The 56,591-nt window shown below is 63.3% G+C and carries 54 protein-coding genes (1 of these 54 running past the window's edge); 20 read left to right on the top strand and 34 right to left on the bottom strand.

Going from position 1 to position 56,591, the window contains the following annotated elements; all coding sequences use genetic code 11:
* A protein-coding gene (locus VG99_RS12420; RefSeq protein WP_052508800.1) for a porin family protein crosses the window boundary here: on the bottom strand, positions 1-129 show its 5' end (the start). It extends 618 nt beyond the left edge of the window; 129 of the gene's 747 nt are visible here — the first part of the coding sequence; it begins with the start codon at positions 127-129; the stop codon falls past the left edge of the window.
* Between the two features lie 183 nt (positions 130-312).
* On the opposite strand from VG99_RS12420, the gene VG99_RS12415 reads away from it, so the two are divergent.
* Positions 313-1,119: a methyltransferase domain-containing protein gene (locus VG99_RS12415; RefSeq protein ID WP_044500357.1), complete on the top strand. Its 807-nt coding sequence runs from the start codon at positions 313-315 to the stop codon at positions 1,117-1,119.
* Here VG99_RS12415 and VG99_RS12410 read toward each other — a convergent pair.
* From VG99_RS12410 to VG99_RS12400, 3 genes are read right to left on the bottom strand one after another with little or no spacing between them, the layout of a single operon-like run.
* Positions 1,079-2,428, bottom strand: a complete 1,350-nt coding sequence (locus tag VG99_RS12410; RefSeq protein WP_044500355.1) for an MATE family efflux transporter — start codon at positions 2,426-2,428, stop codon at positions 1,079-1,081. The genes VG99_RS12415 and VG99_RS12410 overlap by 41 nt on opposite strands.
* A gap of 24 nt (positions 2,429-2,452) precedes the next feature.
* Positions 2,453-2,824 (bottom strand): translation initiation factor Sui1, encoded by a 372-nt coding sequence (locus tag VG99_RS12405; RefSeq protein WP_044500349.1) that lies wholly within the window; start codon positions 2,822-2,824, stop codon positions 2,453-2,455.
* Between the two features lie 13 nt (positions 2,825-2,837).
* Positions 2,838-3,824, bottom strand: coding sequence for a DUF2333 family protein (locus VG99_RS12400; protein WP_044500348.1), 987 nt, complete (start codon positions 3,822-3,824; stop codon positions 2,838-2,840).
* Positions 3,825-3,959: 135 nt separating this feature from the next.
* Between VG99_RS12400 and VG99_RS12395 the strand changes: the two genes are divergently transcribed.
* Entirely contained in the window at positions 3,960-4,796 is an 837-nt protein-coding gene (locus tag VG99_RS12395) for a CvfB family protein (RefSeq protein WP_044500346.1), read from the top strand.
* Between the two features lie 78 nt (positions 4,797-4,874).
* Positions 4,875-6,692 carry a protein-disulfide reductase DsbD gene (dsbD, locus tag VG99_RS12390; RefSeq protein ID WP_158023924.1) on the top strand — a complete coding sequence of 606 codons (1,818 nt, stop codon included), beginning with the start codon at positions 4,875-4,877 and terminating at the stop codon, positions 6,690-6,692.
* Positions 6,693-6,745: 53 nt separating this feature from the next.
* Here dsbD and VG99_RS12385 read toward each other — a convergent pair whose 3' ends face one another.
* From VG99_RS12385 to hemN, 4 genes are all read right to left on the bottom strand, one after another.
* On the bottom strand, positions 6,746-7,732 hold the full coding sequence (locus tag VG99_RS12385; RefSeq protein ID WP_044500343.1) for a diaminopimelate dehydrogenase: 987 nt from the start codon (positions 7,730-7,732) through the stop codon (positions 6,746-6,748).
* Positions 7,733-7,837: 105 nt separating this feature from the next.
* Positions 7,838-10,486: an AAA family ATPase gene (locus VG99_RS12380; RefSeq protein WP_044500342.1), complete on the bottom strand. Its 2,649-nt coding sequence runs from the start codon at positions 10,484-10,486 to the stop codon at positions 7,838-7,840.
* Positions 10,483-11,607 carry a metallophosphoesterase family protein gene (locus tag VG99_RS12375; RefSeq protein ID WP_044500341.1) on the bottom strand — a complete coding sequence of 375 codons (1,125 nt, stop codon included), beginning with the start codon at positions 11,605-11,607 and terminating at the stop codon, positions 10,483-10,485. The genes VG99_RS12380 and VG99_RS12375 overlap by 4 nt, the downstream gene beginning before the upstream one ends.
* Positions 11,608-11,681: 74 nt before the next feature.
* Entirely contained in the window at positions 11,682-13,064 is a 1,383-nt protein-coding gene (gene hemN, locus VG99_RS12370; protein ID WP_044500340.1) for an oxygen-independent coproporphyrinogen III oxidase, read from the bottom strand.
* A gap of 187 nt (positions 13,065-13,251) precedes the next feature.
* On the opposite strand from hemN, the gene VG99_RS12365 reads away from it, so the two are divergent.
* Positions 13,252-13,992 carry a Crp/Fnr family transcriptional regulator gene (locus tag VG99_RS12365; RefSeq protein WP_044500339.1) on the top strand — a complete coding sequence of 247 codons (741 nt, stop codon included), beginning with the start codon at positions 13,252-13,254 and terminating at the stop codon, positions 13,990-13,992.
* Between the two features lie 14 nt (positions 13,993-14,006).
* A complete protein-coding gene (locus VG99_RS12360; protein WP_204216723.1) occupies positions 14,007-14,360 on the top strand; it encodes a YbaN family protein in 354 nt (117 codons plus the stop codon).
* A 41-nt stretch (positions 14,361-14,401) separates the two neighbouring features.
* Here the strand turns inward: VG99_RS12360 and VG99_RS12355 are convergent, their stop codons facing one another.
* Entirely contained in the window at positions 14,402-16,117 is a 1,716-nt protein-coding gene (locus tag VG99_RS12355) for a nitrite reductase (protein ID WP_158023923.1), read from the bottom strand.
* Positions 16,118-16,407: 290 nt separating this feature from the next.
* Here VG99_RS12355 and VG99_RS12350 point away from each other — a divergent pair, with 290 nt between their 5' ends.
* The 6 genes from VG99_RS12350 to VG99_RS12325 all read left to right on the top strand — a co-directional run bounded on the left by VG99_RS12350 (position 16,408) and on the right by VG99_RS12325 (position 22,017).
* On the top strand, positions 16,408-17,256 hold the full coding sequence (locus VG99_RS12350) for a CbbQ/NirQ/NorQ/GpvN family protein (protein WP_044500334.1): 849 nt from the start codon (positions 16,408-16,410) through the stop codon (positions 17,254-17,256).
* Between the two features lie 39 nt (positions 17,257-17,295).
* Positions 17,296-17,742 (top strand): c-type cytochrome, encoded by a 447-nt coding sequence (locus tag VG99_RS12345; protein WP_044500332.1) that lies wholly within the window; start codon positions 17,296-17,298, stop codon positions 17,740-17,742.
* A 40-nt stretch (positions 17,743-17,782) separates the two neighbouring features.
* Positions 17,783-19,186: a cbb3-type cytochrome c oxidase subunit I gene (locus VG99_RS12340; protein WP_044500331.1), complete on the top strand. Its 1,404-nt coding sequence runs from the start codon at positions 17,783-17,785 to the stop codon at positions 19,184-19,186.
* Positions 19,187-19,313: 127 nt separating this feature from the next.
* Positions 19,314-21,158, top strand: a complete 1,845-nt coding sequence (locus tag VG99_RS12335; RefSeq protein WP_044500329.1) for a nitric oxide reductase activation protein NorD — start codon at positions 19,314-19,316, stop codon at positions 21,156-21,158.
* Entirely contained in the window at positions 21,155-21,763 is a 609-nt protein-coding gene (locus VG99_RS12330; RefSeq protein WP_044500327.1) for a cytochrome c oxidase subunit 3, read from the top strand. Before VG99_RS12335 ends, VG99_RS12330 begins: the two co-directional genes overlap by 4 nt.
* Before the next feature lie 11 nt (positions 21,764-21,774).
* Entirely contained in the window at positions 21,775-22,017 is a 243-nt protein-coding gene (locus VG99_RS12325) for a cytochrome C oxidase subunit IV family protein (protein ID WP_044500325.1), read from the top strand.
* A gap of 20 nt (positions 22,018-22,037) precedes the next feature.
* Here VG99_RS12325 and ubiT read toward each other — a convergent pair whose 3' ends face one another.
* The 4 genes from ubiT to VG99_RS12305 all read right to left on the bottom strand — a co-directional run bounded on the left by ubiT (position 22,038) and on the right by VG99_RS12305 (position 25,902).
* Positions 22,038-22,547 (bottom strand): ubiquinone anaerobic biosynthesis accessory factor UbiT, encoded by a 510-nt coding sequence (gene ubiT, locus VG99_RS12320; protein WP_044500324.1) that lies wholly within the window; start codon positions 22,545-22,547, stop codon positions 22,038-22,040.
* Entirely contained in the window at positions 22,541-23,431 is an 891-nt protein-coding gene (locus tag VG99_RS12315; RefSeq protein WP_044500323.1) for a U32 family peptidase, read from the bottom strand. Before VG99_RS12315 ends, ubiT begins: the two co-directional genes overlap by 7 nt.
* A gap of 13 nt (positions 23,432-23,444) precedes the next feature.
* Positions 23,445-24,440, bottom strand: coding sequence for a ubiquinone anaerobic biosynthesis protein UbiU (gene ubiU, locus VG99_RS12310; RefSeq protein ID WP_044500320.1), 996 nt, complete (start codon positions 24,438-24,440; stop codon positions 23,445-23,447).
* A gap of 202 nt (positions 24,441-24,642) precedes the next feature.
* Complete coding sequence (locus VG99_RS12305) at positions 24,643-25,902, bottom strand: acyl-CoA dehydrogenase family protein (protein WP_044500319.1); 1,260 nt, start codon at positions 25,900-25,902, stop codon at positions 24,643-24,645.
* 311 nt (positions 25,903-26,213) lie between these two features.
* Here VG99_RS12305 and ahpC point away from each other — a divergent pair, with 311 nt between their 5' ends.
* Both ahpC and ahpF read left to right on the top strand, forming a co-directional pair.
* Positions 26,214-26,777 carry an alkyl hydroperoxide reductase subunit C gene (gene ahpC / locus VG99_RS12300; protein WP_044500315.1) on the top strand — a complete coding sequence of 188 codons (564 nt, stop codon included), beginning with the start codon at positions 26,214-26,216 and terminating at the stop codon, positions 26,775-26,777.
* 99 nt (positions 26,778-26,876) lie between these two features.
* Positions 26,877-28,448 carry an alkyl hydroperoxide reductase subunit F gene (ahpF, locus tag VG99_RS12295; RefSeq protein ID WP_044500312.1) on the top strand — a complete coding sequence of 524 codons (1,572 nt, stop codon included), beginning with the start codon at positions 26,877-26,879 and terminating at the stop codon, positions 28,446-28,448.
* Positions 28,449-28,521: 73 nt separating this feature from the next.
* Here the strand turns inward: ahpF and VG99_RS12290 are convergent, their stop codons facing one another.
* Together VG99_RS12290 and purU are read right to left on the bottom strand one after the other, a co-directional pair.
* The gene (locus tag VG99_RS12290) at positions 28,522-28,941 is read right to left on the bottom strand and encodes a CBS domain-containing protein (protein ID WP_044500311.1); all 420 of its coding nucleotides are present in this window, start codon (positions 28,939-28,941) and stop codon (positions 28,522-28,524) included.
* Positions 28,942-28,986: 45 nt separating this feature from the next.
* Positions 28,987-29,838, bottom strand: a complete 852-nt coding sequence (gene purU / locus VG99_RS12285) for a formyltetrahydrofolate deformylase (protein ID WP_044500309.1) — start codon at positions 29,836-29,838, stop codon at positions 28,987-28,989.
* A 330-nt stretch (positions 29,839-30,168) separates the two neighbouring features.
* Here purU and mvaT point away from each other — a divergent pair, with 330 nt between their 5' ends.
* Positions 30,169-30,543, top strand: coding sequence for a histone-like nucleoid-structuring protein MvaT (mvaT, locus tag VG99_RS12280; protein ID WP_044500307.1), 375 nt, complete (start codon positions 30,169-30,171; stop codon positions 30,541-30,543).
* Positions 30,544-30,615: 72 nt separating this feature from the next.
* Here the strand turns inward: mvaT and sbcB are convergent, their stop codons facing one another.
* Both sbcB and VG99_RS12270 read right to left on the bottom strand, forming a co-directional pair.
* Complete coding sequence (sbcB, locus tag VG99_RS12275) at positions 30,616-32,058, bottom strand: exodeoxyribonuclease I (RefSeq protein WP_044500305.1); 1,443 nt, start codon at positions 32,056-32,058, stop codon at positions 30,616-30,618.
* 48 nt (positions 32,059-32,106) lie between these two features.
* Positions 32,107-32,508 carry a PilZ domain-containing protein gene (locus VG99_RS12270; protein WP_044500304.1) on the bottom strand — a complete coding sequence of 134 codons (402 nt, stop codon included), beginning with the start codon at positions 32,506-32,508 and terminating at the stop codon, positions 32,107-32,109.
* Positions 32,509-32,881: 373 nt separating this feature from the next.
* Here VG99_RS12270 and VG99_RS12260 point away from each other — a divergent pair, with 373 nt between their 5' ends.
* The gene (locus VG99_RS12260; protein ID WP_044500295.1) at positions 32,882-33,814 is read left to right on the top strand and encodes a universal stress protein; all 933 of its coding nucleotides are present in this window, start codon (positions 32,882-32,884) and stop codon (positions 33,812-33,814) included.
* A gap of 204 nt (positions 33,815-34,018) precedes the next feature.
* On the opposite strand, the gene VG99_RS12255 is transcribed toward VG99_RS12260, so the two are convergent.
* Genes VG99_RS12255 through edd form a run of 3 tightly spaced genes read right to left on the bottom strand, consistent with a single transcriptional unit; the run spans position 34,019 to position 37,214 of the window.
* Positions 34,019-34,660, bottom strand: coding sequence for a bifunctional 4-hydroxy-2-oxoglutarate aldolase/2-dehydro-3-deoxy-phosphogluconate aldolase (locus VG99_RS12255; protein WP_044500293.1), 642 nt, complete (start codon positions 34,658-34,660; stop codon positions 34,019-34,021).
* 17 nt (positions 34,661-34,677) lie between these two features.
* A complete protein-coding gene (gene pgl, locus VG99_RS12250) occupies positions 34,678-35,385 on the bottom strand; it encodes a 6-phosphogluconolactonase (protein ID WP_044500291.1) in 708 nt (235 codons plus the stop codon).
* Complete coding sequence (gene edd / locus VG99_RS12245) at positions 35,382-37,214, bottom strand: phosphogluconate dehydratase (protein WP_044500289.1); 1,833 nt, start codon at positions 37,212-37,214, stop codon at positions 35,382-35,384. Before edd ends, pgl begins: the two co-directional genes overlap by 4 nt.
* Before the next feature lie 103 nt (positions 37,215-37,317).
* Between edd and pyk the strand changes: the two genes are divergently transcribed.
* Positions 37,318-38,769, top strand: coding sequence for a pyruvate kinase (pyk, locus tag VG99_RS12240; protein WP_044500287.1), 1,452 nt, complete (start codon positions 37,318-37,320; stop codon positions 38,767-38,769).
* 123 nt (positions 38,770-38,892) lie between these two features.
* Here pyk and VG99_RS12235 read toward each other — a convergent pair whose 3' ends face one another.
* Positions 38,893-40,416 carry a fumarate hydratase gene (locus tag VG99_RS12235; protein ID WP_044500286.1) on the bottom strand — a complete coding sequence of 508 codons (1,524 nt, stop codon included), beginning with the start codon at positions 40,414-40,416 and terminating at the stop codon, positions 38,893-38,895.
* A 254-nt stretch (positions 40,417-40,670) separates the two neighbouring features.
* Here VG99_RS12235 and VG99_RS12230 point away from each other — a divergent pair, with 254 nt between their 5' ends.
* Complete coding sequence (locus tag VG99_RS12230) at positions 40,671-41,798, top strand: GGDEF domain-containing protein (RefSeq protein WP_044500284.1); 1,128 nt, start codon at positions 40,671-40,673, stop codon at positions 41,796-41,798.
* A 15-nt stretch (positions 41,799-41,813) separates the two neighbouring features.
* Here the strand turns inward: VG99_RS12230 and VG99_RS12225 are convergent, their stop codons facing one another.
* From VG99_RS12225 to VG99_RS12205, 5 genes are all read right to left on the bottom strand, one after another.
* Positions 41,814-42,971 carry a phospholipase D-like domain-containing protein gene (locus VG99_RS12225; protein ID WP_044500282.1) on the bottom strand — a complete coding sequence of 386 codons (1,158 nt, stop codon included), beginning with the start codon at positions 42,969-42,971 and terminating at the stop codon, positions 41,814-41,816.
* Between the two features lie 18 nt (positions 42,972-42,989).
* Positions 42,990-43,772 (bottom strand): oxygen-binding di-iron domain-containing protein, encoded by a 783-nt coding sequence (locus VG99_RS12220; RefSeq protein ID WP_044500281.1) that lies wholly within the window; start codon positions 43,770-43,772, stop codon positions 42,990-42,992.
* A 72-nt stretch (positions 43,773-43,844) separates the two neighbouring features.
* Positions 43,845-44,480, bottom strand: a complete 636-nt coding sequence (locus VG99_RS12215) for an acyl carrier protein phosphodiesterase (RefSeq protein ID WP_044500279.1) — start codon at positions 44,478-44,480, stop codon at positions 43,845-43,847.
* Positions 44,480-45,397, bottom strand: coding sequence for a coiled-coil domain-containing protein (locus VG99_RS12210; protein ID WP_052508798.1), 918 nt, complete (start codon positions 45,395-45,397; stop codon positions 44,480-44,482). The genes VG99_RS12215 and VG99_RS12210 overlap by 1 nt, the downstream gene beginning before the upstream one ends.
* Before the next feature lie 120 nt (positions 45,398-45,517).
* Positions 45,518-46,402 (bottom strand): LysR family transcriptional regulator ArgP, encoded by an 885-nt coding sequence (locus VG99_RS12205; RefSeq protein ID WP_044500278.1) that lies wholly within the window; start codon positions 46,400-46,402, stop codon positions 45,518-45,520.
* Between the two features lie 92 nt (positions 46,403-46,494).
* On the opposite strand from VG99_RS12205, the gene VG99_RS12200 reads away from it, so the two are divergent.
* The 3 genes from VG99_RS12200 (at position 46,495) to VG99_RS12190 (ending at position 50,014) form a co-directional block, all read left to right on the top strand.
* Positions 46,495-47,106, top strand: coding sequence for a LysE/ArgO family amino acid transporter (locus VG99_RS12200; protein WP_044500277.1), 612 nt, complete (start codon positions 46,495-46,497; stop codon positions 47,104-47,106).
* A gap of 165 nt (positions 47,107-47,271) precedes the next feature.
* Positions 47,272-47,853 (top strand): superoxide dismutase [Fe], encoded by a 582-nt coding sequence (gene sodB / locus VG99_RS12195; RefSeq protein ID WP_044500276.1) that lies wholly within the window; start codon positions 47,272-47,274, stop codon positions 47,851-47,853.
* A gap of 112 nt (positions 47,854-47,965) precedes the next feature.
* The gene (locus tag VG99_RS12190) at positions 47,966-50,014 is read left to right on the top strand and encodes a putative bifunctional diguanylate cyclase/phosphodiesterase (RefSeq protein WP_044500274.1); all 2,049 of its coding nucleotides are present in this window, start codon (positions 47,966-47,968) and stop codon (positions 50,012-50,014) included.
* 25 nt (positions 50,015-50,039) lie between these two features.
* Here the strand turns inward: VG99_RS12190 and VG99_RS12185 are convergent, their stop codons facing one another.
* The 8 genes from VG99_RS12185 to truD form a co-directional block, all read right to left on the bottom strand.
* Positions 50,040-50,963 carry a GIDE domain-containing protein gene (locus VG99_RS12185; protein ID WP_082050042.1) on the bottom strand — a complete coding sequence of 308 codons (924 nt, stop codon included), beginning with the start codon at positions 50,961-50,963 and terminating at the stop codon, positions 50,040-50,042.
* Positions 50,960-51,541 (bottom strand): LemA family protein, encoded by a 582-nt coding sequence (locus VG99_RS12180; protein ID WP_044500273.1) that lies wholly within the window; start codon positions 51,539-51,541, stop codon positions 50,960-50,962. Before VG99_RS12180 ends, VG99_RS12185 begins: the two co-directional genes overlap by 4 nt.
* A gap of 179 nt (positions 51,542-51,720) precedes the next feature.
* Positions 51,721-52,698: an RNA polymerase sigma factor RpoS gene (rpoS, locus tag VG99_RS12175; protein WP_044500271.1), complete on the bottom strand. Its 978-nt coding sequence runs from the start codon at positions 52,696-52,698 to the stop codon at positions 51,721-51,723.
* A 153-nt stretch (positions 52,699-52,851) separates the two neighbouring features.
* Positions 52,852-53,655 (bottom strand): peptidoglycan DD-metalloendopeptidase family protein, encoded by an 804-nt coding sequence (locus VG99_RS12170; RefSeq protein WP_044500267.1) that lies wholly within the window; start codon positions 53,653-53,655, stop codon positions 52,852-52,854.
* 69 nt (positions 53,656-53,724) lie between these two features.
* Positions 53,725-54,618: a DUF368 domain-containing protein gene (locus VG99_RS12165; RefSeq protein ID WP_044501632.1), complete on the bottom strand. Its 894-nt coding sequence runs from the start codon at positions 54,616-54,618 to the stop codon at positions 53,725-53,727.
* A gap of 41 nt (positions 54,619-54,659) precedes the next feature.
* A complete protein-coding gene (locus VG99_RS12160) occupies positions 54,660-55,328 on the bottom strand; it encodes a protein-L-isoaspartate(D-aspartate) O-methyltransferase (protein WP_044500266.1) in 669 nt (222 codons plus the stop codon).
* Complete coding sequence (gene surE, locus VG99_RS12155; RefSeq protein ID WP_044500265.1) at positions 55,321-56,085, bottom strand: 5'/3'-nucleotidase SurE; 765 nt, start codon at positions 56,083-56,085, stop codon at positions 55,321-55,323. The genes VG99_RS12160 and surE overlap by 8 nt, the downstream gene beginning before the upstream one ends.
* The coding region (truD, locus tag VG99_RS12150; protein ID WP_158023966.1) for a tRNA pseudouridine(13) synthase TruD at positions 56,085-56,591 on the bottom strand (507 nt) is incomplete at its 5' end. The genes surE and truD, both read right to left, overlap by 1 nt.

Raw genomic sequence — 56,591 nt, 5'->3', positions numbered from 1 at the left:
GTTCATCTCATATTCGCTGCCGGCCACGATGATACCCAGATTAGAAACCGGATCTGCGGCCATGACGAAGGTCGACCCTGCCATCAGGCCAACGGCAGAAACCGGAATCAACATTTTGTTAAGGCGCATAAGGTATTTCCTCTAATGATTTATTCCTGAGTTAATACCGACCGGCGTTACTCGCATAAGTTCGGAGTTTTCACCGGTTTCGTTCGTAAGCTCATGAAGTACAAGGGCAGCTGATATACTCCAGGCCGCATATTCACTCCCCTGCAGCCGCCTGTGACCTACGCGAGAAAGGTGCATTTTTTCATGGCCGACCGGTACTTTGATCAATTGGGCGCGCATTTCGCGCGCAAGATATACGCCGGTCCCAAGGGCGCGATTCGCCTGGCGGTGCTCACCCGCGACCTGGAAGAGTGGCTACCGGAGGTGGCTGCTGCGGCCAGGCCACTGCGGGTGCTGGATGTGGGTGCCGGCCTTGGCCATATCAGCGAGTGGCTGCTGCAGCGCGGCCATAGCGTGACGGTAACCGAGCCCGCCGAGGAAATGTTGTCGGCCGCCCGGGAGCGTCTGCAGCCCCTGCCGCTGCAGCCGGGCCAATCACTGCAGTTCATGCCGCTGCCATTGCAGGAGCTGCCAACCCGCGGCGAGCGCTACGATCTGGTGATCTGCCACGCGGTGCTGGAGTGGCTGGCCGATCCGGCGGCCGCCCTGCTCTGCCTGCGGCAACTGGTGAACCAAGGTGGCGCCGTGTCGCTGGCGTTCTACAACCGCGACGCACTCATCTACAAGAATCTGATCAAGGGCCAGTTCCGCAAGCTGCAGCGCAACCAACTGGCCGGTGAAGGCAAGCGCAGCCTCACGCCTCAGCAGCCGCTGGACCCACGTGAGGTTTATGCCTGGATAGCGGAGGCGGATTTCCACTGCCGGGAACAGACCGGCGTGCGGGTATTCCACGACTATATGCACGAGCCGTTCAAATCCGCGGCCGACGCGCAGGAAGTCATCGAGCAGGAGCTACTTTACAGCCGGCACCCGGCGTACCGGCATCTGGGACGCTACCTGCATTGCTGGCTCAGGCCGGCATCCAGCGGTCCCGCCGCCACAACCAGATGAACCAGCCGCCGAGCAGTGCGCCGCGCGCCAGCATGAACAGATGAAAGCCCAGCCATACCCCATGGTTGCCGGTGTCCAGCAGCAGCCAGGCGGCCGGCAGGTAGACCAGCACCACCGCCAGCACCATGGCATTGCGCATGGCCCGCGCCCGGGTAGCGCCGATAAACAGGCCGTCAAGCAGATAACTCCAGACCGCCACCAGGGGCATCCAGGCCATCCAGGGCAGGTAATCGAAGGCCACCTGCCGGATCGACGCCTGGTCCGTCAGCAGGCTGACGATCTGGTTGCCGAACAGGTTGAACACCAGCACAAAGCCCAGCCCCACCACCAGCGACCAGAAGGTACTGATAACCAGTACCCGCTTGAGCGCCAACCGATTGCGCTGGCCCATCGCATGCCCGCCCAGGGCTTCCACCGCGTGGGCCAGGCCGTCCAGCCCATGGGAGGTGAGTAGCAGGAAGTTCAACAGCACCGCGTTGGCCGCCACCACCGAATCACCCAGGCGCGCGCCCTGCAGCACCAGCAGGTAGAACACCAGCTCCAGGGCCAGGGTGCGAATCAGGATATCCCGGTTGGCCCGCAGCAGCGGCGCCGCGCCCCTCAGACGCAGCGCATCGCCCCAGCGCATGACCCCGGGGTAACGCGCCAGTACCGGCCCTAGCAGCCACAGCCCCAGGGCCAGTCCAGCGTAGTCGCCGATCACCGTGGCCCAGGCGGCCCCCGCCACGCCCCAACCCAATCCCACGACAAAGAGCACGTCGAGGACCACGTTGGTGATGTTGGTCATCAGCAGCAGGTACAGGGGCGCACGCCCGCGCTGGGCGCCGATGAACCAGCCGACCAGCACGAAGTTGGCCAGCGCCGCCGGCAGGCTGATCAGACGGATATTGAAGTAGATGCGTGCCTGCTCCAGCAGCTCGGCGCTGCTGTCGAGAAAGTACAGGCCAGCGGCGAGCAGGGGTTCGTGCACCAGCCAGACCAGCAGGGCAATCAGCACCGCCAGCCAGAGGGGTTGCAGCAATACCAGGCGCAGCTGGTTGCCGTCGTTTGCGCCACAGGCCTGGGCTGCGAACCCGGTGGTGCCCATGCGCAGGAAGCCGGCGGCCCAGAGGATGAAGGTCAGTAGCGTGGCACCCACCGCGACGCCGCCCAGGTAATGGGCGCCGTCCAGATGGCCGACCACGGCGGTATCCACCAGGCCAACCAGGGGCACGCTGACATTGGAGAGGATCATCGGCGTGGCCAGTGACCAGACCCGGCGATGGGTCGGCCGATGGCGCGCCGTGGACAGCAGACCGGAAAGGGTCAAGGCAACGCCTCCCGCTTCACGACATCAGCCACCGGAACGCTTGGCCTGGAAGCCCTCGTCAATCAGCCACTGGCAGAGCATCTCAGCGCGATCCCCCTGGATCTCGATCACCCCATCGACCACCGAGCCGCCACAGCCGCAGCGCGCCTTGATGCGTTTGGCCAGGGTTTTCAACTCATCGGCCGGCAGGAGCAAGCCGCTGATGGTGGTCACCGTCTTACCGCCGCGCCCCTTGGTCTCGCGGCGCACCCGGGCGATGCCGTCCCCGGCGGGCAGCTCGGGCTGGCCGCAGATGCAGGCATCCATGGGCTGCCGGCAGTCCGGGCACATGCGCCCGGCATCGGTGGAAAATACCAGCCCGCCCAGCGAGCCGAATCCGGTCTGTCGCTTGCTCATATCCCGACCCGCCTCAACCCTGCTCGAGCAGACGCCGCAGATCGATCAGGCCAGCGTTGGCCCGTGACAGGTAATTGGCCATGACCAGGGAGTGGTTGGCGAGCATGCCGAAACCGCCGCCATTGAGGATCACCGGGCTCCACATGGGCGCCTGGGTGGCTTCCAATTCACGGATGATCTGGCGCAGGCTGACCAGGGCATTTTTGTTGTTCAGCACATCGGCGTAGTCCTTCTCCACCGCGCGCAGCAGGTGTGCCAGGGCCCAGGCGCTGCCGCGGGCTTCGTAGAAGACGTTATCGATCTGCAACCACGGGGTCTGCTTGCGCTCGCGACCGCCATCGCTCAGCGGCGTGCGGGCCACGCTGGCCGACAGGCGCTGGGACAGGGAGCCCAGCCGGGTGCTGACATCATTGATCCAGCCAGCCAGGTTATCGGCCCGGGTATAGAAGCTGGCATTGCCGCTTTCCAGGCGGGTGATGTAGTCATCCAACTGGCGGATGCCGGAGCGGTACTCGCTTTCACTGGCGGGCATGGCCCAGCTGTTGTGATCGAAGTGGAACAGCGGCTCGGCCTTGGACAGGGCCGGATCTTCCGTGGACTGGGACTGCGAGCGTGCCATGTCCCGGCGCATGGAGCGGGTGATGTCGCGGACCTGCACCAGCACCCCGAACTCCCAGCTCGGCATATTATCCAGCCAGATACCGGGGGGCGTGATGTCGTTGCTGAGAAAACCACCGGGCTTGTCCAGCAGGGTGCGCGCCAGCTCCCTGACGGTACGGGCAGTATAGGAACCCGTGGTCAGGCCCTCCGTATTGCCCACCGGCACCACGGTCAGGCCCTCCAGATCCGGTTCCCGGCTCCAGTACCAGCCGACTAGCAGGCAGATGACCAGATAGACCGCCAGGACCGCAGCAATGATCTTGCCGAGCATCCGCCCATTCTCGCCATCGAGCCGGCCCGACCGGGCCTCGGTATTGCCTGTACGCCTGGAAAATTTCATCGACCATCTCCCCCTGTCTGTGCAGCCGCAAGCATAGCATCAGTGACCCGCCTGCACACGGGCCGCCGCCTTCATATCGGCCCTCTTGAGCCATATCGGTTAGAATGATTGCCTTCGCCACTCAGGACACTATTCATGGCCGCCATCGGACACTTCAACAACCTTTCGATCGTCAAGCACACCGGCTTCGGTCTCTATCTCGATGGCGGTCCGCATGGCGAGATCCTGCTGCCCAACCGCTACATTCCCAAGGATCAACCCACTGAGATCGGCGACTGGCTGCGGGTGTTCATCTACCGCGACAGTGAGGACAAGCTGATCGCCACCACCCAGACACCGAAGGTGCAGGTGGGCGAGTTTGCCAGCCTGAAGGTGGCGGAAATCACCCGGGTCGGCCTGTTTCTCGATTGGGGTCTGCCCAAGGATCTGCTGCTACCCCACTCCGAGGAAAAGCGCCCGCTGCAGGTGGGCGACTATTGTGTGGTCTATGTCTACCTCGACAAGCACAGCGAGCGGATCACCGCGACCGCCCGCCTGGACCGCCACCTGGACCAGGCGCCCGCCAACTACCAGGCCGGCGACGCCGTGGACCTGCTGATCGTGGAGCCCTCCGACCTGGGCTACAAGGCCATCATCAACCATCGCCACTGGGGGCTGATCCACAAGAACGAGATGTTCAAACCCCTGCGTCCCGGTCGCCGTGAGCGCGGCTACATCCGTGAGGTGCGACCCGATGGCAAGATCAGCCTCAGCCTGCAGCCGGTCGGCCGCGACGCCGGCGACAGCCTGCAGGCGCTGATCCTGCAGACGCTGGACGAGCATGATGGCGTGCTGCATCTCAGCGACAAGAGCGCCGCCCCGGAAATCGCCCGACTGTTCGGCGTCAGCAAGGGCAATTTCAAGAAAGCCATCGGCGGACTCTATCGGCAGGGGCGCATCATCATTCATCCGGATCGGATCGAGCGTGCCTGATAAATCCGGTGGCAATGTGTCACTGGTATTCGCAGCGGCACCCATTAATATACCGGCAAGCTCTTTTCGGAAATGCCCATGTCGCTGATACGTCTCCTCCTGATCACGCTGCTACTCGGCACCACCACCCTGGCTAGCGCCGACACCCCGGGTAATACCGGGCTCGGCAGTCTGTTCGGCAACTCCGACAGTGTTGGCAGCACCGTGCAGTTCCTGCCGGTCCAGCAGGCCTTTCGCGCCGGCATTGTCGAGGCGGATGCCGAGCGCATCCAGCTGCAGTTCGATATCACCCCCGAGTACTACCTGTACCGCCACCGGCTGAAGTTCGACCTGCAGGGCGGGGACGGCCAGATCGCCGCGATCCAGCTGCCGGATGGCGTCGAGCGCACGGATGAATTCTTCGGCGATGTCGAGGTGTACTACAACAGCCTCAATGTGACGCTGGAGCTGACGCCGGGCAGCCAGCCGGCAAGCCAGCTGCGGGTCGAATACCAGGGCTGCGCCGATGCCGGGCTCTGCTACCCGCCGGAAACGCTGCTGCTGGACCTGCCCACCGCCGCCAGCACGGGCGCGCCGAGCCCGGCCAACCCAGCCTCCCCTGGGCCCACGGATGACAACGATTCGTCCCTCTGGTGGTCGCTATTGCTGCTGTTCGCCGCCGGCCTGGCGCTCACCTTCACCCCCTGCGTACTGCCCATGGTGCCGATTCTCACCAGCATGGTGCTGGGCCGGGAGAACATCGACCGGCCGCGGGCCTTCGTACTGTCGCTGAGCTATGTGCTGGGCATGGCCCTGACCTTCGCCCTGGTCGGCGCCTTGATCGGTCTGTTCGGCGCCGCGTTGAATATCCAGGCGCGGCTGCAGTCGCCCTGGGTGCTCGGCGTGTTCGCGGTGTTCTTCGTGATCTTCGCCCTGGCAATGTTCGATGTCTTCAATATGCGCCTGCCGGCCTTTATTCGCGGACCGGCCGAACAGCTGGGCAGCCGCACCCGCGGCGGCTCGATCCCCGGCGCGGCGGTCATGGGGGCACTGTCCTCCCTGGTGGTCTCACCCTGCATTTCCGCCCCGCTGGCCGGCGCGCTGGTGTATATCAGCGCCACCGGCGATGCCTGGGGCGGCGCCCTGCAACTGTTTGCCCTGGCCATCGGCATGGGCGTGCCGCTGATCCTGGTGGCGATGTTTGGCAAGACCCTGCTGCCCCGCTCCGGCCCCTGGCTCAACCAGGTCAAGCAGGCGTTCGGTTTCGGCTTGCTGGGTGTGGCCATCTGGCTGCTGGAACGGGTCATCCCCGGCCCCCTGAGCCTGGCTCTCTGGGCAGCCTTGGCGGCGGGCATTGCCGTGCAGCTGGGTCTGTTCGACCGCACGCCGCGGCACGGCATGGCCCGGGTCGCCCAGGCTGCTGCGCTGCTGTTCGCCGTCTACGCCGCCGCTACCCTGGTGGGTGCGCTGGCGGGCAATAGCGATCCGCTGCGGCCGCTGCAGTCACTGCGTGGCGGCGCATCGGTAGCTGCCGCGGGCACTGAAAGTCACTACTTCACCCAGGTGACGACGGCGGCGGAGGTTGGCCAGCAACTGGCCCAGGCCCGGGAAGCGGGTCAGCCGGCGATTGTCGAGCTATCCGCCGACTGGTGCATCAGTTGCAAGGTGATCGAACGGGAGATCATCAATCACCCCAGCGTGCGGGCGGGGCTGGATGGCTTTGTGCGGGTGCAACTGGATGTGACCGACAACACCCCCGACCAGCGCGCCTGGCTCACCGAGCAACAGCTGTTCGGCCCGCCGGCCTTCCTGTTTCTCGACAGCCAGGGCCGGGAAATCCCTGAGCTACGCATCCAGGGGGAAGTGCCGCGGGATACCTTTATCCAGCATATGAATGCGGCGGTGGAGGCTGGATGAAGGTCCCCCCTCTCCCCTTGCGGGAGAGGGTTGGGGAGAGGGGGATAACGCCGTTACAACAATTCCTTGCGCAACTCTGCCGCTGACTTGGGCGACAACAACCCCGGTGCCACGTCCAGCACCGTCTGCGCACCAACCACACCGCTCTGGTTCAACCGCCAGGTAGCCCGGGCATAGGCAACCAGCACCGCCGCGGTAAATTCGGGGTTGCTGCCCAGCTTCAGGGTGTATTCCATCACCTGGGTGGTGCCCGCGTCGGAGGTGCCGCTGCGGATGACCACGCCACCATGGGGCATGGCGGCGTGATCGCGGCGCAGCGCTTCTTCGCTGATGAAGTTGACGGTGGTGTCGTAGTCGGCGAAGTAGTGCGGCATGCTGACGATGCTGTGTTCCACTTCGGCCGCATCGGCGCCCTCAGCCAGCACCACATAGCATTCCCGCTTGTGCTTCTCGCGGGTGGTCAACTCCGGCAGTTCGCCGTTGCGCACGCGCTCGATCGCCGCTTCGGCAGGCAGGGTGTACTGCACCCCCGCCTTGACGCCCGGCACCCGGCGCACAGCGTCGGAGTGGCCTTGGCTCAAACCCTTACCCCAGAAGGTATAGGTGGCCCCGACCGGCAAGATGGCTTCGCCATACAGGCGGTTCAGGGAGAACAGTCCCGGATCCCAGCCCACGGAAATCATTGCCGTGTAGCCCGCCGGTTTGGCGGCGCTGTCCATGGCGGCATGGTACTCGGGAATGGTCGCGTGGGTGTCGAAGCTGTCGACGGTGTTGAACAGGGCGGCCAGGGCCGGGCCCTGCTCGGGCAGGTCGTTCTTCGAGCCGCCGCAGAGGATCAGTACGTCGATCTGGTCGCGGAAGCTGGCGATATCGTCCTGGGCGTGAACCGGAATGCTGCTGTCGAGCAGTTGCACGTCAGCTGGATTGCGCCGGCTGAAGACGCCGACCAGTTCCATGTCCGGGCTCTGGGCGACTGCCATTTCCACGCCTTTGCCGAGGTTGCCGTAGCCGGCGATGCCGATTCTGATTTTGCGCTGCATAAAGACCTGACCTTTCTGTGTGTGCCGTCCCGCGAACCACTGGCGGGGCAAAGGACAAATTATACAGATTGTGGCGCCCTTTCGGCGCCACAGGTCAGAACCGGCTCAATCCCCGTCCGCGGGGCTCGCCTTGAGCGCTTCCAGTTCCCGCACCGGCACGCCCATGTCCCGCCACTTGTCGGGGTGGCAGCTGAACAGCAGCACCTGGTGGCGCTGGGCGGCATCGAACAGGATGCGCTTCATCTGCTCCAGGCGCGGCTGGTCGCTGTGCACCAATGCATCGTCCAGGATCAACAGGGTCGGTCGTCCCGCTTCGCGCAACAGATCGGCATAGGCCAGGCGGCTTATCAGGCCCATCTGCTCCCGCGCACCGAAGCTCAGGGCATCGAACTCGCCGGCGTCCTGGCCCTGGCGCAGCAGCCGGCTGGGCATCAGATTCTCATCCACTTCCAGCGCTGCCTGGGGGAACAGCAACTGCAGGTAATGCTCCAGATGCTTTTGCAGGGGCGCCTGCAGCTGCCGGGTGAGCTGCTGGCGCTGCTCGCCCAGCAACCTGCTCAACAATGCCAGGGCGTCGGCGCGCCGTTGCAGCTGGCGATGGCGACGGGTTTCCCGCTCCAGTTCCGCGGTGAGCGCGGCGTGGCTTTCCTCCAGCCCGTCGGCACCCTCCCCCTGCAAGCGCGCCTGCAGGGCGATGAGTTCATCGCGGCGCTGGTGAAAGCTCTGTTCAAGCTGAGCCGCGCTGCTGCGAAAACGCTGGATGTCCTGTTCCAGGATGTCCGGCCGCGCACTGGCGATCTGCGCGGCACGCTCGGCGCTGACCTGCTCCAGCCGCGCCTCTTCGGCCCGCTGGGCGAGCAGTTGGTCGCCCAGCTGCTGTTGCTGCTGCCGGCGCTGCGGATCGTCCAGCCGCTCCTGTAGCCGGCGGCATTCCTCATCCACACTGGCCAGCCGCTGGCGCAGCTCGATCACCTGCTCGTTGTGCTCCAGGCTCGCCGCCTCGCTCTGCTGCAACCGGGTGGCGGCCTGCTGTAACTGTTGCTCGGCCAGCTCCGGACTAGGCTGATCGGCCTCCGGCAGCGCTGCCAGCGCAGTCAGCTCGGCGTCCAGTTCGGCTCCCCGGGCGGTGGTCCCAGCCAAGTGCTGCTCCAGCGCGTCCACGCCCTCGGGTGCCAGGTTGTTCAGCAGTTTGCGGTTGCCCTGAAGGGTCGCGGCCAGGCTTTGCGCCTGTTGCCATTGCTCCCGGGCGGCCGCCAGCGAGTCGACCTGCAACTGGGCCTGCAAGCTATGCAGTTGCTCCCGCAGGCGCTCCGCTTCCCGGCCCAGGCGGGCCAGATCGCCGCCACCGGGGATCACCAGCAACTGGCCCACACCCTCGATCGCAATCCGCGTTTCTTCCAGCAGCTGCTGCTCGCCAGCCCCCTCGACACCCTGCTGGTTCAGTTCGAGCCGCTGGCCAGGCAGCAGTTCGTAGCGCAATCGCGGGGCGATGCTCTGCTGCCGGATTTCCAGCTCCCGCAGTTGGTTGTGCAGTTTTTCCAGGGTGGCAAGCTGGCCGGCATCCACGCGGATGAGCGCTAAAGCCTGCTGCTGGGTCAACTGTTCGCGCTGCAGCTGACGCGCCTGCTCCAGACTCTGCTGCAGCTGCTGCGCCTGGCGCTGCAACTGCTCGCGTTCGCGCTGCAGAGCATCACGACGGGCCGCCTGACGAGCCAGGCGCTCCGCTTGTTGGGCCTGCTGATAGGCAGCGACGGCCGCGTCCCGGGCGGCGCGCAGTTCGGCCTGGCGCTCGGCCAGTTGCTCCAGTTGTTGCTGCAGCGCCAAACGACTGGCCTGACGTTGCTGCAGGTCGCTGACCTGCTCCTCATGGTGGCGCAGCTGATTGAGCACCAGTTGCCGGTTACCCTGGGCCTGGGCCAGCGCCTGCAGATCGCGTTGCTGCTGCTCGCTCTGGCGCTGCACCTCGGCGTAGCGTGCCTCGGCCTGCTGTTGCTGGGCCCGCAGTGCTTCCCACGGCCGCTCAGCCTCATCCCGCAACTGTTGCCGGCGCAGCTCATCCAGGCGGTCCACCTGCTGGCGGTAGGCGCCGATACGCTGGTCGAGCTCCTGCAGCTGCGCGGTGAGCGCGGCAATCTGCTCGGCACTGGCCTTGTACTCGCCGCGGGGTTTGCCAGTGCCGGTGAGCAGTTCGTCAAGCTGCCCACGGACCTGCTTGATGATGTCGTCACCCCCGCTGCTGGTTACCTCACCCAGGCTGGCGCCCAGCACCGATTTCAGATGATCCCCGGCGTGACTCACCGCATCACCCAGCTCCTGACCCATGCCCTGCTCGATCCACAGCAGCCCGGGTATGCCCCAGTGCTCGGCCTTGCTCGCGCCGCGGTTGGCGACGCTGAACCCCAGCATCCCCGCCAGCCGCTCCTCGGCCTCATCTCCGCTGAGACGTTCTCCGTCCACGGTCAGATCGCAGCGCTTGCGCTGCAGGAAGCGCTTGCTCAGTTGCCATTGTTGCGCGCCATGGCTGAAGCTCAGCTCCACCTCGGGCGCAGCGCCGGAATCGCCCCAGGGGCGCAGGTCGGTCAGGGTGCCGGAGCTGTGCCGTTCGAAGAAGGCGGCGCGAATGGCGCGCACCAGGGTACTCTTGCCCGATTCGTTGGGCCCGCAGATCAGGTTGAGCCCCGGACCGAAGCCGCTGATGCTCAGGGGCTCGCGAAATTGCCGGAACTGACTGATGCGCAACTGTTGCAGCTTCATGGGGTGCTCCCTTCCGCCTGCCGCTCCCGCAGTAACCCGGCGAGCAGCCCCAGCGCCTCCCGGGCGGTATCCGGCTGCTCGCCCTGCTGCAGATCGCGCAGCTGGGTGATGACCTCGCCGAGATAACCATCGGCCTGCAAGGCGGCAATATCGGCCTCGGTGGGCAGCAGCCGCAACCCATCGAGATCACATTCCAACACCCGATGCCGGGCTTCGGCACGGCCCAGCGCAGCTTGCAACTCGCGCTCCCCCGCAAGATCCAGTTCACCCTCCAGGGTCAGGCTGATCACGCTGCTGCGCTCGACCTGCTCCAGCTCGGCGATCAGGGCGTCCAGGTCCGAAGGCACATTCAACCGCCGCTGCCATTGCAGCCAGGAAAACTCGCCGATGGCCAGCGGCATGACCTGCGGTTCAGCACCCAGGGCGTCGATCTGCACGTCCAGGATCTGGCCGGCCTCGTTGTTGCGGAAGCGATCCGGTTCCGGCGTACCGCTGTACCAGGTGCGGCGGTCGATCTGCCGGCAGCCGTGCCAGTCTCCCAGGGCCAGGTAATCCAGCTGCGCCCGGGCCGCCCGCTGGGGATCGATCGGGTTGGGCGAGTCGATATTGTCCGCCAGGATGCCCTGCACACTGCCATGGGCCAGGCCGATACGCAGCAGCCCCGGCGGCGTGCTGGCAGGGTCGAACCAGTCGGTCAGGTCATGGAAGGTCTGGCGCTGGGTCAGCGGCGCAGGAAGAATGGCCAGCCCCTGCTCGGCCAGGATGAAGGGTTCCGGGGTCAGCAGCACATGCACATTGGCCGGGATGGCATCGAGCCGCTGGGCCCGGCTCCAGATACTTTCGGCCAGCGCCGCGTCATGGTTGCCGGGCAACATGATCCAGGGGCCCGCGAACCCCTGCAGGGCCATGAACAGCCGCCGTACCGTCCGGTCGGAAATGGTCTGGGCATCGAACACGTCGCCCGCTACCAGTACGGCATCGACCCCCAGTTCGCTGGCCTTGGCGGCAATACGCTCGACCGTGTTCAACCGAGCCTGGGCCAGCGCCGGCCCGTCCTCCGGACCAAATCTGTCGTACTGGCGGCCGATCTGCCAATCGGCGGTATGCAGAAAGCGGGGCATGTCCTCTCCTCATCCGGGGGCTGTGCCCGGATTGTAAACGCAAGAGGGCCCGAAAGGGGCCGCGGCCGCAACGATCAGTTGAGCTGCACAGCGCCAACCCGGCCCGGCACATGCTGGTAGGCGTCAAACACCGCGCAGACGCTGGCCACCAGGGGCCGGCCAGCCGGCAGGATCTCGATGCCAGTCGCATCCAGGTGGATCACGCCGTCACGGTGCAGCTGCCTGAGCATCGCCAGGCAATCGGCGAAATAGATCCCCAGATCGATGCCGAAACGCTGTTCGATCTCGGCGAACCGCAGCCGGTAGTGGCACATCAGGTTGTTGATGATGACGCGGCGCAGGCGGTCGTCCGCGGTGCACCGGATGCCTCGGCGCAGGGGCAGGCGGTGCTGCTCCAGGCTGTCCTGGTACAACTGCAGGTCACCGGTATTGCGGCAATGGAAGTCGCCCACCTGGCTGATCGCCGCCACCCCCAGGCCGATGAGATCGCTGTCCGCCCCAGTCACATAGCCCTGCAGGCTGCGGCCCAGCTGGCCGATCTCCTGGGCGTTGCTCAGGTCGTCGTCGGGCAGGGCAAACTGCCCCATGCCGATATGCCGGTAGCCCGCCCGCAGCAGGCGGTCATAACTGTCGAGGCGGATCTCCAGTGCGGTGTCCGGGTCCGGCAGCTCCGCCAGGCTGATCCGGCGCTGGGGCAGGAACAGGTCCGGCAAGTGGACGTAGGGATACAGGGTCACCCGATCCGGATGCATGGTGATGACGCTGTCCAGGGTCCGGGCGAAGGAAGCCTGAGTCTGCCGCGGCAAACCGTGGATCAGGTCGATGTTGACCGACCGGAAGGCCAAGGTGCGCGCGGCATCCATCACCGTCTGGGTCTGGTCCAGGCTCTGCAAACGATTGATTGCCCGCTGCACCTCGGGGTCGAAGTCCTGGACGCCAATGCTGACCTGGTTGAAGCCCAGCTCGCGCAGCAGCCCCAGGGTGGGCCAGTCCGCTTCCCGCGGGTCAACCTCGATCATGTGGGCAGCGGAATCATCCAGCTGCAACTGGAACGACTCGCGCAGCCGGGTCATCAGCCGTCGCAGGTCATCGTGGCCGAGGAAGGTGGGCGTACCGCCCCCGATATGCAGGCGCTCGACCCGCTGCGTCGGGCCGAGCTGCTGGCTGACCAACTGGATCTCCCGCTCCAGCGCCCGCAGGTACGCCTGCGCCCGGCTGCGATCCTTGGTAATGACCTTGGTACAGGCGCAGCAATAGCAGACGTTGGCGCAAAACGGGATGTGCACATACAGCGCCAGCGGCCGGCCAGCGGTGCGGCTGCCCTGCAGCGCGCTGACCAGATCGGTAGCACAAACCCCTTCGGCATATTGGTTAGGGGAAGGATAAGCGGTATAACGTGAACCTGCCTTATCGTAACGGCGGATCAGGCCGGCGTCCCAAATGACTGGATCGGACATGGATGGGTGCTCCGGATACGCTGCGTTCAACATGACCGCGAGACTACGCCCTTTGGGGGTGCGCCACGTTGACGCATATCAATAACACCGGGAATCGCGTTTTCTCCGTTAGCGGACGGGCCCTGCGACTTGCGATGGCATGGCAACTGGCCCTAACCTGCAACAAATCATTCAAAGGCGGCAAGATATGGCTCTGACTAAGGAACAACGGCAGATGATTCTGAATCATTCGCTGTTTTCTCATTTCACCCCCCAGGCTCAGGAAGAGCTGCTGGCCGATGCCCAGGTGCGTGACCATCCCGCCCAGGCACTGATCCAGCGGCAGGGTGATCCCGCCGAGCGCTTCTATCTAGTGCAGAGTGGCAAGGTAAAGCTGTTTCGCATCTCCGCCGATGGCAAGGAGAAGGTGGTGGAGATCATCACCGCCGGCAACACCTTTGCCGAGGCGGTGATGTTCATGCAGAAGTCGGTGTTCCCGGTCTGTGCCGAAGCGCTGGAGCCGGTGAAGCTGATCGGCTTCACCAACCGCCTGATGCTGCGGCACCTGGAGCAGAATCCGCAGACCTGCCTGCACCTGCTCGGACACATGAGCGTGCGCCTGCACCAGCGGCTGGACGAGCTGGAAAACCTGACCCTGCAGAACGCCACCCAACGCCTGGCCCTGTACCTGGTCAGCCAGGTACGCGACCGCGCCAGCGACAGCGCCGAGATCGAACTGGTGCTGCCGAAGAGCCTGATTGCCGCTCGCCTGTCGATCAAGCCGGAGACCTTTTCCCGGGCCATTGCCAACCTGCGCGAACGGGGGCTGATCGATAGCCGCGCCCGGCATATCAGCATTCCGAGCATTACCAACCTGCTTGATGAGTTCGCCGGCGGGCAGCAGCACATCGAGTACAAGGCAGGTCTTATCGCCACCGACAACCACTAGGGCCGCGGATGCTGATGAAATGGTTCTGGCGCAGCGTGGCGTCACTGGCGCTGGGCCTGGGCGCCCTGGGAGTTTTGCTGCCTGGCCTGCCGACCACACCCTTTCTGCTGGTTGCCGCCTGGGCCGGTGCGCGGGGCTGGCCGGCGCTGGAGCAGCGGCTGCTGCAGCATGAAAAATACGGACCCCTGATCCGCAATTGGCGGGACCACCGGGCGGTGCCGCGGCGGGCAAAATGGCTGGCGAGTGGCTTGATGCTGAGCAGCATCCTGATGATCTGGCTGATGCCGGCGCCGCTGTGGCTGCGCTGGTTCCTCAGCCTGTTTCTGCCCTGCGTGGCCTTGTGGTTGTGGACGCGGCGGGAAAGCTGAACAGCGAGGGAGATGCGGGGCGCTGAGCGCCCCGCACCGACTCAGTACACGTCGTGCTGAGTGTTATGGACGTTGAACTTGCCGGTCGGGGTGATCAGTCGCTTGTCACGAATCACCTTCTTCAGCTCCAGCGTCTTGTCGTCGACCACCACAATGGCGGATTCTTCTTCCTGCCCGCTCCACACGGAGAACCAGACCTCGTCCCCGGCCTCGTTGTACTCCGGTTGCACCACCCGGCGCGAGCCGCCCTTGATTCCCGACCACTCGGCAATTGGCAGCACCTTGTAACCGGCGTCGAGATTGTTGATATCAAACACCGCCGCCGATTGGGCAACCGCCGCGGTCGGGTTGAAGGTGGTATCCACATAGAGGTTGGTGGAGTTGGGGTGGGTCTTGATGAACAGCGAACCGCCGCCCTGCCCCTTCAGCGTATCCACTACCTTCCAGGCATGCTCCGGATGGTTTTCCGGATCGGTGCCGATCAGCGAGAGGGTGTCATCCCCCAGGTGGCTGGTGCCCCATACCGGGCCGAATTCTGGGTGGACGAAGTTGGCGCCGCGACCCGGGTGCGGAATCTTGCCGACGTCGACGATAGCCGCCAGCTTGCGATCCTTGGAGTCGATGACCACCACCTTGTTGGAGTTGTTCGCCGCGGTCATGAAGTAGCGGTGGCTGCTATCCCAACCGCCGTCATGCAGGAACTGCGCAGTGCCGATGGTGGTGATGGACATGTTGTCCAGGTCTTCGTAGTTGACCAGCAGCACCTGCCCGGTTTCCTTGACGTTGACGATGAACTCCGGATGTTCGTGGGAGGCGATGATCGCCGCCACGCGCGGCTCCGGATGGTATTCCTGGGTGTCCACCGTCATGCCCCGGGTGGAAACGATCTTCAGCGGCTCCAGGGTTTCCCCATCCATGATGGCGAACTGAGGCGGCCAGTAGTCGCCGGCGATCACGTACTTGTCCTCGAAGCCCTTGAACTTGGAGGTCTCCACCGAGCGGGCCTCGATGCCCACCTTGATCTCCGCCACCTTGGTCGGCTCCTTGGGCCAGAGGTCGATCATGTCGATCTTGGCGTCACGGCCGATCACCAGCAGATAGCGACCGGAGGCGGACATGCGGGAGATATGTACCGCATAACCAGTGTCGATGGTCTTGACGATCTTCTTGCTGTTACCGTCGATCAGGGCGATCTTGCCGTCGTCACGCAGGGTCACCGAGAACAGGTTGGGCAGATCCAGCTTGTTCATCTGCCGGGTCGGACGATCCTCCGGCTTGACCAGCACCTTCCAGCTATCACGCATGGCCTGCATGCCCCATTCCGGCGGGGTCGGCGGCTCATGCTGGATATAGTTGGCCATCAGGGTGATTTCTTCCGGGGTCAGTTCGCCGGAGGTGCCCCAGTTCGGCATCCCCGCAGGCGAACCATAGGAGATCAGCGCCTCGAGATAGGCCTGGCCGCGCTGCTGGGTGATGTCCGGGGTCAGCGGCTTGCCAGTGGCGCCCTTGCGCAGCACGCCGTGGCAACCGGCGCAGCGCTGGAAGTAGATTTCCTTGGCCTTGTTGAAATCGGCCTCGCTCAGATCCGGCGCACCGGGGGTGTGCACGACTCTGGCCAGCGCCGGGTCCACGGCGGAGGCTTCTCCCTGATAAGCTGCGGCAGCCTTCTCGGGGTCGGAACCCTGGGCGAAGGCGGCAGCTGTTATTGTCAGCGCCAACACACTGATGGCGGCAGTCAACGGTTTGGTCATTCTCATGGCACGCTCCTTTCCTGGAATAAAATCGTGCCGGCATCATGGAACATTGGCTCCGCAGAACGATTGATGGCCGTCAAATGGTCCTGCGGCAGGCTGACGCAGCGGCAGGGTGCGACATACCATCGCAGGCTTTATTAGGGTAAAAATCACCCATATTGGTTGAACGGACCCTCAAGCGCTTGGGTTTATTAAACCAGCTACCCACATTAATCCTTGTATTTCAATAAGTTACATTGTGGCACGGTCCTTGATAGGGATGAGATGAATGCATCCATCCAAGGAACCACCCCATGGACACACTCCGGTTAGATCGTCGCCCCGACCAGCAGGCAGGGCTGTTCTACCATGCCAGCGGCGCTGAAGTTGAACTCTTCGAGCAGGCCGACCGCTTCGGCATGCCGGTGCTTATCAAGGGCCCGACCGGCTGTGGCAAGACCCGCTTCATCCAGCACATGGCCCAGCGCCTCGGCCGCAAGCTGTATACCGTTGCCTGCCACGACGACCTGACCACGGCCGACCTGGTCGGTCGCCACCTGATCGGCGCCAACGGCACCTTCTGGCAGGACGGCCCCCTGACCCGCGCCGTGCGCGAGGGCGCCATCTGCTATCTGGACGAGGTCATCGAGGCGCGCAAGGACATTACCGTGGTACTGCACCCGCTGGCGGATGACCGCCGCATCCTGCCGCTGGAAGCCACCGGCGAGGAACTGCAGGCCGCGCCCGGTTTCATGCTGGTGGTGTCCTACAACCCCGGCTACCGCAACCTGCTCAAGGGGCTCAAGCCCAGTACCCGCCAGCGCTTCGCCGCCATGGCCTTCGACTATCCCGAAGCCGCCGTGGAAAGCCGCATCGTTCAACACGAAGCCGGGCTCGACCCGGTGCGCGCCACCCAGCTGGTGGCCCTCGGCAATGCCCTGCGCCACCTCGGCCAGCATGACCTGGAGGAAGCGCCTTCCACCCGTTTGCTGATCCATACCGGCCGCCTGATCGCCGCCGGCATGGACCCGCGCCAGGCCTGTGAAGCCTGCGTCGCCCAGCCGCTCACCGACGAGCCTACCGCCCAGGCGGCCATCATGGACGTGGTCAGAGCGCACTTTGCTGAACCTGGACAACAACAAGCCAACAGAAAAATCGCCTGACCGGCGAGCACGCAATCCGCATAACCCGAGGAGATCAACATGTCGGAGCGCTTTACCAAGGGCATGGCCCGCAACATCTACTACGGTGGCGGCATGTTTTTCATGCTGCTGTTCATTGGCCTGACGGTGGATACGGTCACGGCGATCCCGGAACGGGAAAACCGCGATCAGCTGACCGCCTCAGTCGCCCACGGCAAGGAGCTGTGGGAGAACAACAACTGTGCCGGCTGCCACTCGCTGATGGGCGAAGGTGCGTACTTCGCGCCTGAGCTGGTCAACGTGTTCAAGCGACGCGGCATGGATAACGAAGTGGCGTTCCGCGCCTACTTCGGCGCCTGGATGGCGGCCATGCCGACCAATGTGGAAGGTCGTCGGCAAATGCCCCAATTCAACCTGAGCGAAGAAGAGCTGGATGCCATGTCGGACTTCCTGATCTGGTCGTCACGGATCGATATCAACGACTGGCCGCCGAACAAGGAAGGCTGAGTACCCCTGAGCAGACTCTGACAGCATAAGGAATCACATCATGAAATACGCTTCACAGGCGGTGGCAAAGCCCTACTTCGCCATTGCCATGCTCCTCTTCGTCGGGCAGATCATTTTCGGTCTGATCCTCGGCACGCAGTACATCATCGGCGATTTCCTGTTCCCGGAAATCCCCTTCAACGTCGCCCGCATGGTGCACACCAACCTGCTGATCGTCTGGTTGCTGTTCGCCTTCATGGGTGCCACCTACTACCTGGTACCGGAGGAGAGCCAGACCGAACTCTGGAGCCCCAAGCTCGGCTACTGGCTGTGCGGCATCTTCGCCGTGGCCGGTGTGCTGACCATCCTCGGCTACCTGCTGGTGCCCTATTCCACCCTGGCGGAAATCACCGGCAACAAGTACTTCCCGACCATGGGCCGGGAGTTCCTCGAGCAGCCGACCATTACCAAGATCGGCATTGCGCTGGTGGTCGTGGGCTTCGTCTTCAACATCCTGATGACCGTGCTCAAGGGTCGCAAGACCGTGGTCAACATGGTGCTGATCACTGGCCTGATCGGTCTGGGCGTGTTCTGGATGTTCGCCTTCTACAACCCCATGTCGCTGGTCATGGACAAGTACTTCTGGTGGTGGGTTGTGCACCTGTGGGTGGAAGGCGTCTGGGAACTGATCCTGGGTGCGATCCTGGCCTTCATCCTGATCAAGACCACTGGCGTTGACCGCGAAGTCGTGGAGAAGTGGCTGTACCTGATCATTGCCATGGCGCTGATCTCCGGCATCCTCGGCACCGGTCACCACTACTTCTTCATCGGCGCACCGGACTACTGGCTGTGGATCGGCTCGATCTTCTCCGCCATCGAACCGCTGCCGTTCTTCCTGATGGTGCTGTTCGCCTTCAGCATGCTCAAGCAGCGTCGCCGTGAGCACCCGAACAAGGCCGCGGTTACCTGGGCTGTCGGTTGCACCATCATGGCCTTCCTCGGTGCTGGCGTGTGGGGCTTCCTGCATACCCTGGCTCCAGTGAACTACTACACCCACGGTTCGCAGCTCACTGCAGCCCACGGTCACCTGGCGTTCTTTGGTGCCTACGCGATGATTGCCATGGCCATCATTTCCTACGCCTGGCCCAAACTGCACGGCCGTGAAGCCAACAGCCCGCGCGCCCAGGCGGTGGAAATCGCCTCCTGCTGGGTCATGAGCATCAGCATGCTGGCGATCACCCTGCTGCTGACCTGGGCTGGCTGGATCCAGATCGAGCTGCAGCGCCTGCCCGATGACGCCGGTGCCCTCGGCTACATGCAGACCCAGGACGCCATCATGCATGTGTACTGGATGCGCCTGGCAGCTGGCGTCGGCTTCGCCGTCGGCCTGGGCATGTACCTGTACAGCTTCCTGGTCGCCCGCAGTACCCGTGAAGCTTCTCCCGTACTGATGGCCGCTGCCTGATCTGCAACCCGGTGTCGGGCCTGGCCCGACACACCAACCGCACTACCGCTGCCGGCACCCCCGGCAGCCCTATTCCCCGGTTCCGGCAGCCTTGCCGGAACCCCCTCCAGCCACAGGAGATATTGCAATGGAAGAGGCCGTAGGTATTCGCTGGCACCGGCTGATCACCCGCCTGGCCGGAAACGGATTTCCCCACGCACAAGTCCGGCTGGAGGATGAAGGTCCGCGCCTGGCCATGGTCTTTCGTGCCCTGAGCGGCGACGCCGGGCTGACCATCAAGGCCAGTACCGAGCGCAATATCAAAGCCTGGCGCCCACTGGCCCATCGCCTCGCCGGCACCGGTCGCCGCCATGCCCTGGCCTGGCGCGAAGCCGAGGCCCTGCGGGTACCGGAAAGCCTGGCGGTGTTCCCCGAGCAGGCGCTGAACCGCGACCTGTATCTGTGGCTGACGGCGATGGCCAGCCGCGCCGACACCCTGCCGGCCGGCGACTGGCTGCAGACCAACCAGCAACTGGTGCTGGCCACCCTTGCCGCCTACCCCGGGTTATCCGACCTCTATTACACCCTGGCCCGCTGCCTGGTGGATATTCGCCGCGCCAATACCCGCCTGCCCGCCGCCCAGGCCGAACGCGAAGCCGCATTGCAACGGGCGCTGCTCGCGCCCGGCAGCCAACCCGCCTTGCCCTGCGCGCCCGACGAACCCTGGCCGGTGCCGCTGTGGCTGTACCCACTGGCGGAGGAAGCCCACTACCGCCCGCCCGCAGCCAATGAAGATGACAGCGGCGGCGAGTCCAACGGCCAGGGGAAGGTGCGCCAGAGCAAACACCGCAAGCAGGGCCGTTATGTGGACGACAACCAGCAACGCAATGGCCTGATGATCTTCCGTCTGGAGAGCCTGTTCTCCTGGTCCGAATTCGTGCCGGTGGACCGCTGCGAGGACGACAGCGATGACGAGGACAGCGAGCAGATCGCCGAGGATCTTGACCATCTGAGCCTGTCGCGCAGCCCCAGCACCAGCGCCTCGCGGATCAAGCTGGACCTGGACCTGCCCTCCGCCGCCGAAGACGACATTCCCCTGGGCGATGGTTGCCTGTTCCCCGAGTGGGACTGGAAGAAACAGCAACTGCGGGAGAATCACTGCCGAGTCATCCCCATGCTGCCCCGGGATGCCGAGCCGACCCCGCTGCCGCCGCGCCTGCTGCCCCTGGCGAAGAACCTGCGCCAGCGCTTCCAGGGCTTGCAGCCCCAGCGCATCTGGGAAAAACGTCAGGCCACCGGTACCCTGCTGGACCTGGACGCCTGCCTGCACCACGCCGCCGACCTGCGCCGCGGCCAGGCCAGTTCGCAACCGGCCCTGTGGCGCCGCGAAACCGCCCGGCACCGGGACCTGTCCTGTCTGGTACTGGCCGATCTGTCCCTGTCGACCGAAGCCTGGGCGGATAATACCCACCAGGTCATCGACGTGATTCGCGACAGCCTGCACCTGCTCGGCGAGGCGCTGGACGCCGGCCAGGATGATTTTGCCATGTACGGCTTTTCTTCCCGGCGCCGCGACCATGTGCGCTTCAACCTGATCAAGAACTTCGCCGAACCCTGGGGTGACGCGATCCATGGCCGCATCCAGAACCTCAAGCCCGGCTACTACACCCGCATGGGTGGCGCCATCCGCCAGGCCACCGAGATCCTCAAGGACAAGCCCGCCGAACAGCGCCTGTTGCTGCTGCTCACCGACGGCAAGCCGAACGACCTGGATGCCTACGAAGGCCGCTATGGCATGGAAGACACCCGCCAGGCCCTGCTGGAAGCGCGCCAGGCCGGCATCCAGCCGTTCTGCGTGACCATCGACCAGCAGGCCGCGGATTACCTCCCCTATCTGTTCGGCCAGCAACGCTACCAGTTGATCCGCCAGGCGGCGGAACTACCCAGCCTGCTGCCGAAGCTCTATCTGTTGCTGACCGGGAGAACCACATGACATTCAGCTCCGACGCCGTCCTCACCGAGACCACAGTCAACCCGCACCGGCGGTTGCCGGGCGACCTGGCGATGTGGTGTTTCATTCTCGCCGAGCTGCTGGCGTTCCTGTTGCTGCTCGGCAGCATGGCTTTCGCCCGGGGCCACTGGGCGGAGATATTCAGCGCTGGCATCGCCACCCTGCACCCGGAGGCCGGGCTGGCGAACACGCTGATCCTGCTCACCGGCAGCTATTTTGCCGCCAACGGAGTCAAGCGCGCCGCCACCGGCCGACCGCAGGCGCTGGTCAACGGGTTTGTCCTGGCGGCGCTGTGCGGCCTGGCCTATGTCGGCATCAAGATCACCGAATATGGAATCCTGTTTGGCGACGGCTACAACCTGCGCACCAACACCTTCTACTTCTTCTACTTCTTCACCACCTTCTTTCACATGGCCCACGTGCTGATCGGCATGGCTATCCTGCTGGTGGTCGCCCAACGCTGCCGCAGCGGTCATTACGGTGATGAAGAGAAGGTCCGGATGGCCGGCGAGTCAGCGGCTAGTTACTGGCACATGGTCGACCTGGTCTGGCTGGTGCTGTTTCCCCTGCTGTACGTGCTGCCCTGAGGAGCTACGCCATGCAACACCTGCTCAAATTCGCCCTCGCCGGCCTGCTGCTGCTTACCCTGCTGGGTTGGTGGCTCGGCCATAGCTTCGACGGCAGCTGGGTCGTGGCCTGCGTGCTGGCGCTGACCTTCGTCAAGGGACAGTGGTTGATCGATGAGTTCATGGACCTGCGCACCGCGCCCCAATGGCTGCGCTGGGTGGTCAGCGGCTGGCTGGTACTGGTGTTGGGTGCGGCGGCGGTGTTCAACATCTGAGCCCGCCGCCGCGATGACGCCTAGCCCGGGACCCGGGCGGGTACGGGACGCTTGCCGTCCTGTTGCGCTTTGGCCGCGGTCCCCAGCCAGCCGATCAGCTGCCACAGCCGGGGCGGCATCAGGTCCGGGTCCAGGCTGTCGACCAGGTTCTTGATCGCCAGGCCCAGGTCGGTGTCACCCTCGATGATCAGCCGGCGACGGAAGAACAGGGTATCGGGGTCTTCCTGCCGGCTGGCCAGCAACAGGAACTCCTGCCAGTTACCGCGAATACACACATCCACCGGGGAATGCTGCGCCAGGCGCAGCCCCTTCTCCGCGCGGGTCAGGCTCCAGGCCAGACCCAGGTCAGTCACTTCGATACGCAGCCAGCGGCCTTGCAGCACATCGAACTCCCCCTCCTCCAGCGGCTGGGCAAACAGCCGCGCCATGGCCTTCTCGATCACCAGGCGCTGCACGATGAAGGGCACGTGCCGACCCAGCGGCAACACCGGCGCACCGGCGCGTAACAATAACTGTGCAGGGCTCAGCATAATCCCACCTCCTCGACCCGCAGCATGCCCGGCTGGCCATGCCAGTAACCATTGCACCCGTCCAGCGCCAGGGGTGGATGATCGCCCTGGCGTACCCGGTCGAACATCTGTACCACCTGGGCCATATCCCGGGCCCGTGGGCTCAGGCGCAGGGCGTCGATGCCCATGCGCGCCATGCGCGGGTATTCAGCCAGCAGGTTGGTTGGCGTGGCGGACATGGTCTGGATGCCGTTGAGGGTGAACACCGGCTGGCCTTCCTGGCTGGTCAGGGGTACCCCTTCGGGATAGTTCTGGCAGACAAAGCCACAGTCATCCTTGGGCAGGTTCTCCGCCCGCGCGGTGAAGCAGCGCGCCGAATAGGCCAGGGGCAGATGGCCCCAGGCGAAGACTTCGATTTCCGGCAGCTCCAGATTGTTCTCCCCGGCCTGCTGCATCAAAGCGGCCAACAGGTCCGCGGAGCACTCCACCGGCGGCACCCAGCGGGTCATGCCATTGCGGGTCAGTTCTTCCAGGGCAAAGGCGTTGTACAGGTTCAGCGCCGGCCCACCCACGAACTCGACGCCCTTGCGGCTGAGGAAATGCACGGCGGCCATATCGTTGGCTTCCACCTTGATCTCGCCGTTGTCACACAGGCGCCGCAGGCTCGACAGCTCCGAGGCGGCCTCGATCAGGGTCAGGCCCGAGAGCACAACTTCGGCGCCGCTGGCCTCCCGCACATCGCGGGCCAGGCCAATCCAGTCATCCAGCGACAGGGCACGGCGCTTGGAGCAGACGGTTTCGCCAAGGTAGATGATATCCAGCGGTTGCTCGCTCATGTCCGCGTAGAAATCCAGGATCTGCTGGCGTGGCCAGTAGAACAGAATGGGGCCCAGGGTCAGTTTCATCAGGGGTAATCTCCTACTGCCAGGCGCGGTGGTACGCGCCCAGGGTGGTCTGGCTGCCTTCGGACACGCCATCGAGCACGCGGCGCCAACTATCCTCCACGGCAAAGCGCTGCGGATTGGCCCGGTAGCTGTCGAGCGCCTTGCGCCAAACCCCGGTGACCTGCTCCACATAGGCGGGGCTGCGCTGGCGTCCTTCGATCTTGACGGCTTCCACACCGATGGCCGTGAGTTCAGGAATCAGGTCCATGGTGTTCAGGCTGGTCGGCTCTTCCAGGGCATGGAAGCGCTTGCCATGCACCATGAAACGCCCCTTGCACAGGGTCGGGTAACCTGCCGCCTCGTCCGGCTGGTAACGGTCGATCAATACCCCGCTGAGCCGGGAGGTCAGGCCGTCCGGCTCTTCCTGCCAGCGCACGGCGCTAGCCGGGGAGCAGACGCCGCACAGGTTGGGCGATTCGCCGGTCACGTAGGAGGACAGGTGACAACGCCCCTCGGCCATGATGCACAGGCTGCCGAAGGCAAAAACCTCCACCGGCACCGGGCTGGACGCAGCCACCTGCTTCACCTGGTTGAGCGACAGCACCCGGGGCAACACCGTGCGGCGGATACCGTACTGCTCGTGGTAGAAGGCCAGCGCACCGGCATTGGTCGCCGATCCCTGTACCGACAGGTGCAGGTTGAGCGCGGGGTAACGTCGACTGGCATAGGCCAGCACCCCCGGATCACCGGCAATCAGCGCGTCCACGCCGAGATCCGCGGCCTGGTCCACCGCCCGCTGCCAGCGCTTCCAGCCGTCGGGCAAGGCATAGGTGTTGACGGCGATATACAGCTGGCGGCCTTGCTGGCGGATCAGCTGCAGCCCCTGCTCCAATTGCTTGTCGGTAAAGTTGAGACCGGAGAAGTGGCGGGCGTTGGTGTCATCGCGAAAACCGGTATAGATGGCATCGGCACCCTGCCGCACCGCCGCCTTGAGGGCAGGCAGACTGCCTGCGGGACAGACCAGTTGCATGGGAACTCCCTTTGATCAAAGTCAGCCGGGGACTGTGCGCCGGCTGGCGGCAAAGGTCATTGATCAAGGTCAAGGCAAAGTGCTTGAGGGTCCCCTGCGCGTCTACGATGGGGTTCCTGGGAGGTTCGAGCACCCGCTCGTACCAGTGCCAGCCGGCAGCATCAGAGTTACCGGCTGACTCCGCCCATCGAGCTGGTGGATCTCAGCGGGTGCGCAGCACATCCGCCGGGGTCAGGTAGTCGCTGCTGCTGCCGCGCCGATCCTGGCTGCCGTCGATTTCCAGCCGGGCGATGCTGCGCAGGTGTACTTCATCGGGGCCGTCGGCGATGCGCAGGCAGCGGGAGCTGATCCACAGGTCCGCCAGGGGCGTATCCGGGGTCAGGCCCATGGCGCCGAACACCTGCATGGCGCGATCGACCACCTGGTTGAGCATGCCCGGCACCACCGCCTTGATCATGGCGATTTCCTTACGGGCACCCTTGGCTCCCACGTTGTCGATCATCCAGGCGGTCTTGAGCACCAGCAGCCGGGCCTGCTCGATCTCCATGCGCGAGCGGGCAATCCATTCGGAGATGCTGCCGTGCTGATGCAGGTAACGACCGAAGGTCTTGCGTTCCTGGGCGCGGTCCACCATCAACTCCAGCGCCAGTTCCGCCATGCCGATCGCCCGCATGCAGTGGTGCACCCGACCCGGCCCGAGCCGCGCCTGGGCCATCATGAAGCCGTCACCCTCGTTGCCCAGCAGGTTCGCCGCCGGCACCCGGACATTGCGAAACACCAGTTCACTGTGGCCCTCTGGGGCCAGGTGATGCATGACCGGAATGTTGCGCACCAGCTCCACGCCGGGGGTGTCGAAGGGCACAATGATCATGCTCTGCTGGCGCCGCGGCTCGCCTTCGGGGTCGGTCTTGCCCATGACGATCAGGAAGGCGCAATCAGGGTGCGAGGCGTTGGTGATGAACCACTTGCGCCCATTGATCACATAATCATCCCCATCGCGACGAATCAGGGTCTGGATGTTGCTCGCATCGGAGGAGGCCACGTCCGGTTCGGTCATAGCGAAGGCCGAACGGATCTCGCCGTTGAGCAAGGGCTGCAGCCAGCGCTGGTTCTGCTCGGGGCTGGCGAACATGTGCAGGAGCTCCATGTTGCCGGTATCCGGCGCGTTGCAGTTGAACACTTCCGACGCCCAACTGACCCGTCCCATGATTTCCGCCAGGGGGGCGTATTCGAGATTGCTCAGCCCCTGCCCCGGCTCATCCGCGTGCAGCGCCGGGAGGAACAGGTTCCACAGCCCTTCCTCCTTGGCCAGGGCCTTGAGGTCCGCCATGAAGGACACCGGAAACTGGCCGCCGGCAACTTCCCTGTGCCATTCGGCAAGACGGGGTACAATGTGTTGGTCCAGGAATCCGCGAACCTGTTGGCGGAGCCCTTCGGTTTTGGCGCTGTAGGCAAAATCCATCTCAATCTCCTCGTGAGTGAAGGTCTGCGTTCATTGAACCGACACGCAGATGGCTTACTCTCTAGGCTAGGAGCTGGATAAAATTCTGGCTATCTTGTATCAGGGCCTGAATCTAAATAATTCATCAGCCTGATAATAGAATTTGACCTAAATCAATTTAATTGATTCGCCTTGAAATAAAATGGGGTCATCCCCATATAGAGAAAAGCTATCCGGTACTTAGGCTGAATTTATTTTAAGTATCCGTGAAGCACCTCTACTATAGACACTGTTTCCAACCCATAAACAACAAGCTCAGCAAGGAGTCTTCAATGTCCGTTATCAATACTGAAATCAAGCCATTTACCGCTCAGGCGTTCAAGAACGGCGAATTCATCACCGTTTCCGACACCGACGTCAAAGGTAAGTGGGCAGTATTCTTCTTCTACCCGGCCGACTTCACTTTCGTATGCCCGACCGAACTGGGCGACGTGGCTGACCATTACGAAGAACTGCAGAAGCTGGGCGTGGAAGTCTACTCCGTATCCACTGACACCCACTTCACCCACAAAGCATGGCACGACAGTTCCGAGACCATCGGCAAGATCAAGTACACCATGCTCGGCGACCCGACCATGCAGATCAGCCGCAACTTCGAGATCCTGCGTGAAGACCAGGGCCTGGCCAACCGCGGTACCTTCATCGTTGACCCGGAAGGCATCATCCAGGCTGTGGAAATCACTGCTGAAGGCATCGGCCGTAACGCTGCCGACCTGCTGCGCAAGATCAAGGCTGCCCAGTACGTAGCTGCCCACCCTGGCGAAGTTTGCCCGGCCAAGTGGGAAGAAGGCGAAGCCACTCTGGCTCCCTCGCTGGACCTGGTTGGCAAGATCTAAGTCGGCCTGACAACCCGGCCCGCTGCGGCGCTCTGCGCCCAGTCGGCGGGCCGGGTTTTTTTCACCCAAAATTCACCCACTTTCCAGGACACGCACACTATGTTGGACGCCAATCTGAAGAAGCAACTGGACACGTACCTGCAGAACATCGCCAAGCCGATCGAAATCAGCGTGTCCGTAGACGACAGCCCCAAGGGCAAAGAATTGCACGAACTCGCGATCGAAATTGCCGAAATGTCGAGCAAGATCGGTCTGGTTGCCGTGGAGAACAAGCGTACCCCGAGCATGGCCGTGGCTGAAGCCGGCCAGAGCCCCCGCGTACGCTTCGCCGGTATCCCGATGGGTCACGAGTTCACTTCCCTGGTTCTGGCCCTGCTGCAGGCCGGTGGTCACCCGTCCAAGGCTGACCCGGCCCTGCTCGACCAGATCCGCAATCTCGAAGGTGAGTACCATTTCGAGACCTATATCTCCCTGTCCTGCCAGAACTGCCCCGACGTGGTCCAGGCGCTGAACCTGATGGCCACCCTGAACCCGAACATCACCCACGTGATGATCGATGGCGCCCTGTTCAAGGACGAGGTCGAGAGCCGCCAGATCATGGCTGTGCCCACCGTGTTCCTGAATGGCGAACACTTTGGCCAGGGCCGCATGACACTGGCCGAGATCGTCAACAAGGTCGACTCCGGTGCAGCCGAGCGCAAGGCGGCCGAGCTGAGCGAGAAGAAGCCCTATGAAGTCCTGATCGTCGGTGGTGGCCCGGCTGGCGCCGCAGCGGCCATCTACGCGGCCCGTAAAGGCATTCGCACCGGTCTGGTGGCTGAGCGCTTTGGCGGCCAGGTGATGGATACCGTCGGCATCGAGAACTTCATCTCCGTGCCCTACACCGAAGGCCCGAAGCTGGTCGCCAGCCTCGAGCAGCACGTGAAGGAATACGATATCGACGTGATCACCGAGCAGGCTGCTGCCAAGCTGACCACCAATGACATGATCGAGATTACCCTGGCCAGCGGTGCCACCCTGTCCAGCCGCGCGGTCATTCTGGCCACCGGCGCCCGCTGGCGGGAAATGAACGTCCCCGGCGAGCAGGAATACCGCGGCAAGGGCGTCGCCTACTGCCCGCACTGTGATGGTCCGCTGTTCAAGGGCAAGCGCGTGGCGGTGATTGGCGGCGGCAACTCCGGTATCGAAGCGGCCATCGACCTGGCCGGTATTGTCGAGCACGTGACCGTGTTGGAGTTCAGCGACACCCTGCGTGCCGACGAAGTACTGCAGCGCAAGGCCCGTTCGCTGCCGAACGTGAAGATCATCAAGAACGCTGCCACTACCGAAGTACGGGGTGACGGCAAGAAGGTGGTCGGCCTGACCTACACTGACCGGGTTTCCGGTGAGAGCGCGGACGTCGACGTAGCCGGTATCTTCGTGCAGATCGGCCTGGTGCCCAACACCGATTGGCTGAAGGACAGCGACGTCAAGCTGACCCGCTTCGGCGAGATCGAGATTGATGCCCGCGGCGCCACCTCGGTGCCTGGCGTCTTCGCTGCTGGCGACGTCACCACCGTGCCGTTCAAGCAGATCATCGTCTCGATGGGCGCCGGCGCAACCGCCTCCCTGGCCGCCTTCGACCACCTGATCCGCACCTCGGCGCCGGAAGCCGTCGCTGAAAGTGCCTGAGTGACCCGGCAGTAAGCAAAAAGCCGCACCCTGCAAGGTGCGGCTTTTTTGTGCCGGTCCGTCGGACTTCGCTTCAACCCCGTTTTGGCTTGCCCTGGTCGTTGAAGGATTTCAATGCCAGCAACAGGTCGCGCCGGCTGATCTGCCCCACCAGTCGCCCCCGCTCCATCACCGGCAAACGGCGCCGATTCTTCTGAACGAAGTGCTCCGCCGCCTTGAGGATATTGGCGTCCGCATCGATGGTCTCGACAACTTCACTCATGAACGAGCCGACGGTCCCGCCTGCCTCGTCGAAATAGCTGCCGTTGAGTATGCCCCGCAGACAATCGCTCTCTGACAGGACGCCGACAAGCGTGCCGTGAATATCAACGACGGATGCCCCGGAGATACGGTGGGCCAGAAAAACATCTACTGCTTTATGCAACTTGGTGTCCGGCGTTAATGTCACCGGCTCGGTATTCATGTAATCCCGGACTTTCATTGACTTGAGCATGCCTGATACCCCGCGCTTGGGCCGGGGTGTCAGGCAGGTCTATGGTCAGCCGAACACCACGGTCTTATTGTCGTGAACCAACACTCGGTCTTCCAAGTGATAGCGCAAACCGCGGGAAAGTACCATTTTCTCCACATCTTTACCCAGGCGCACCATGTCTTCGGCATTATGCCGATGACTGATACGCACGACGTCCTGTTCGATGATCGGGCCGGCGTCCAGTTCCTCGGTTACATAGTGACAAGTTGCACCAATGAGTTTTACCCCGCGCTGGGCCGCCTGATGATAAGGCCGGGCGCCCACAAAAGAAGGAAGGAAACTATGGTGAATATTGATAACCCGTCGCGCGTATTGCTGGCAGAGATCGGCGGGCAGAATCTGCATATAACGCGCCAGCACAATACAATCAGCCTGTTGCTCATTGACCAGCCGACTAACTTCATCGAACGCCGGCTTCTTGTCCTTGGGGTCAACGGGCACATGGTGGAAAGGAATGCCATGCCATTCAACCATGCTGCGCAAATCGTCGTGGTTGGAAATGACGCTGGTAATATCACAATCCAACTCGCCACTGTGAAAACGATGTAACAAATCGGCCAGACAGTGGGACTCGCGACTGGCCATCAGGACGACCTTCTTGCGCTGGGCCGAATCACTGACTTGCCATTCCATTTCATATTCCGCGGCGATGGGGGCAAATACTGTACGCAGGCCATCAGCATCGAAGGGTAATGAATCGGCACGGATTTCATGGCGCATGAAGAACCAACCGGACAGGTTGTCCGAATGGTGGTTGGCTTCAGTGATCCAGCCATTGTAGGTTGCCAGCAGATTACTGACCTTGGCCACAATCCCCACGCGGTCGGGGCAGGCAATTACCAGTCGAAAGGTGCGCATCAAATCAACTCCAGAAGTCATGAGGGGGCTTTTCCATCGCCCGGCAAACGCACCGTGAACACCGTGCCTGCCAGGTATGGACTCCCCGAGGCAGGGCCTCGAAAGCGGCATATTCTACTCCTGGCTAGCGGAAATTCCAGCGGCAGTATGGTTTTATCCGGTGCGGATCGAAATGAAATGGGGGCGTGACCTCCGCATCTGCTAATTCCGTTACCGGATTAACAAAAAGTTTCTTCAATTGAACACTTAAATATCTTCAACTCCTTGTGCAGCCGCTCTCCGGTAAACTATCATTGCTTTTACTATTTGATACTCAACAGGAGAAACTAAATGTCCATGCTTCAGGAATACCGTCAGATCGAAGATACCATTCGCGACCTGACCGCGCGTCTGAACTCCCTGTCCAATGATGACAAACTCAAGAAAGAACTGGAGTTCGAGAAAAAGCTGCAGGATCTGATGAAGCAATATGGCAAGGAATCCGCTGATGTAGTCGCTCTTCTGGATCCCCAGGGCAAACCTGCAGCTACCAGCAAAGCGGCAAAGGCACCCACTGCCAAACGCGCGCGCAAGGTAAAACAGTACAAGAACCCGAACACTGGTGAAACCATTGAGACCAAAGGTGGCAACCACAAGACGCTGAAAGCCTGGAAAGAGCAATACGGTGCGGAGAAAGTCGAAAGCTGGGCCACTATCCTGGGTTGATCCCTTGATGCGGCAATAGCTGAAGAAAAAGCCCCAGTCATATTTCGATATGCCGGGGCTTTTCATTATGTATCAGATGGCCTTCAACTTATCCGCCAATACCAAGGCATATTGCCGCCAGTGTTCCAGCAGTACCCGCCCCGCCTCATCCGCCTGCGTCATCGCCTGTTCCATATCCTGGAAGAAGCCCGCGAACGTCAAGGGTGCTCCGGCTATTTCCCCATTCAATTTCTGCCGGCAGAAGTTTAACCATTCGGTCAATTCAGCCGAACTTAGGGATTCGGGAAAGTTACGGGCCCGATAGCGCTGCAGCATATCCACCAGCCGCTGGTCCTGTAGCGGCCAGGCCGCCGCGGTCAGCGTACTGGCATCGGCCGCGCGGATGGCCGGCAACAGCTGGCGGTCGCTATCGCTGGTAAAACTGCCGTACAGCTGGGTCTCCGGGTCAGCCTCCCCCGGGTCGCCGGATGAGCGCTCGGCATACACAGCCGCGAGCTTCTGCTGCCCCGCCATGCGCCAATGGGTCAGCCAGCGAGCGCGTTCCCATTGGGTTTGCATATCGAGCTGCAGCCGGGTGACATCCTGGGCCCGCAGGACCTTGGCATCGGCCAGCACCGGGCACTTGTTGACATGCACCAGTTTCAGCCCGGGGCGCTGCTCACCGGGGGCGAGGTCTTCCGTACGGGTATACAAGCGCTGGCACAGCTCATCGGCGGAGAGTTGCTGCAGCAACTGCGGGTCCACCGCCAGATCCCAGACGATCAGGGCGTTGCGATTACGCGGGTGCCAGCCCAGCGGTAGCACCAGCGCCAGCCCATGGCGATCGCGGCCAAAACGGCCGGAGACATGAACCAACGGGCGGCATTGCTGCAGATCGATCAGCTCGCATACCCGATGCTTGCTGCGCAGTTCGAAGAGATAAGTGAACAGGCGCGGCTGGGCCTGTTTCAGCAGACGGGCCATGGCGATGGTCGCCCGCACATCGGCCAGTGCATCGTGGGCCTGGCCGTGGTCGATACCATTGGCCGCGGTCAGCAGTTCCAGGCGCAGGCTGGTAGCGCCATCCTGCTGCGGCCAGTTGATGCCCTCCGGGCGCAGGGCATGGGCAGTACGGAGCGCATCCAGCAGATCCCAGCGACTGTTGCCGCCCTGCCATTCGCGACCATAGGGGTCGAAATAATTGCGATACAGGGAAAATCGCGTCATTTCATCGTCATAACGCAGATTATTGTAACCGGCGGTGCAGGTGCCGGGCTGGGCCATCTCATCATGCAGCAGCTGCATGAACCGGGCCTCCGGCAGACCCCGCTGCGCCCGGACCGGATCGATACCGGTCACCAGGCAGGCCATGGGATGGGGCAGGATGTCGTCGGCGATACGGCAGTCGATGCACAATGGCTCGCCGATCTCGTTCAGTTCCTCGTCCGTGCGTACACCGGCCACCTGCAATGGCCGGTCGCGCCGTGGATCGATGCCAGTGGCTTCGAAGTCATACCAGAAAATAGTCTTGCTCATTACCGCTCCCCTGCTCGTGATCGCTGCAGGGTACCCCGTACGGCCGGGTCAGGCATCTCCGGCGTGCGCGAAACTGAAATAGTGTTGCAATGCATCGGCCAGATTGGCGAACAGGTCCGCGTTCTCGACAATGCTGAAGCCGGCGTCATGGTGCCCCGGTGTCAGGTCAGGGCGGCACCAGCGGCTGACGGCGCGAAACTTGTGCGTCTGCAGCCCTTCACCGGTGGCCGACGGCAGGTGCAGCTGCATGTCGTATTCCGCCCCGAGCATCACCGGCAACCGGCTGATCAACATGAACCCGTTGCACGACAGATTGCCCATGGTGCCCATGAAATGCCCGGTATGACTGTTATAGACGTTCAGATAGGCAGGCAATTGATGCCGTGCTATCCGGCGACTGAACTGGTCCGATGAGTCAGGCAATGCTCCCTGCTTAGAGGTACCTTGCATAACTGGCGATGCTCCTGTTGTTGATCGGCAGAGCCTGGAATTCTTCCGTCCCTGCGGGACATTCATGTATACCGTGCGAGGCGCCGTCTCGGCGGACGAATATATGCCGCCCCAGCATCAGCTGGACGGTAGGCATCGTCTTGGGCATATAGACAGCAACACCGTGCAGAATGGTTGAGCGCATCATGTGGCTTCCTTGCGCCGGCTCGTCCCTGGAGGTGGAGAAGAGAATAAACCAGCCGCGGTCGCAGGCCAAGCACTCACTGTTCGATACCGCCGAATGGATGGATCCAGAGTTGATCTGGATCAGGGCTATACTCCAGGAAGTCACCTAAGCTGGTTTCCATCAAGACCGGGAGAGCTGCATAACGCCATGAATATCGAACATATCTTGGTGGTCATCGACCCCACCAGCGACGCCGACCAACCCTGTCTGCATCGGGCTGAACAGCTGGCTGACCAATACCCCCAGGCCCGCTTCACCCTGTTTCTGGTGGACTATATCCCCGCCTTGGACGGCGGCATTTTCAATCGTGACAGTCTGGCCAAGGCCCGCCATACCCTGCTGGGCCACCGGGAGGAGCGCCTGGAGCGCTACGCCGACCCGCTGCGCGCCCGGGGCCGTATCGTCAATACCACGGCGGTCTGGGGCAAGCGCTACGAGCACCATATCCTGCGGGCCATCCATGAGCAGCAGCCGGATCTGGTACTGAAGACCACCCATCACCACAACCTGCTCAAGCGCCTGGTCCTGACCAACACCGACTGGTTCCTGATCCGCCATTGCCCGGTGCCGCTGTGGCTGGTGAAACAGGCAGACAACGCGGTACGCGCCATCGGTGTCAGTGTCGACCCGTTGCACGAAGCCGACAAGCCCGCGGCCCTGGACTACAAATTGCTGGCCACCGGCCGGGCTCTGGCTGCCGCCACCGGTGCCCAGGTGCAGACCATCCACTGCTACAACCCCCTGCCCCATACCCTGGCCTTCGATACCGGCCTGGTCGCGGATTACGATGGGTACGCCGCCGAGGTGCAGCAACATCACGACCAGGCACTGCGCGCATTCGCCGTCCAGGCCGGCGTGGCGGCTAACGAACTGCACCTGTTGAAGGGTTATCCGGAACAGGCGATTCCGGAGTTCATCGCCCAACAGGGTATCGATCTGCTGATCATGGGCGCCATTTCCCGTTCGCGCCTGGATAGCGCCCTGGTTGGCCATACCGCCGAGCGCCTGCTGGATGAAGTGCCGTGCGATGTGCTGATCGTCAAGCCGGATGGGTTTGTGGATCCGTCGAAGCCGGCCTGATGGTGCGTCAGGGAAACGTTGATCGGGGTAGGTTTCGGAGTTCGCGCATTCGGGTACCGCCTACAGCGGACACGCAGCAAGTACGTCCCTGTAGCTCGCGGTTGCTATCCCTGGCAACCGACGGTCCGCTGTAGGTGGTACCCGAACGCGCCCGCGAGCTTGGGTGCAACGATCAACGCTTCCCGCTCACGTTCTTGTCGCCGTTCAAACCGTGCCGGCAAACTCTTTGCACAATCGCGTAATCCCCGCCCAATCCCCCACTTTCACCATCTCCGTGGGCGCCATCCAGGTACCCCCCGTCGCCACGACGTTATCCAGCGCCAGGTAATCCGGCAGTGTCTGGGGCGTGATGCCCCCAGTGGGGCAGAACTGCACATCATGGAAGGGACCGGCAAAGGCGCGCAGCAAGGCGACACCGCCGCAGACCGCGGCGGGGAACAGCTTGAAATGGCGATAACCCAGGCGATACCCCATCATGATTTCCGAGGCAGTAGCGATGCCCGGCAACAGCGGGACCGGACTGTCCAGCCCCAGGGTCAACAGCTCCTGGGTCGACCCGGGGCTGACGACAAACTGTGCCCCGGCATCCAGCACCGACTGGAACTGTCGACCATCGAGGACGGTACCAGCACCGACGCAGAGCTCCGGCCGTTGGGTAGTAAGCAGGCGGATAGCCACCAACGCCACGGGCGTGCGCAGGGTGATTTCCAGATTGGTCACCCCACCGGCGGCCAGGGCGTCCGCCAGGGGCAATACGTCCTCTTCACGCTGGATGCTCAGCACCGGCAGGATACGTTGACCGGTGAAGATGCGTTTGAGGGTCTGGGTGTTTTCAGTCAATCTCATTCAGGGTTCCGTATGCCTCAAGGGCTGTAGAAGATAGCCATGGGAGGCGTCAGAAAAGCGGCGATGGGCAGCTTGAGGGCATCCCCGGTGTCCAGTGCGGTGGCCAGTTGGGCCTGCTTATCCTCGCCATTGAGCACCAGCAGTTTGCACCGGGCGCGATTGATCACCGCGGCGGTCATGCTCAAACGGGCCAGGCGCTCCCCCTCCTCCGGCACCGCAATGCACAGGTCCTGGGTCTGTTCGGACAAGTGCTCGGCCAGGTTCGGCATATGCGGGAACAGCGAAGCCGTGTGCCCGTCCGGCCCCATGCCGAGCACCACCACATCCAGGGGCTGCAGCGGCGCCAGCAGGGAGTGGCAATAATGCGCATCGGCCTGCAGGGATTTGCCCTGATACATGGGTAGCCAGGTCGCCTGCGTCAGCGCCTGGGGCATGCAGCGCTGAATCAGCCCGGCATTGCTCTGCTCATGTGCCGGCGGTACCCAGCGCTCATCCACCTGGGTGATGGTGACCTTGTCCCAGTCGATCTCCGCCTGGTCCAGCCGCCGGAGAAAACGCTCCGGGCCGCGACCACCGGACAAGGCCAGACTCGCCTGGCCGCGCTGGTCGATGGCGTCGCGCAGCTGGGCAAGAATATAACGGGCCACCACTTCGGCCTGCTGGTCAGCGTCGTCGCTGCCATGCCAGTCGAGCTGCTGCGCTCGAGCCAGTTGTTCCGCTGTCATAGTGCACCTCCATCAGCCTGGATCAGACTCTCAGTAAAGCAGCTGGCGCCCTGCTCGGCGGCGCTGGCGGTCGCCCGGGTAAAGGCAAACAGCTCCCGGCCCCAGCCGCGCCGGGTCGGCTCGGCATGCGTCGCCGGCGCCCGGTTCTGCCATTCGTTGGGTTCGCCCCGTACCTGCAGAGTGCCGCTGACCGCACCCAGTTCCAACAGATCGCCGTCACGCAACCGCGCGATGGGACCGCCGCGGTCCGCCTCGGGGCTCAGGTGAATCGCGGCCGGCACCTTGCCGGAGGCGCCGGACATCCGGCCGTCGGTCACCAGCGCCACGCGCAACCCGCGATCCTGCAGTACGCCGAGGTAGGGGGTAAGCTTATGCAGCTCCGGCATGCCATTGGCTGCCGGCCCCTGGAAGCGCACCACCGCGATTACATCCTGCTGGAATTCATTGTTCTGGAAGGCGGCAACGAAGTCTTCCTGGGTGTCGAACACCCGGCAGGGTGCGCTGATGGTCCAGTGCTCGGGTTGTACGGCGGAGACCTTGATGACGCTGCGGCCGAGGTTGCCTTGCAGCAACCGCAGCCCGCCATCGGCGCTGAACGGGTTGTGGCGGCTGCGCAGGATGCTCTCATCCAGGCTGGCCTGGGGGCCGTCCCGCCAGACCAGACGGCCGTCGATCAACCGCGGCTCCCGGGTATAGTGATCGAGACCCGCGCCGGCGATGGTGTTCACGTCGGCATGTAGCAGGCCGGCCTCCAGCAGTTGGGCGAACAGATAGGCGCTGCCCCCGGCGGCCTGGAAGTGATTCACGTCGGCCTGGCCGTTGGGGTAAATGCGCGCCAGCGTCGGCACAACCTCCGACAGCATGGCCATGTCGGTCCAGTTCAGTTGCAGGCCGGCGCATTGGCCGATGGCAATCAGGTGCAGGGTCAGGTTGGTCGAGCCACCGGTGGCCAGCAGCATGACCAGGGCGTTGACCAGTGCGCGCTCATCGAGAATGGAGGCCATGCTGCCCTCCCCGGCCCGCGCCAGCCGCGCCGCCTGTTCCGCCACATGCACGGTCAGGGCATCGCGCAGCGGCGTGCCCGGGTTGATGAAGGACGCGCCGGGCAATTGCAGGCCCATGGCCTCGAGCAGCAGCTGGTTGGTGTTGGCGGTGCCATAGAAAGTACAGGTGCCGGGGGAATGATAGGCCTTGCTCTCGGCGTCGAGCAGTTCTTCCCGCGTTGCCAGCCCTTCGGCGTAACGCTGGCGCACCTTGGCCTTTTCGCTGTTGGGCAGGCCTGAGGGCATCGGCCCGGCGGGCACGAACAGCACCGGCAGATAGCCGAACCGCAGCGCGCCCATCAGCAGGCCCGGCACGATCTTGTCGCAGATGCCCAGGCACAGGGCCGCGTCGAACATATTGTGGGACAGGGCGATCGCCGTGCCCATGGCGATCACGTCGCGGCTGATCAGCGACAACTCCATCCCCGGCTCGCCCTGCGTCACGCCATCACACATCGCCGGCACCCCGCCGGCCACCTGCCCGGTGGCCCCGACGGCGCGCAGCGCTGCCCGGATCTGCGCGGGAAAGGTTTCGTAGGGCTGATGGGCCGACAGCATGTCGTTGTAGGCTGTCACCATGCCGATATTGACCTCATCCACCATGCGCAGGCGGTCCTTGTCCAGCGCCGAGCAACCTGCCATGCCATGGGCAAAGTTGCTGCAGGACAGGTCCCGGCGACCACGGGGACGCGCCGCTGCGGCGGCCATCTGCTCAAGATAGGCAGCCCGCGACAGCCGGCTGCGTGAAGCCAGCTGCTCGGTAACCTCGATAACCCGGGGGTGCATGCGTTTCTCCTGTCAGACCAGTGTCATGGCGGCTTCTGCCTGTCATACATAGAGCGTATGATCTATTGTAAGCCACTGAAATGTAACTGAAGGGAAAACATTCATGACCCTGCGTCGTACCAAGATCGTCGCCACCCTCGGGCCGGCCAGCACCACGCCCGAACGCATTGAAGCCCTGATCAAGGCCGGGATGAACGTCGCCCGCCTGAACTTCTCCCACGGCACCCATGATGAGCACCGCGCCCGGGCGCAACTGGTACGCGAGATTGCCGCGCAACAGGGCACCCACGTCGCCCTGCTGGGCGACCTGCAGGGTCCGAAGATCCGCATCGCCCGCTTCAAGGAAGGCAAGATCCACCTGGATGTCGGCGACAAGTTCCGGCTGTCCACCAGCCACCCGCTGGATGAGGGCAACCAGGAGGTGGTCGGTATCGACTATCCGGAACTGGTATCCGACTGCCACGCTGGCGACGAGCTGCTGCTCGATGATGGCCGTATCGTGCTGCGGATCGATACCATTACCGCTGATGAAGCCGAATGCACCGTGACGGCCGGCGGCGCGCTGTCCAACCACAAGGGCATCAACCGCCGGGGTGGCGGCCTGTCCGCCGCGGCGCTGACCGACAAGGACCGTGCCGACATTCTGCTGGCCGCCGAATTGCAAATGGAATACGTCGCCGTCTCCTTCCCCCGCGACGCCAAGGACATGGACCAGGCACGCCAGTTGCTGGTGGATGCCGGCTCCCAGGCCTGGCTGGTGGCCAAGATCGAACGGGCCGAAGCGGTAGCTGACGAAGCCGCGCTGGATGGCCTGATCGAGGCCAGTGACAGCGTGATGGTGGCCCGTGGCGACCTGGGCGTGGAGATTGGCGATGCCGAGCTGGTGGGCATCCAGAAGATCATCATTGCCCGCGCCCGGCGCAAGAACAAGACCGTGATCACCGCGACCCAGATGATGGAGTCGATGATCAGCAGCCCGCTGCCAACCCGTGCCGAGGTGTCTGACGTAGCCAACGCCGCTCTGGACTACACCGATGCGGTGATGCTCTCGGGCGAGACCGCCGCCGGTGACTTCCCGGTGGAAACCGTGGCCGCCATGGATCGCATCTGCCGCGGCGCGGAGAAGAACCCGACCAGCCAGCTGTCCGGTCACCGCCTGCACATGGAGTTCGAGCGCTGCGATGAAACCATCGCCCTGGCCGCCATGTACGCAGCCAACCACTTCCCTCATGTGACGGCAGTCATCACCCTGACCGAGAGCGGGTACACCCCGCTGATCATGTCGCGCATCCGTTCCCACCTGCCGATCTACGCCCTGTCACCCAACACCCAGACCCTGGGCCGGGTGGCCTTGATGCGCGGGGTGCAGAGTATCGCCTTCAACCCGGCCGACGTACCGGCAGGCGAAGTGAACCAGCATGCGGTGAACAAGCTGCTGGAGCTGGGGCTGGTCAAATCAGGGGATTGGGTAGTACTGACCAAGGGGGATGTCTACAACTCCCAGGGCGGCACCAACTCGATGAAGCTGCTGCACGTGGGTGAACAGCTGGTCTAAGAGCAGCTGAAAGCTGAAAGCTGAAAGCTGGAAGTTGTAAAGCAAAAGCCGGCAGGGTGGCTCGGAAACTCGAGACCACCCTGCCGGCTTTTTGTCGCTTACCGCTGGCAGCCGAGGGCTGCCTTACTGCACTTCTACCGCGAGGCTGTCGGCGATCTTCTGTTTCCAGATCTGCGGGCCGGTGATGTGTACCGATTCACCGCTGCTGTCGACCGCGACGGTCACCGGCATATCCTGCACGTCGAACTCGTAGATCGCTTCCATGCCCAGTTCCGGGAAGGCCAGCACCTTGGCTTTCTTGACGGCCTGGGATACCAGGTAAGCAGCGCCACCCACGGCCATCAAATACACTGCCTTGTTGTCCCGGATCGCCTCGATGGCAATCGGGCCGCGCTCCGACTTGCCGATCATGCCCAGCAGGCCGGTCTGCTCGAGAATCTGGCGAGTGAACTTGTCCATGCGCGTGGCGGTAGTCGGGCCAGCCGGTCCAACCACTTCGTCACGCACCGGATCAACCGGGCCAACGTAGTAGATGAAGCGGCCCTTCAGATCGACCGGCAGCTCCTCACCCTTGTTCAGCATGTCGACCATGCGCTTGTGCGCGGCATCGCGGCCGGTCAGCATCTTGCCCGACAGCAGCACGGTTTCGCCGGTTTTCCAGGTCTGCACTTCTTCCGGGGTCAGGGTGTCCAGGTTGGCGCGGCGCACGCCGGTACCCACTTCCCAGGTGATGTCCGGGTAGGCATCCATGGGCGGCGGTGCCAGTTCGGCCGGGCCGCTGCCGTCGAGCACGAAGTGCGCGTGACGGGTAGCGGCGCAGTTGGGGATCATGCACACCGGCAGGCTGGCGGCGTGGGTCGGATAGTCCTTGATCTTGATGTCCAGCACCGTGGTCAGGCCGCCCAGGCCCTGGGCGCCGATGCCCAGTGCGTTGACCTTGTCCATGATCTCCAGGCGCAGCTCCTCGACCCGGTTCTGCGGGCCACGCTGACGCAGCTCATGGATATCGATCGGGTCCATCAGGGATTCCTTGGCCAGCACTGCGGCCTTTTCCGCCGTCCCGCCAATACCGATCCCGAGCATGCCCGGCGGACACCAGCCAGCACCCATGGTCGGGACAGTGTTGACCACCCAGTCGACGATGGAGTCGGACGGGTTGAGCATGACCATCTTCGACTTGTTCTCGGAACCGCCACCCTTGGCCGCCACATGGAACTCGACGGTGTCCCCGGGTACCAACTGGTAGTGGATCACCGCCGGGGTATTGTCCTTGGTGTTGGTCCGCTTGCCGGCCGGATCGGCCAGGATGGAGGCACGCAGCACGTTGTCGGGAAGCTGGTAGGCGCGACGTACGCCCTCGTTGATCATGTCGTCGATGCCCATGGTGGCGCCGTCCCAACGGACGTTCATACCGACCTTGACGAAGACGGTAACGATACCGGTGTCCTGGCAGATGGGCCGGTGGCCGGTGGCGCACATGCGCGAGTTGATCAGAATCTGCGCCATGGCGTCACGCGCTGCCGGAGACTCTTCGCGCTGATAGGCTTCATGCACCGCCTGGATGAAGTCTACGGGATGGTAGTAGGAGATATATTGCAGCGCATCGGCAACGCTCTGGATCAGATCATCTTGCTTGATAACGGCCATTCTCGGGCAGGCTCCTCTAATAGGCTGGCTGGCCGCAGCATCTCGCCAGGCAAGGCAATGCGACCAGATTCACGGAATGCTTGGCCGGGCCGTAGATCCCGGCTGATGAAAGCAGGCGACAAAGTATACCCGAGCTTGCGAAGCCGGGTCAGCCGTTCAGCTGATAGCTTTGCGCTATATCGAGACAAAAGGCTGGGCAAACCAAATCGAGGGCGCTAGAGTGATGCCAGTAAGCCACTACACAAGTAGAAGAGATGACTGAAAGGGATTTCGACCAACAGGCTCGTGATCAAGCGCTGCGCTTGCAGCGCTTTTACCTGGCCCAGCTGATTTACGGAATTACCTATGTGGTGATTGCGGTGACCTGGGCAACGGGGGCTTATATCGGCAGCTTTGCCATGGCCATGAGCCATTATGTATTCGGGGTGGCCACCCAGACGGTCTTCTTCATCATGTTCCGTACCGGCTTCAATCTGCGGTTCAAGGACCCCAGCCTGACCAGCCCGCAGATCATCGTTGCGCTGTTGTTGCAGACCTATCTGCTGGCGCTGGTCGGTCCGATTCGTGGCACCGTGCTGGTTGCCTACTGCCTGATCCTGCTGTTCGGGGTATTTCAGTTGTCCCGTGTGGCCTATCTTGTCCACGCGGCCCTCGCGCTGGCCTGTTATGGGGTACTCATTTTTCTCAACCAGCACCTGGAAATCTACCCGCAGACCCTGTCCTTCGCCCTGCTGGAATGGTTCGTACTGGCCTGCTTCATGGTGTGGCTGATCATCCTCGGCAGTTATATCCGCGAGCTGCGCGAACGCCTGCAGCAGCGCCACAGCACCCTCAAGCAACACCAGCAATCGCTGCGCAGCATGATGGATCAGCTGCATAGCCTGGCCACCACCGACTCGCTGACCGGTTTGCCCAACCGCCGCCACTTCCTGGACGAGGCACAGCGGCGCATGACCCTGCAGCACAGCGGCCAGACGTTGGGGTTGGCCTTGATCGACCTCGACCACTTCAAACGTATCAATGACCTCTACGGCCATTCCGCCGGTGATGAGGTGCTGCAGGGTTTCGCCCGGATTGCCCGCGCCAACCTGCGGGGCGAAGACATGGTGGCCCGCTTCGGCGGTGAGGAATTCGTTCTGCTACTGAGCAATTGCGATTTGCCGACACTGCATCACTGCGTGGAGCGGATCCGCCTCAGCCTGGCGCGCACGGCCTTTCCCTCGCTGCCGGAGGACGTCTTCTGCACGCTGTCCGCCGGACTTTGCCTGGTTCATCCCGAAGACAATCTCGAGCTGCGCATCAGCCAGGCTGACGAAGCCCTGTACCGCGCCAAGGCAGGCGGCCGCAACAGCAGCCAGACCCACCAGGACGCCTATGCCTGAGCCCGGGCAGTGGTGTCAGCGCCGGACATCCAGCCCGGACACCACCGCCCGATTGACCACGCCCCAGAGACTGATTTTCAGCCGGTGATACCAGGGCAGCGCCAGCCAGTCGTCCAAGGTCCATTCCCTGGACTCGGCGAAGTCGGCAACGAAGCTCTCCTCCACCGCGCGGGTCATGCCGCGGTCGATAATGTTCTGGTTGGCTTCCAGATTCCAGTGCAGGGTCCAATGGTCGAAATTCGATGAACCGAGGCTGACCCAGTCATCCACCAGCACGGTTTTCAGGTGCAGGAAGCGCGGCTGGTACTCGAAAATACGCACCCCCGCCGCCAGCAGCCGCTTGTAGTAGCGCTGACCGGCGTAGCGGACTGCCGGGTGATCGGTAATTTCCCCGCACAGCAGCAGCCGTACATCCACCCCCCGCCGGGCCGCCTCCATCAGCGCCCGGTGGATGCGTCTGGTGGGCGCGAAATACGGCGTCGCCAGCCATACCTGCTGCCGCGCCCGGCCGATGTTCGCCAGCAGCGCCTGGACCAGTTCCCGATGGGTCAGGCCATCGGTCAACGACACCCGCGCCAGGCCGTCCGCCGTGGGCGGATGGGGCGGCAGGCGCACCCGTCGCAGGCGTCCCGGCGGGCGACCGCTGCGCCGCTCGGTCGCCTGCCACTGCTGTTCGAACACCTCTACCCAGTCGGCGACCACCGGCCCCTGCACCTCGAGCATCTGCTCATGCCAGAGGCAGTGGCCTTCGGGGCCGGGGATGCAGAAATCATCGGTAAAGCCGGTGCCCCCGATGAACACGTTGCGCTGGTCGATAATCACCAGCTTGCGGTGGTCACGGTGCAGGTTGGAGCGGCCGCCCCACAGGTTCAGCGGATTATAGAAGCGCAGCTCCACGCCACCGCGGGTCAGCAGATCACGGTCGGCATCGGTCAGCTCACGACTGCCGAGGCTGTCGAAACGGCAGCGCACCTGCACGCCGCGGGCCACCGCCCGCAGCAGGATGTCAGTGACCTGCTGGAGGCTGCGTCCGGATTCCACCAGATAGAGCTGGATGTCGATGCTGTTGCGGGCCTGCTCCATGGCCTGCAACATCCGCGGAAAGAAACGGTGACCGTCCATCAGGAGTTCAAAGGTATTGCCTTCACGCCAGGGATAGATCGGTTTAACCATGCTTCAGGGTCTCAGGGCTCAAGGTATGCGGTAATCGTCCTGCTCCATCAGATCCATGCCGCACTCGAGCTGGCTGATCCAATCGAGAAACTCCTTGATCATAGCAGCCCCGACAAATGGCCGACCATGTTGCGGCACTATCATCTCCGGCTGCAGCTGGCGAATCATGTTGGCCCACAGGCGGCAGGCCTTGTTACCCGCCATGTAGCGCCGGTGGAAGCCCTCCATGGTCGGCACATGGGTGGCGAAGTGGGTCACCGGCTCGGCATCATCGACCAGGGACGCGCCCATGTCCCCGGAAAACAGGATGCCGCTCACCGGATCGTAGAACTGCAGGTTGCCTACTGAATGCAGGAAGTGCGCCGGCAGCGCCTTGATCACGCACTGGCCCAGCGGGATATCCTGCCCCCGGTCGGGCACCGCGATCATCCGCTCGGTGGTACTCATGCCCGAAGCCTTGGTCAGGAAAGCGGCGGACAGATGGGGGAGAAAGCGCGCCCACAGCTTGGAGCACACCACTTTGCAGCGGGTATGCAGGAACCACTTGTCCAGCGAGGCAATGATGTCGGGGTCCTGGTGCGAGGCGAACACATAGGTCAGCTCGCGCAGGGGGATATGCTGGCTGACCGCGAGCGACAACGGCATGTAGGTCAGGTCTCCACCCGGATCGAGCAGGGCGTGCTGGTCGTGGTCGATGATCAGAAACTGGTTGGACTGTACGCCATCGCCGCTCACCAGCTGATCGAAACACAGCACCCGGTGGGCACCATTATCAAACAGCACCCTGGGGGTACTCGACATGTGAACTCCTTGTCATGACTATGCTCGGGCGGCCTTTATAAGCGAGACGGCCAGACCAGGTACTGACGTGAATCAAACTCCAGCGCTGGTGTTCAGCAGTTCATGCCAATCCGCCGACGCCCTGAGCGCTGCCGCCTGGGCATCGGCAAAGTCGATCACCTCGGGCATGAATCGCAGGAAATCCGCCTCAAAATGCGGGTAATGCGCTTCCAGCTCAGCGACCGCTCCGGGCAGGCGGTTACCGGGCCGCAGCCGGCGGGCCATATTGTTCAGCGCCAGGTGCAGGCTCTGCAGTTCAGCGTAGCTGCCCAACCAGTCTTCCCGGGCCATCCGTACCAGCACGGCCCTCGCCCGCTCCGGCATCAGCGCCTGCTGATCCAGCACCGCCTGATACATCTGCGCGGTAAACAGTGCCAGGGGTTGATCGGCAAATCGGCCCCAGTGACGCACCAGCAGATGATCGTAGAACATGTCGACCATGATACCGGCGTAGCGCCGCCGGTCATCGCTGACCCGCGCCTTGCTGCGCAGCACCAGCGGGTGTTGATCGGTAAAGGCGTCGATGCGCCGGTGCAGCCAGATGCCCTGGCGCACCGAATCCGGCAGGTCCATGGTCGCCACCGAGCCTTTGACGAAGTCACCCAGCAAGCCGCCCAGGGCCATTTGCGGGTCATGCGGCCCCAGGTGCAGGTGCGCGAGAAAATTCATCAGCGCTGGTCGATCTGCTGTTGCAGGTTGGCGATCTGGTTGCGCAGCGTGGAAATATTGCGATTGGTCTGCACGCGGAAGCTGTCGACTGCCTTCAGCGTGTCCTCGACGCTCATCAACCGCTGGTCCAGCTCGGTGCGCAGCACCAGCATCTCCTGCTCCACGCTGGCGCCGGGCGCGGCTTCGAGCAGGGCTTCCAGCTCCCCGCGCTGGCGTGCCAGCTGGGTATCCTGCGCTGCCAGTTGCTGTTCCAGCTGCGCCAGCGCTTCCAGTCGCTGATCGGCCGCCGCCAGCTCGGTGCGCAGTGCCGCCTGGGACTCGCTGGCCGACTGCGCCTGCTCACGCAACTCGGCCAGTGCCTGCTGCTGCGCCTGCCCCTGTTCGCCGAGGGTCCGGACCAGCTCATCCAGGGCCGCCAATTGCTGCGCCTGGGCTTCGCTGGCCTGCTGTACCGGTGCCAGCCCGCGCAAGCCGCTCTGCAGCGCCTGTTGCTGCTGTTCAAGCGCCTGCTGCTGGGATTGCTGGGTCTGCAATGCCGCGGCGAGCTGCTCGACCTGCTGTTCCAGCTTGCGGAGCTGCGCAATGCGGTCCCGCTCGCCCTGGCTGAGGGTGGATTCGGTGGCAATGACCTTGCCGCTGATGTCCTGCAGGCGACCGGCGGCCTCCTCGCTGATCCGCGCGAAGCTTTCCTGGGTGGCCACCAACTGACGCTGCAAGCGGGTCTGCTGCTGATGACTCCAGTAACCGAGCCCCACCAGCGCGATCAGCAACGTCAGGCAGACCGCCCAGAGCGCCCCGTTACGCTGGCGCCGGGGCGGTGGTTCCCGCAGGGCGCGCACCCCCGAGGGCTGGGTGGTTACCCGATCATCCTCGGTTACGCGGATCCCCGGCAGGTCCCGGATATCATGATCAACCATACAATCCCCTGTTATTACCCCTGGTCTTGAGCCCGGCGGGTGTACCAATACTCCCCTGGCCGGCCCGCGGCCTATTCTGCGCGCTCAATGGCGGACTGACCACCCATGGCGCCCAGGTGCTCAGGGCCGCCCCTGCAGCACCTTTGCTGCCAACTGGCGAGTCAGCGCTTCCAGCAGGCGCCCGCCATTGCGCCAGTAATGCCAGTACAGCGGGACTTCCACATACCTGCCGGGCAGGATTTCCCGCAACCGGCCGCTGGCGAGCTCCGCCCTGATCTGCAGGGCTGGCACCAGTCCCCAGCCCATTCCCGCGTCGATCAGTCGCACAAAGCCTTCCGACGACGGGCATAAATGATGGGGGAAACTCTCGCTGAAGCCGCACCTTTCCAGGAATCGGTGCTGCAGCCGGTCATCGGGACCGAAGACGATGGCCGGCGCCCGCTGTAATGCCGCCTGGCTGACGCCAGCGGCAAAATGACGATCGATGAACACCGGGCTGGCCACGGCAAGGTAGCGCATCGCGCCCAGCGGCAAAGACCGCGCGCCGGCCACCGGCTGCTCGGTGGCACAGACACAACCTGCCACTTCACCATCGCGCATGCGGCGCAGCACCACGTCCTGATCATCGACCAGCAACTCCAGCAGCAGGTTCTCCTCCCGGCACAGATCGGCCACTGCCCCGGCCCACCAGGTTGCCAGGCTGTCGGCGTTCAGCGCCACCCGCAGCCGTGGGTTGGCATCTTCCCCTTCGCCCAGCGGTACGTCGCGCTGCAGATCCCGCTCCAGCAAGCGCACCTGCTGCACATGGTTGAGCAGCCGCTTACCGGTGTCCGTAGGGACGGGCGGGGTAACCCGCATCAGTACCGGCGCACCCGCCCGGGACTCCAGGAGCTTGATGCGCTGGGAGACCGCCGACTGGGACAGGCCCAGCACCCGCGCCGCCCGCTCGAACCCGCCCTCTTCCACTACGGCAGCCAGAGCCAGAAGTAATTTGTAGTCCAGCATGAAAAAACCTTATGACCCATCAGCATTATTGGTTTCTCTTATAAAGAATTGCTGGGCAGACTGCCAGCTTTCCCCGTCTTGGAACCCTTCACATGCTGGGCTTTGATAGTTACCTCAACGGTTTGCTGATCGCCGCCGGCCTGATCATGGCAATCGGCGCGCAGAACGCCTTTGTCCTGGCCCAGGGCCTGCGACGTGAGCATCACCTCAGCGCCGCGCTGGTCTGCATGAGCTGCGATGCCCTGCTGATCACCGCGGGCACCTTTGGCCTGGCATCGTTGCTGCAGCAACAGCCTGTGGCCATGGAGTTGACCCGCTGGGGCGGCATCCTCTTCCTGACCTGTTACGCGGCCCTGGCGCTGCGCCGCGCGCTGGGCCGGCAGAGCCTGGCCGGGATGGACGCGGACCGACCAGCGCGATCGCGCGCAGCCGTGCTACTGAACACCTTGGCGGTCACGCTGCTCAATCCCCATGTCTATCTCGACACCCTGGTACTGATCGGCTCGGTCGGCGCGCAGCAGAGCCAACCGGGGCTGTTTGCCCTGGGCGCGGCCAGCGCCTCGGTGCTGTGGTTTCTCAGCCTGGCTCTGGGCGCTGCCCGGCTCGCTCCGCTGCTGCAGCGCCCCCTGACCTGGAGACTGATCGATCTGGGCGTGGCGGCCATGATGCTGCGGGTCGCCTGGTCGCTGGCCTGGCCCTCATGAATGCGCACCGGCCGCCTGCGGCATGGCTAGCCCGGGCGCAGAATGCTATGATCTTCGCTGCATTGAGAACAGGGGCGGCACCTGTGATTGACTGGCAAGTGGAGATTCCGGCCAGGCTTGCGCAATACCGAACCGACCCCGATAACCTGAAGATGGAGAGAGACCATGCCTTTCGAATTGCCCGCACTTCCCTATGAGAAGACCGCCCTCCAGCCGCACATCTCCGCCGAGACCCTGGAATACCACCACGACAAGCACCACAACACCTACGTGGTCAACCTGAACAACCTGATCGCCGGCACCGACTACGAAAGCAAGAGCCTGGAAGAGATCATCAAGACCTCCAGCGGCGGTGTGTTCAACAACGCAGCCCAGGTCTGGAACCACACCTTCTACTGGAACTGCCTGAGCCCCAACGGCGGCGGCGAGCCCACCGGCGAACTGGCCGAGGCCATCACCAAGGCGTTCGGTTCCTTCGACGCATTCAAGGAAGAGTTCAGCAAGGTTTCCATCGGCACCTTCGGCTCCGGTTGGGGCTGGCTGGTGAAGAAGCCCGACGGTTCCCTGGCCCTGGCCAGCACCATTGGCGCCGGCAACCCGATCACCTCCGGCGACACTCCGCTGCTGACCTGTGACGTCTGGGAACACGCCTACTACATCGACTACCGCAACGCCCGTCCGAAGTACGTCGAGGCGTTCTGGAACCTGGTCAACTGGGACTTTGTAGCGAAGAATTTCGCCGCCTGAGCCTGATGTAGCAAAAACACCCCGCCCTGTGCGGGGTGTTTTGTCTTGGGCTGTTGCGCCGCGTCAGTTAGGGATGCATGATGCGGTAAACAACGAAAAAGGAAGACGCGCGTTGAAAGTGGACCGCCGACACAGTCTTTCCATCAAGCTGTTGAAACTGGTGTTGCTGTGGGCATTGTTGGCAGGCATGGCGCTGAGTCTGGCGCAGATCCTGTTCGACCTGCGTCTTGAGCGAGAAGCCATCCGGCAGGATGCCACCCAGATTCTGGCAATGTTCCGCGATCCGGCGAGCCAGGCGATCTTCAGTCTGGACAAGGAAATGGCCACCCAGGTCATTGAAGGCCTGTTTGCCAACCCCGCCGTGCACTTCGCCGCCATCGGCCATCCCGGCGAGGAGCCCCTGGCCAGTCGCGAACGCCCGCTCAGCACCCCACCCTACCGTGTCCTCACTGACCTGCTGTTCGGTGTCGAGCAGAGTTTCAGCACACCCCTGCGGGGCCGCGAGCCCTACAACGAATACTACGGCGAATTGCAGCTGACGCTGGAGACGGCCCCCTATGGCCAGACCTTTCTCCGCTATTCGCTGATCATCCTGGCGTCCGGACTGCTCCGCGCCCTGGCGATGGCCGGTGCGCTCTATCTGATTTACCACGTTCTACTTACCCGGCCGCTGGCACGCATCATCGAGCATACCGCGAGCATCAACCCAGACCTGCCCGGCAAGATGATGATTCCGATGCTCCCCGGTCAGGAACGCAACGAGCTGGGGTTATGGATCACCAAGGTCAATGCCCTGCTGGAGGCCATCGAGCGCAACCGCGATCAGCGCCACGAAGCCGAAGCCAGCCTGCGCCATATGGCCCGCCATGATCAGCTCACCGGCTTGCCCAACCGCGGCCTGCTGCTGGAGCAACTGGTGCGCGTGCTCGCCGATGCCAAGCGCCGCCAGCGCGGCGTTGCGGTGCTGTGCTGCGGGCTCGACGACTTCAAGGAGATCAACGACAAGTTCGGCTATCAGGCCGGCGACGGCATCCTGGTCGCAGTGGCCGAGCGACTGCAGTCGCACAGCGCCCGCCTGGTCAGCGTCGCGCGCCTGGGCGGCGATCAGTTCGCCCTGATCGTGGCCGATGTAGACGAGCCCTATGACGTTGCCGAACTGGCCCAGCAACTGCTGGATGAGCTGGCCCTGCCGTTCCCGGTCGGGGGACACCAGGTCACCACCGGCGCCACTATCGGCATCACCCTGTTTCCGGACGATGGCCTGGATGCGGGCAAGCTGTTGCAGAAGGCCGAGCAGACCATGATGCTGGCCAAGGCCCGCTCGCGTAATCGCTATCAGTTCTACATTGCCAGCGTCGACAGTGAAATGCGTGAGCGCCGCCAGCTCGCGGCGAGCCTGCGCAACGCCCTGCTGCGCAACGAGTTTCACCTGGTCTATCAGCCCCAGATCAGCCTGACCGACCATCGGGTACTGGGTGTCGAGGCGCTGCTGCGCTGGCACCATCCGGAGCGCGGCCTGATTCCCCCGGACCTGTTCATTCCCCTGGCCGAACAGAGCGGCGCCATTATCCCCATCGGCGAATGGGTACTGGATCAGGCCTGCCGCCAGCTGCGTCAGTGGCAGGACGCTGGCCGCACCCAACTGCGCATGTCGGTCAACCTGTCCACGGTCCAGTTGCACCACCCCGACCTGACAGAAATGGTCACACAGGTGCTGCAACGCTACGATCTACCGCGCGACAGCCTCGAGCTGGAAGTCACCGAAACCGGCCTGATGGAAGACATCCATGCGGCCGCCCGACATCTGCACAAGCTGAAAAGCATTGGCGTGTATATCGCCCTGGACGATTTCGGCACTGGCTACTCGTCCCTGAGTTATCTGCGCCGACTGCCGCTGGACAAGATCAAGATCGACAAGAGCTTCACCGGTGACCTGCTGACCGACCCCGATGATCGCACCATAGTGCGGGTCATTATCCAGCTGGGGCACAACCTCGGCATGCAAGTCATTGCCGAAGGGGTGGAGCTGGCGGAACAGCAGGCCTATCTGAGCCAGGAGGGCTGCGATGCGGGGCAAGGTTATTTCTACAGCCCGCCACTGACCGCTGCCGCATTGACCGGCTGGATCGACAACTACGAGCGTCAGCACCACCAGGCTTGATTCCGCGTGGGCGCCCTGTAATGAATCAGCGCAATAGGGCCAACCACAGCCAACCGGCGACAGCCCCGGCAACGATCATCCCCGCCATGCTCCAGCCCGATTGGCGCCGCAACCTGCGGCCGAGGTCTTCCTCATGGTGATCGGATAGCAGAAAGGGCAGCCCTTTGTGCGGCGGCCTGGCCAGGGTATGCACCACGGGCTGCGTACTCTCGCGGCGCATCTGCTGCTGGGCTTCGACCGCCGCCGCGGCGCGGACCCGTTCCCATTCTACCGCGTCGAGCTGACCGTCGGCGTTACGGTCAAAGCGCGCCAGCAGACTCGGATAGTCGGCCTTCCAATCGCTGATGATCCGCCGCGCCAACGCCTCAGGCGCCCTGGCATCACGGCCGCCGCCGCGGCTTTCGAACCAGCCCAGGGCGTAGAGTTGATCGTCCTCCTGCAACCACTCCTCGGTATAGCGGTAACGGCGCCCGAGCAGACCGAGCACACCCGTCGGAGCCCGCTGGCCCAGGGGGCGACGCTGATTGCCCTCCCAGCGGCGCCGCCGCCGGGGATGAACCTCCGCGGCGCCGGGTTGGATCCGGCAAGTGCCAGTGTCGTCACGCAACAGGAAGGGTCGGTCCGAGCTGCCGCGCTCGATCGTGCGCCATTCCGTGTTGCGCCCCCGACGTTGCAGCTCCTCCACGGTAAAGCGATACCAGAGACAGGGATGGCCGGCGAGGGGCGAGACCAAGGGCGGGTGACCGCCCGCCTCCACCTGGCCGACCAGCTCGACCAGACCCTGAGCCGCAGAGCGTATCTTGGAGGTGGGCGTATCTTCTACCCAGCGGGCGCGTCGCAATCGGCTGAACATGCGATACAGCAGCCATAGCGCCAGCAGGGAGCTGGCGCCGGTCAGGAACGCATGCGCGCCCCGGGAGACGAGGAGAGCCCCGTGCAGGTCGATCATGAAAACAGCTGGCGAAGGTCCACGTCAGCTTTTTCTGCTTCGCTAAACTGCAGCAACTCCGCAGGCCCAAAGGAAAACAGCCGCGCAATCAGCACATCGGGAAACTGTTCGATGCGCACGTTGTTGATGTTCACCGCCGCGTTATACAGCTCGCGGCGGTCGGCGATGCCGCTCTCCAGGCCGGAGATGCGCTGCTGCAGATGCTGGAAGGAATCGCTGGCCTGCAGTTGCGGGTAGCCCTCGGCCAGCGCGAACAACTGGCCAAGGCCGCTGCGCAGTGCGGTCTCAGCCTGCCCCAGGCGCTTGAGGTCGGCACGATCACGGGCCTGACCGACCGCATTGCGGGCACTGATGACCTGCTCCAGGGTGGCCTGTTCATACTGCATGTACTGCCGGCAGGCTTCCACCAGCTTGGGCAGCTCATCGTGGCGCTGGCGCAGCAGCACATCGATATTGGCCCAGGCGCGGCTCACCCCGTGTTTGATATTCACCAGCTGGTTGTAAAGCGTAACCCCGTAGATCAACAGGATTACCAGCGCTGCCACGATCAGCAGCGTCGGAACATGGGTCCAGTCCATTCAGTGCTCTCCTTGTTCATGCTGTTCGCCACAGCCGGAGTTATCTTCGCACAGAATGGGGAGGACGCAATACGGGAGCGGGACAAGCAGATTCGGCTTGAGCCAGCTGGGGAAACGCAACGCCCCGGGACCTTGTGGGTGCCCGGGGCTGCGGATGGCCGCGAGTAGGCGACCTGAGATTACTGGAACAGCGACTCGCTGCTCAGCCCGTGCTGCTCGAAAATCTCGCGCAGCCGCTTGAGCGCTTCAACCTGGATCTGCCGTACCCGCTCGCGGGTCAGGCCGATTTCCCGGCCGACTTCTTCCAGTGTGCTGCTTTCATGGCCGCGCAGACCGAAGCGACGGGTAACCACTTCCCGCTGCTTCTCGCTCAGCTCACCCAGCCAGGTATCGATACTGGTGTTGAGGTCCTCGTTCTGCAGGCGTTCGCAGGGGTCCTCGGCCATATCGTCGGCCAGCGTGTCGAGCAGGGTCTTGTCGGAATCCGGCCCCAGGGAGACATCGATCGAGGCGACCCGCTCGTTCAACCCGAGCATGCGCTTGACGTCCTCGACGGGGCGATCGAGCAGCTGCGCAATTTCTTCAGGGGTGGGTTCGTGATCGAGTTTCTGCGCCAGCTCGCGAGCCGCCCGCAGATAGATGTTCAGTTCCTTCACCACATGAATCGGCAGGCGAATCGTGCGGGTCTGGTTCATGATGGCCCGCTCGATGGTCTGGCGGATCCACCAGGTCGCGTAGGTCGAGAAGCGGAAGCCTCGCTCCGGGTCGAACTTTTCCACCGCCCGGATCAGCCCGAGGTTACCCTCTTCGATCAGATCCAGCAGGGTCAGTCCGCGGTTGACGTAGCGCCGGGCGATCTTGACGACCAGCCGCAGGTTGCTTTCAATCATCCGCTTGCGGCCGGCTTCATCGCCCTTCAACGCCAGGCGGGCGAAGTAGACCTCTTCCTCGGGTGTGAGGAGGGGCGAGAAACCGATCTCGTTGAGGTACATCTGGGTGGCATCAAGCTGCCGGGTAAATTCAAACGCGTTTTCACGTTTGTGGTTGCGAGGAGTAGCGACCCGCACGCGGTCAGGTTCGTCCGCAGCGTCAGGTTCGTCCGGCCTGATCTGATCCAGGATCTCCAGATCATCAGGCGCATTATTATTAACAGCCATTTATGCAGCCCCATCTTCAGTCGAAACACGAACGGATGGCATTAAGCGATCCGGTGCGTGTCAGCCTCCGCTGACTATCGCCGGGATTGGCATCCCCGCTCCGCCAATCCAGTGCTCCCTGCGATTTTCCTGGAAGCCAAGAGACAACCAAGTTTACAGTTTGGGCAGATAACCGAGAGGGTCTACAGGCTGACCGCGACGTCGAATTTCGAAATGCAGTTTGACCCTGTCGGTCCCACTGCTCCCCATCTCCGCGATTTTCTGCCCGACCCTGACTTGCTCTCCTTCCTTAACCAGCAATCGGCTGTTGTGGGCATAGGCACTGAGGAAATCATCGCCGTGCTTGATGATGATCATGTCACCATAGCCCAACAATCCCCGCCCTGCGTACACCACCGAGCCATTTGCCGCAGCCACCACAGGCTGACCCAATTCACCGGCAATATCAATCCCTTTATTCAAACTGCCGTTCGATTGGAACCGCGCAATCAACGGGCCCTGTGCTGGCCATTTCCAACCGGTAAGAGCCGCTGGGGCCGCCGTAGTTGCAGGCGTTTTTGTAACAGGTTGTGTCTGGGCAGTACTTTTCACCGGCGCAGGAATAGCTGCGGGCGTCGACTTGACCGCTGCCGACGGGGCTGCGCGGGGCGGTGTTGCCGGCGCTGGCTGCGCCGGCGCGCGGGCAACGGCGCGGCCGGTATCCAGGTTAATGCGTTGACCGGGGTAGATGGTATAAGGCTGGCGCAGGCGGTTCTTGGCCGCCAACTCCTTCCAGTCCCAACCATACCGGAAGGCAATCTGATACAGGGTTTCACCGCGCTGGACGATGTGGCTGCCGGACGTTACCTGGGGGGTGCGGTGACCACCACGGCTGCGGTCATCGATCGGCACAGTGCCCGAAGGACCGGCGCAGGCAGTCAGCAGCGATGCCAGAAGCAGTACTGCAGGTAAAGCCATGCTGCTGAAGCTCCATTGCGGCACGATGATCCCCCATATTGAGCGCAGGTCGGTATGTTCCACGGCCGGTCAGATCCGGCGCATGCGTTGGCCAATCCATTCCAACCCCAGTACCAGTACCACGGCAGAGGCCATGAGTGCCAGGCCGCCAAGCCAGTGGGACGGGGCGCCGGTCAACGCTTCGTAGTTGGCCGGCAACAGGTTGGCCTGTTGCATGGGCTCCATTGCCCCATGGCTGTTCTGGCGCCAGGTCAGCGTTTGCTTCCACGGCCAGACCTTGTTCAGGGAACCGATCAGCAGACCGGTCGCCACGGCCATGGTGGCACTGCGGGCATGCAGCAGCAACCAGGACACCAGCCGCGAAAAACTCAGCATGCCGGCCAGACACCCCAGGGCGAAGACTGTCAGCAGGGTCAGATCGAAGGACCTGACCGCCCCGAGAACAGTGGCATAGAGACCCAGCAACACCAGGATGAAACTACCGGATATGCCCGGCAGAATCATCGCGCAGATGGCAATCGCGCCGGCCAGGAAGACCATGGGCAAGGTTGCCGGCCATTGCAGGGCCCCGGCGCTGGTGAGCAGATAGGCAAAGGCCGCGGCCCCCAGGGTCAGGGCAATGGTGCCCAGGTTCCAGCGCTGTACTTCCCGCCCGACCACGTACACCGAGACCAGGATCAGGCCGAAGAAGAACGACCAGATCAATTCCGGATGCGCTTCGAGCAGGTAGCTGATGAGACTGGCGACGGAGGCGATGCTGGTCAGGATGCCAGCCAGCAGGGTCGCCAGAAAAGTCCCATCGACGGCCCGCCAGGCTTCCTTGACGCGGCCACGCGCAAGCCATACCAGTTTGTTCGGGGTGCAGGCACCCAGGGCCGCGAGCAAGCGCTCATAGACGCCGGCGATCAGCGCGATGGTGCCGCCGGAGACGCCGGGAACGACGTCGGCAGCCCCCATGGCCATACCCTTGAAGAAAATCAGCAGATGCTCGATGACAGGGCGATTCAAGAATGTATTGCTCCGGATAACAGCGGGACAAACCGTACCGGTTCGACCTGCTGCCGAATGAATTGATCCCCGTCGCGGGTAATCAGCGTAAGAAATTGTTCATTCTGGCCCACCGGAATGACCATGCGCCCCCGTTCGGACAGTTGCCCCAGCAGCTCGTTCGGCACTTCAGCCGGGGCGGCGGTTACCAGGATGGCGTCGTAGGGTCCGTACTGGGGCCAGCCCCAATTGCCATCCGCGTGGCGGTAGACCACGTTGCGGATGTCGATCTCCTTCAGTACCGCCTTCGCCCGCTCCTGCAACGGCAGGATGCGCTCCACGGTGAAGACCCGCTCCACTACCTGCGCCAGAATGGCGGTCTGGTAGCCCGAGCCGGTGCCCACTTCCAGCACCTTGTCCAGCGGCCCGCCACCAAGCAGCAACTCGGTCATCCGCGCCACGATGTAGGGTTGCGACAGGGTCTGGTTGTGGCCAATCGGCAGCGCCGTGTCCTCATAGGCGCGGTGCGCCAGGGCTTCATCGAGAAACAGGTGCCGCGGCGTGCGGCGAATGGCCTCGAGCACATGCAGATTACGGATGCCCTCTTCGAACAGCCGCTCCAGCAAGCGTTCGCGGGTGCGCTGGGAGGTCATGCCAATGCCAGTCTTCCACAGATCCTCACGCATCGCCCGGTACCCGCAACTTGCCCAGCCAGCCATCCAGATGGTCGAACACTTCGTAGTGGGTCTTGTCGATGCGCAGCGGCGTGACCGAGACATAGCCCTGCATCACCGCGTTGAAATCAGTACCCTCGCCGCCGTCTTCGGCATCACCGGCGACGGAGATCCAGTAACCTTCCTTGCCGCGCGGATCGGTCCACTTGACCGGCTTGGCTGCGCGCTCGCGATGGCCCAGCCGGGTCAATACCACGCCCTTGATCCGGTCCAGCGGCAGGTTGGGAATATTCACGTTGAGGATGGTGCGCGGCGGTAGCTCCAACTGCTCATGGGCTTCCACCAGGCTGCGGGCGATGGCCGCTGCAGCCGGCAGGTTGTCGGTCTGGCGGCTGACCAGGGAGAAAGCCATGGCCGGACGGGACAGGAAACGCCCCTCCAGCGCGGCAGCGACCGTGCCGGAATAGAGCACATCATCGCCCAGGTTGGCCCCCAGGTTGATGCCCGACACCACCATGTCGACGCTGTCGGCGAACAGCGAGTTGACCCCCAGATGCACGCAGTCGGTGGGCGTGCCGTTGAGGCCGACAAAGCCGTTGTCCAGGTAGAACGGCCGCAGCGGCTTATCCAGCGTCAGGGCGCTGCTCGCCCCGCTGCGGTCTTCATGGGGCGCGACCACCACGCAATCGGCATAATCATGCAACGCGCCGTGCAGGGCGGTCAGCCCGGGCGCCAGCACCCCATCATCATTGGCAATGAGAATACGCATCAGGTTTCACTTTCCAGTCCGCCGCCCGGCTCATCGGCCAGCACCAGCAATTCGCGCAGCACAGCGGTAGCGAAGCAGCCGGTAGGCAGGGTGAATTCAATTTCAAGGCAATCCAGAGACGGATAATGCCACGTCAGCCCGGTAATGGGGAGGCGCAAGATGCGCCGCTGCTGTTCAAGACCGGCACTTTCCAGCCATTGGCAGAGGCTCGGTTCGGCCGCGGCGGCGGCCTGCTCCAGCAACCGGGTGGCCGCCGTACTCGGCAGCTCACCCAGCCCCCACAGCGGGCCGGTAGGATGGACATCCAGTTCGGCAAAACGGCGGTCATCGGCGGCCAGTCGCTCCGCGGCAAAATGGCTGCGGCTGTCGGTGAAAGCGAGGCAGTCGCCGGCCAGCAACTGGTTCCAGTTACCCGCCTCGACCCGCTGCGCCAATACCCGGTTGAATATCAGGCTGCGCGCGGTGGATAGCAGCCGCGATCGCGTGCCGCGGGCCGGTGGCAGCGC

The organism is Pseudomonas saudimassiliensis, assembly GCF_000939975.1.
GTDB classification, from domain to species: domain Bacteria; phylum Pseudomonadota; class Gammaproteobacteria; order Pseudomonadales; family Pseudomonadaceae; genus Halopseudomonas; species Halopseudomonas saudimassiliensis.
Note: the sequence above shows the minus strand (reverse complement) of the source record. Positions and strands in the feature narration are given on the sequence as shown.

Coding starts and splice junctions, on each gene's coding strand:
- VG99_RS12415 (WP_044500357.1), top strand. CDS start 313: ATGGCCGACCGGTACTTTGATCAATTGGGCGCGCATTTCGCGCGCAAG.
- VG99_RS12405 (WP_044500349.1), bottom strand. CDS start 2,824: ATGAGCAAGCGACAGACCGGATTCGGCTCGCTGGGCGGGCTGGTATTT.
- VG99_RS12400 (WP_044500348.1), bottom strand. CDS start 3,824: ATGAAATTTTCCAGGCGTACAGGCAATACCGAGGCCCGGTCGGGCCGG.
- VG99_RS12395 (WP_044500346.1), top strand. CDS start 3,960: ATGGCCGCCATCGGACACTTCAACAACCTTTCGATCGTCAAGCACACC.
- dsbD (WP_158023924.1), top strand. CDS start 4,875: ATGTCGCTGATACGTCTCCTCCTGATCACGCTGCTACTCGGCACCACC.
- VG99_RS12385 (WP_044500343.1), bottom strand. CDS start 7,732: ATGCAGCGCAAAATCAGAATCGGCATCGCCGGCTACGGCAACCTCGGC.
- VG99_RS12380 (WP_044500342.1), bottom strand. CDS start 10,486: ATGAAGCTGCAACAGTTGCGCATCAGTCAGTTCCGGCAATTTCGCGAG.
- VG99_RS12375 (WP_044500341.1), bottom strand. CDS start 11,607: ATGCCCCGCTTTCTGCATACCGCCGATTGGCAGATCGGCCGCCAGTAC.
- hemN (WP_044500340.1), bottom strand. CDS start 13,064: ATGTCCGATCCAGTCATTTGGGACGCCGGCCTGATCCGCCGTTACGAT.
- VG99_RS12365 (WP_044500339.1), top strand. CDS start 13,252: ATGGCTCTGACTAAGGAACAACGGCAGATGATTCTGAATCATTCGCTG.
- VG99_RS12360 (WP_204216723.1), top strand. CDS start 14,007: ATGAAATGGTTCTGGCGCAGCGTGGCGTCACTGGCGCTGGGCCTGGGC.
- VG99_RS12355 (WP_158023923.1), bottom strand. CDS start 16,117: ATGAGAATGACCAAACCGTTGACTGCCGCCATCAGTGTGTTGGCGCTG.
- VG99_RS12350 (WP_044500334.1), top strand. CDS start 16,408: ATGGACACACTCCGGTTAGATCGTCGCCCCGACCAGCAGGCAGGGCTG.
- VG99_RS12345 (WP_044500332.1), top strand. CDS start 17,296: ATGTCGGAGCGCTTTACCAAGGGCATGGCCCGCAACATCTACTACGGT.
- VG99_RS12340 (WP_044500331.1), top strand. CDS start 17,783: ATGAAATACGCTTCACAGGCGGTGGCAAAGCCCTACTTCGCCATTGCC.
- VG99_RS12335 (WP_044500329.1), top strand. CDS start 19,314: ATGGAAGAGGCCGTAGGTATTCGCTGGCACCGGCTGATCACCCGCCTG.
- VG99_RS12330 (WP_044500327.1), top strand. CDS start 21,155: ATGACATTCAGCTCCGACGCCGTCCTCACCGAGACCACAGTCAACCCG.
- VG99_RS12325 (WP_044500325.1), top strand. CDS start 21,775: ATGCAACACCTGCTCAAATTCGCCCTCGCCGGCCTGCTGCTGCTTACC.
- ubiT (WP_044500324.1), bottom strand. CDS start 22,547: ATGCTGAGCCCTGCACAGTTATTGTTACGCGCCGGTGCGCCGGTGTTG.
- VG99_RS12315 (WP_044500323.1), bottom strand. CDS start 23,431: ATGAAACTGACCCTGGGCCCCATTCTGTTCTACTGGCCACGCCAGCAG.
- ubiU (WP_044500320.1), bottom strand. CDS start 24,440: ATGCAACTGGTCTGTCCCGCAGGCAGTCTGCCTGCCCTCAAGGCGGCG.
- VG99_RS12305 (WP_044500319.1), bottom strand. CDS start 25,902: ATGGATTTTGCCTACAGCGCCAAAACCGAAGGGCTCCGCCAACAGGTT.
- ahpC (WP_044500315.1), top strand. CDS start 26,214: ATGTCCGTTATCAATACTGAAATCAAGCCATTTACCGCTCAGGCGTTC.
- ahpF (WP_044500312.1), top strand. CDS start 26,877: ATGTTGGACGCCAATCTGAAGAAGCAACTGGACACGTACCTGCAGAAC.
- VG99_RS12290 (WP_044500311.1), bottom strand. CDS start 28,941: ATGCTCAAGTCAATGAAAGTCCGGGATTACATGAATACCGAGCCGGTG.
- purU (WP_044500309.1), bottom strand. CDS start 29,838: ATGCGCACCTTTCGACTGGTAATTGCCTGCCCCGACCGCGTGGGGATT.
- mvaT (WP_044500307.1), top strand. CDS start 30,169: ATGTCCATGCTTCAGGAATACCGTCAGATCGAAGATACCATTCGCGAC.
- sbcB (WP_044500305.1), bottom strand. CDS start 32,058: ATGAGCAAGACTATTTTCTGGTATGACTTCGAAGCCACTGGCATCGAT.
- VG99_RS12270 (WP_044500304.1), bottom strand. CDS start 32,508: ATGCAAGGTACCTCTAAGCAGGGAGCATTGCCTGACTCATCGGACCAG.
- VG99_RS12260 (WP_044500295.1), top strand. CDS start 32,882: ATGAATATCGAACATATCTTGGTGGTCATCGACCCCACCAGCGACGCC.
- VG99_RS12255 (WP_044500293.1), bottom strand. CDS start 34,660: ATGAGATTGACTGAAAACACCCAGACCCTCAAACGCATCTTCACCGGT.
- pgl (WP_044500291.1), bottom strand. CDS start 35,385: ATGACAGCGGAACAACTGGCTCGAGCGCAGCAGCTCGACTGGCATGGC.
- edd (WP_044500289.1), bottom strand. CDS start 37,214: ATGCACCCCCGGGTTATCGAGGTTACCGAGCAGCTGGCTTCACGCAGC.
- pyk (WP_044500287.1), top strand. CDS start 37,318: ATGACCCTGCGTCGTACCAAGATCGTCGCCACCCTCGGGCCGGCCAGC.
- VG99_RS12235 (WP_044500286.1), bottom strand. CDS start 40,416: ATGGCCGTTATCAAGCAAGATGATCTGATCCAGAGCGTTGCCGATGCG.
- VG99_RS12230 (WP_044500284.1), top strand. CDS start 40,671: ATGACTGAAAGGGATTTCGACCAACAGGCTCGTGATCAAGCGCTGCGC.
- VG99_RS12225 (WP_044500282.1), bottom strand. CDS start 42,971: ATGGTTAAACCGATCTATCCCTGGCGTGAAGGCAATACCTTTGAACTC.
- VG99_RS12220 (WP_044500281.1), bottom strand. CDS start 43,772: ATGTCGAGTACCCCCAGGGTGCTGTTTGATAATGGTGCCCACCGGGTG.
- VG99_RS12215 (WP_044500279.1), bottom strand. CDS start 44,480: ATGAATTTTCTCGCGCACCTGCACCTGGGGCCGCATGACCCGCAAATG.
- VG99_RS12210 (WP_052508798.1), bottom strand. CDS start 45,397: ATGGTTGATCATGATATCCGGGACCTGCCGGGGATCCGCGTAACCGAG.
- VG99_RS12205 (WP_044500278.1), bottom strand. CDS start 46,402: ATGCTGGACTACAAATTACTTCTGGCTCTGGCTGCCGTAGTGGAAGAG.
- VG99_RS12200 (WP_044500277.1), top strand. CDS start 46,495: ATGCTGGGCTTTGATAGTTACCTCAACGGTTTGCTGATCGCCGCCGGC.
- sodB (WP_044500276.1), top strand. CDS start 47,272: ATGCCTTTCGAATTGCCCGCACTTCCCTATGAGAAGACCGCCCTCCAG.
- VG99_RS12185 (WP_082050042.1), bottom strand. CDS start 50,963: ATGATCGACCTGCACGGGGCTCTCCTCGTCTCCCGGGGCGCGCATGCG.
- VG99_RS12180 (WP_044500273.1), bottom strand. CDS start 51,541: ATGGACTGGACCCATGTTCCGACGCTGCTGATCGTGGCAGCGCTGGTA.
- rpoS (WP_044500271.1), bottom strand. CDS start 52,698: ATGGCTGTTAATAATAATGCGCCTGATGATCTGGAGATCCTGGATCAG.
- VG99_RS12170 (WP_044500267.1), bottom strand. CDS start 53,655: ATGGCTTTACCTGCAGTACTGCTTCTGGCATCGCTGCTGACTGCCTGC.
- VG99_RS12165 (WP_044501632.1), bottom strand. CDS start 54,618: ATGGCCATGGGGGCTGCCGACGTCGTTCCCGGCGTCTCCGGCGGCACC.
- VG99_RS12160 (WP_044500266.1), bottom strand. CDS start 55,328: ATGCGTGAGGATCTGTGGAAGACTGGCATTGGCATGACCTCCCAGCGC.
- surE (WP_044500265.1), bottom strand. CDS start 56,085: ATGCGTATTCTCATTGCCAATGATGATGGGGTGCTGGCGCCCGGGCTG.